This is a genomic window from Peribacillus asahii (genome assembly GCF_003570725.1).
In the GTDB taxonomy this organism is placed as follows: domain Bacteria; phylum Bacillota; class Bacilli; order Bacillales; family DSM-1321; genus Peribacillus; species Peribacillus asahii.
The window spans coordinates 57,672-115,342 of record NZ_QWVS01000016.1 but is presented as its reverse complement, the minus strand read 5'-3'; the positions used below and the strand labels follow the sequence as shown (position 1 = coordinate 115,342).

The window sequence follows — 57,671 nt, the reverse complement described above, 5'->3', positions numbered from 1 at the left end:
TACACCGTGCCCAAGACTTAGAATCCCTGTATACCCCCATATCAAACAAATCCCGACAGCGAGAATAGCAAAGCACAGAAACTTCGCAAGTAACGCTACCCGAAAATCATGCAAAAATAACGGGGCACAAAGAAGAAAAATAAACAATAAAGCATAACTGCTACGAGAAATATTTTTCACAACAGCCACCTCTCTTCCTCTTAATCTAACGCTCTCGATCTTGTAGAAATTAAACCGAATGGCTTCCATTGTAAAAAGAGAATAATAAGAGCAAATACAACCACTTTTGCAATGGTAGCGCTAGAACCAAATTCAACAAAAGTACTTATTAGCCCGATAACCACAGCACCGATCAACGTCCCTTTCAAATTCCCGATTCCACCTAGAATAACAATCATAAAAGCATCAATAATATAATTCGTTCCCACAGTCGGTCCAACCGGGCCAAGCAAGGTCAAAGCGCAGCCAGCCACACCACCTAATCCAGAACCAAGAGCAAACGCTCCCGCATCTACCTTTCGAGTGTTCACACCTAAGCAAGAAGCCATTTGCCTATTCAAAGTAACAGCTGTCATCCTGCGCCCCGCAGCTGTACGGTATAAATAAACATACAAACCAGTAAGGCACAAACCAACTAACACTAATATAAACAACCGTTTATAAGGAAGGGTTACAGCAGCTATTTGCAAGCCACCATCTAACCAAGAAGGTGTTTTAACCGCAACATTCGGCGCCCCAAAAATAGTACGTGCAATTTGCTGTAAAATTAAACTAACTCCCCAAGTAGCCAGCATACTATCTAGTGGTCTGTTATATAAAAACTGAATTAAACTCTTTTCTAAAATCCAACCAATACAAGCTGTTACAACAAAGGCAATAGGAATAGAAAATAAAAAATAGTAGTCAAACATATTTTGAGGCATAAATGAGGAAAAAATTAATTGAGTCGAATAAGTTACATAGGCACCTATCATAATCATGTCTCCATGCGCCATATTCATTACTTTCATTAACCCGAATGTAATCGCTAACCCAAGCGCAATGAGAAGTAAAAAAGAACTATAGCTTAAACCATTAAAAAGTTGAGAAGCCCATATTTCCATTGCCGCGCCTCCTTTCATCTAGCCCTCTTTGAACTCAAAGAAGGCTAGTAAAATACTTTATTCTCCGCTGCTTAATCCTTTTGCCCAATCATATCCTTCTAAATACGGATCAGGCTTCACCGCTTCACCCGAATTCCACAATTCCTTAATCAAGCCATCTTCTTGAATTTCTCCAATTCTAACCACTTTCCATGTATGTTGGTTAGAACCTTCTATTTTAACTTTCCCTCCTGGAGCTTGAACTTCAATGCCGTCAGAGGCCGCTCTTACTTTATCTACATCAAATGAACCAGCTTTCTCTACGGCAGCAGCCCATAAGTATACCGCAAAATAAGCCGCTTCAATCGGATCATCCGTTACTAACTCCTCACCATATTTCGCTTTATACTTTTCTACGAAATCCTTATTCTCAGGCGTATCTATCGTTTGATAATAATTCCAAGCCGTGTAATGCCCCGCTAATACATCGCCGCCAATCCCTCTAATCTCTTCTTCAGCAATACTAACCGAAAGAACAGGCATATCTTTAGGTCCAATACCAGCATCCTTTAATTGTTTAAAGAAAGCTACATTACTATCTCCATTTAATGTGTTAAAAATAACATCTGGTTTAGCCGCTTTAATTTTACTAATCAACGTACTATAATCTGTATGTCCTAAAGGAGTATACTCTTCACCAAGCAACTCTCCACCTTCAGCCTTCAACTGCGCTTTAATGATTTTATTCGCCGTACGCGGAAACACATAATCTGAACCAATCAGGAAAAATTTCTTCCCTTTATTTTCAAGCAACCAACTCACAGCAGGAACAATTTGTTGATTTGTTGTTGCACCCGTATAAAAAATATTAGGAGAAGACTCCATCCCTTCATATTGAACCGGGTACCACAGCAATCCATTATTTTGTTCAACTACTGGCAACATTGCCTTTCTACTAGCTGATGTCCATCCCCCAAAAATCGTTGCAACCTCATCACTTTGCAGCAACTTCTTTGCTTTCTCCGCAAATGTAGGCCAATCCGACGCACCATCTTCTATAACCGGCTCTATCTTCTTACCTAACACACCACCAGCTTCATTGATTTCTTCAATGGCCATTAATTCTGCATTCTTCAACGACACTTCACTAATCGCCATCGTTCCACTTAATGAATGCAACACCCCAACTTTAACCGTATCTCCTTTCTCACCTTTCTCATCAGAAGTATCACTTTCATTGTTTGTTGCATTACTACCTACACAACCAGCTAACATAAATGTGAGAATAACTAACATAAGAAACAAATTTTTGGTCATTTTCCCCATTCTTCCAACCCCTTTTCTTAATTTTAATTGCCAAAAAAACAAAATAATAACAAAAATTACATAATATGTAACTTTTTATTACAATTAATTATAAATAATATTCTGACAATTTCAAGTAAAATTTTGCTATTCATAATCTGAATATTTGCTTCCACAGGAAATTACTTGCTATAATTCCACTTATGTAATCGTTTAATTCAAATAATTATAACTAAGGGGATTTTTCACATGAACTATTTAAACAGCCAACTTCAATTAACACGTCAAAAAGTATTAAGCGAAATCGAAGGAATCAATCCGGAGCTGTTCGATATCCAGCCAAACGGATTCAATAACACCATTCATTGGCATATCGGTCATGTCTTAACTGTCGCTGAGCAATTTTTACTTGGCTACCCTCACACAAATCACCTGCCTGCTAATTATGGTGAATTATTTGGGTATGGATCAAAACCAGCAGATTGGAAAGGTGAAGTGCCAAGCGTTGAAACATTAGTACAACAGCTGCAAGAACAAGTGAACCGAATTCTCGCCATTCCAGAAGAGCGCTACAACGAAAAACTGCCACAGCCTTTTTTAGGTCTTGAAACAGTAGGGGAAATATTTACGCTTGCTTTATTTCATGAGTCTAATCACCTTGGACAAATTCATGCCATGAAGCGCGTAATTGATGCAGCTAACTAAGATCAACTAAAAAGGTGTGTGTGACTACAATCACACACACCTGAACCAAAGAATCTTATACAGCGAGCGAAACCATAAAACAATAAGCCCTTCACTCATTAAGTGAAGGGCTTATTGTTATTTCAACATATTCATTTTTTGTAAAAATTCAATAGGCGGCTGTTTACGGAAAAACTCTTTCAACATGTATGCTACACCGTTCTCATCATTAGAACGGGTTACCCATTTAGCTACTCGCTTCACTTCTGGTGCAGCATTTCCCATTGCCACACCGAGACCGACTCCATTAATCATATCTATATCATCTAGACCATCACCAATGGCGACAATATCCTGCCTCTTGATTCCTAAATAGTCGGCTAAATATAGCAGCCCGCTCCATTTTGACACACCTTTCGGTACAAGTATCAGCCTTTGATCAGATTGATCAATCACTTCTACTTCCGGAAACAACTCTCCAATCAACCTCTTTATATCTCGTTGGTCCATTCCTTTTACAAATTGAATATCGATTTTTATTGGTTCACACGGCTTTTTTTGAAGCTCCTCACTAAGCACTTCCACATACTGCTGCGAAAACATACTCGGTTCATTTAGCGTCATTTTAGCTCGACTTACTAGTTTTTCCGGAAGATGAATTCTATTTCCTAACGATCCTTTTTCATGAATAAGCTGAATCTGACACGATGTCGTTTCTAGTAATCGGACGATTTCTAACGTAAGCTCCTCTGTCAACCTTTTTACAAATAAAGGCTTTTCAATCGTCTCTCCAACAAAAGCCCCTTGATGAGCGACCATCATCGGATTTATCTTGAGCGCCTTCGCTACTTTTTTAGCAGAGTAATAATTTCTATTCGTTACAAGTGCAATGCGTACACCTTTTTGGGATACATATTCAACGGCCTCTTTCGTAGCTTTATTTAAACGGCCATTTGACTGCAGTAACGTTCCGTCAATATTAACCGCTAATAGACGATACACCATGTTGATCTCTCCCATCTGTAATGTCTACCCTAATTTATGAACGAAGTACGCTAAGTAGAACAAAACAGAGACCGTAAAAAAACTCCCCACCATCCAAAGCAGGGAGTACAAACTTATGAGCCTTGGCCAGGAAGACCGTATAGTTCTTCAAGAGGCTTCATAATAATTTTATTTAAATCTGCAATTACTACACTCATTCTTTGTTCCGCTTCCATCAATTGAGCAATTGTTGGATGCTGTTGAACAAGTTGAACCGTTTTTTGCGCTTGCTCAATTTCTTCTTGCGTAATTTCTTGACCCATCATCTGCTTTTGCTGAAGCATCATTTGAATGTTACGAAAGTTATCAAACATCCCCTTTGAAGCTGGGTCAGCGTTCACAAGATCATATAATCGTTTTAACTCTACATATTCATTACTAGAACGAATTGCTCGCTCCATTGCATAAGCTGCATCATATGCGTTACTCATGTTTCGCCCTCCTTCTGTTCAGTATATTGTTACATCTTTCCCACTATAACATAATCATCCTAATAAAGCCGAACAAATCGTCGTCTCTATTTTTCTAGAAAGGAATAGTATTGAATCATATTAGTCTATAAAAGCGTAACGAATAACCCTTGAAACAATCCAATAATTCCGCCTAAAAGCGCTCCTAAATACGTAATCATTGATAATTCACGCTTCGCAATCGATACAACTACTTCTTCTAATTTTTGAACGGAAAAAGCTGCTACTTGTTCTTCAACGATTTCGTCTAAACGAAGCCTTTTAACTAACGCCGGCATATATTCACTTACACGGTCCACCAACTGATCCAGCATCGCCGGCACAGCTTTATCAACAATCGAATCAACAAACGGATCTGCTACATCTTTTACCTGCTTGTTCATAATAGCATCCACCGAAATCCATTCAGATGTTTTTTCGATAACTACTTGTTTTATCTCATGTGCACCAACTAGATTTTCAACTTTTTGAATTTCCCACTCACTAATCTGACTCCACTCTTTTTGCAACAATTCTTCTACAAAATTGGTTGTACGCCGTTGCTCTAAAAATTTTAGAATTTCCGGTTGTATTTTATCAATCAAAGCATCATTTCCAATAAACATTTGAATTAAATTAATTAGTTTTCCACGCTCTTTAAAAAAGTCATCCAACATCGCCTCTAAGCGAGCTTTCCCTTCCTTACTTCGGAAGTATTCTTTCCCCTTCGTAACAATGTAAGCAGAAAGCTCCGGGATTTGTTCCGTCACTTTTTCATGCAGCTCAGGTGAAATAAGTTGGCGAAGGTTTTTGCCGCGATTCGCCACCATCCACTCTTCATATTTATCAAGCACAAAAGCTTGTACACGCTGCTCTACTGTCTCCCCCACACTACTTAACCCATATTGTTCTAATAACTCCGCAATACTTTTTTCAGTCGTTAACACTTTCTTCACTTCTGCCCCAACAAACTCTTTCGTATTTTGTTTAGAGGTATCATTAACGATACGCTGTTGCAGACTCTCAGGAGTAATTAAATATTCCACTACGACCCTACCAAGCTGATGTGCCAATTCTCCTTGACGCTTCGGCATTAAACCAGGAGTAAACGGTAGTTGTTTCCCAAAAATATACACCGCTTTATACGGACGAAACAACATTTTAATGGCAATTAAATTCGTAATTCCTCCAATGATCGCACCGACCACAACCATGAATACAAGTTTCATCCATAAATCCATGATGATTTCTCCTTTTATTGCTAAATGTATTGATTTCTAGACACACTCTATTTCCACAAAACATAGAATACGTTATCCACATTTGCCCATTGTCTTATTATAAAGCATCCGAAACTAAGTGCAAACGGGGAATATACATGAACGGTCAATCTTCTAAACTATTGATATCTACTATTCAAGAAAAAAAAGCATTGATGTATATCGATGAAACCACCTTTACAAAATGGCAGCTTCAATACGGGGAAACTCTTTCGATCAAGGCTGGTCAACGTTCTATAGAAATAGCAGTGGAGTCCTTTTCTTCAACAAGCAGGGAATGCAAATTATCAAATTTCGCTTCACAATACTTAACTCTTCCACCATTCACTCACCCGATCTCCGTCACATTCTTACCATCCACTAAGACCATTATTATCGGCCCATTTCTTGCCCTATTAACAAATCAATCTCTTCTTACAGATGGAACATTCGGTGAGATGGACGTTTTTTTTCAAGAGATGCATACCTACTCTACTACTCTAGGCATCCCCTTTTATTTAACAACGTTACAGTCGCTTGAAAGTGAAGTCATTACAGGTTATTGGTTCCACGAAAACAGTTGGGAACCCTGTACGCTTCCATTTCCCAGTGTACTATACAATCGGATTCATTCACGCCGTTTAGAAAGGACCGATCGTTTTGAACAATTCACAGCCCATTTACAAGCAAAAAAAATCCCACTCTTTAACTCGTGCTTTCTTTCTAAATGGGCAGTCCATGAAATGCTCGTACAAGACGAAAACCTGCAGCCGCACTTACCAGATACCATTTCATTTGGAGTGCAAGAAGCCTTCTGTTCTTTTCTCCAACATCATGCTGTTATTTATGTAAAGCCGATTTTTGGAAGTCAAGGCAAACATATTGGCAAAGTGACCAAACTGGAGAAAGGCTGGTTATTTGAACATTCAGGCAACACTCAGGATACCCACTTTGTTCAATCGGAAGCGGAACTGTTCTTTTACCTAAAGAAATTTTGCAAGCAACGCTCCTTTATTATTCAAAAAGGGATTCCATTGCTTGAATGGGAACATAAGAAAGTCGATTTTCGTATACTCCTTCACCAAACGAAGGAAGACATTTGGAAGGTAACCTCTGCGGTTGCGCGAATCGGCGATACTGGACATATCGTCTCCAATATAGCACGTGGAGCAGAAATGAAGAATGGCATTCAGTTTTTAAAAGAGCGATTCGATCGCCAGCAGGCCATTCACCTTTATCACACTCTTACTCACCTTGCCAAAAAGACAGCTCACTCCCTAGATAAACAACATGAAGGATTACTAGGAGAGTTAGGAATTGATTTGGCACTTGATGAACAATTCCATCCATGGATTATTGAAGTAAACTCTAAACCTTCTAAACGATTTGATGGTACAAGGGATAAATTAAGACCATCGGTAAAAGCACTGATTGATTACATGAGTACGCTTCAGCATACTTTAAAAAATGAAGGATGATAGAAAGGAGTTTGTCTCTATATGCTATTCGGAATTATGACGACAAATTTCTCAAATGAACAGCATTATGTAACGGAATTAGCTAAAGCTGCCCAGCAGCATCAAGTAGAGGTTTGTCGTTTCTCACCTCTACAAATTGATATGAAAACAAAGGAGATCCAAGCAGAGATATGGGACTCCGAACAGGAAAGCTGGGTGAACAAAACGGTTCCTCTGCCCGATTTTGTTTATGATCGCAGCTTCTATGGTTTAACTCGTGAAACAACAGAAATTACGGAAAAAGTAAATTGGCTCAAAAAACAGAGCGTCTTTTTAGGGTACGGTCTTCCTAGTAAATGGGATGTCTATAAAGCGCTAAAAGACCATCCTCTCTTGCAAGCCTTTTTACCAAAAACCGTACAAATTGAAACAGCGGAAGATATGTGGACACAGCTAGAGGAGCACGAACGAATCGTGTTAAAACCCTCTTTCGGTGCACGCGGAACAGGCATTTACTTACTCGAGAGAACAGATGCCGGCATAAACGTCACAATGACAAAGAAAACAGAAACATACAAGCGCCTCTTCCAATCGAAATCACAATTAAATAAATGGGTCGATCGCTTACTACAACGCTACAGTTACCTTTGTCAGCCTTATTTAGAACTGGCCACTGCTCAAAATGAACCATTCGATTTCCGTATTCTGATGCAAAAAGACAAACGAAATCAATGGGTGGAAAAAGGACGCGGCATTCGACTCGGACAAAAAGATCATATTACCGCTAACATTGCTACAGGTGGACTCTTTCTTCCAATTACAGCCTTCTTACAGCAATATCGCGACGTCCTTCCACTAGCCGCCGAACAAACGATTCACCATATTTTGCGGACACTGCCTGAACAAGTAGAAGCAACCTTCCACCGATTATTCGAACTTGGCATTGATCTTGGAATCGACCGAAGCGGTCAGGTGTGGATTTTAGATATTAATTCAAAGCCAGGAAGAAAAATGATTGAACTACTCTATCCTGACCAATACGATCAGCTCTATCACTCCCCTATTTTATACAGTCAATATTTAGCTCATTCTCTCTTGAAGGCAGGTGAATAATTACTTTATGAAGAACGTGTATCCTGTTGAAATTGCAAAGCTTCAGAACGATATACTTTTCTATCCTTCAGAGCTAGAATTTGCTGCCATTGAGATCGTTTGTTTTGGGCAGCATTCCTGTCCCGCTGCTGTAAAACAAAATCCTGCTAATGCACAGAAGATTGTCCTATCAGAAAGCTTAGCAAACTCTTTACGATTTACCGAAACAAATACGCCGCTTCATCTATTTGCAGATAAAAATCGACTTCATATTGGACCGCTCGTCGGCATCTTTTCATCTGGATTTACTGGATTTCATAATAAACCGTTGGGCGAACGGTCTCATTTTTTCTCTCAATTACTTTCACTTAATACAGAAACAGGTTGTATTCCCTTTGTTTTCGGTGAGCAGCATATTAACTGGGATGATGAAACGATTCATGGCTTTATATACGAAGAGAATGAATGGAAAATGAATGATTTTCCACTTCCAAATGTCATATACGACCGGCTTCCGAATCGAAGAACAGAGAATCAAAGCGGTCCAAAAGAAGTAAAACGAAAATTCCAAAAACTATATAGGATTCCATGGTATAATCCAGGATTTTTTAATAAATGGGATGTCTATGAACGATTAAGTGATGATGAAAAAGCACTCCCTTACTTACCAGAAACATATCCTCTTTCTTCTTTTTCTACAATCGAGCACCTCCTTTCAAACTACCGGCAAGTGTTTATTAAACCCGTTCACGGAAGCCTTGGACTTGGTATTCATCAAATTTTATATGATAAGCATGAACATATGTATTATTGCCGCTATACAAACGAAAAAGAAGAAACTAAACTGCAACGTTTTTCATCTTTAGAAGCTCTAATGAATCATGTTTTTCGAAATCGCCCGTTAGAAAATCTAATTGTTCAACAAGGAATTCCCCTCATGCGTTCTGAAAAACGCCCTGTCGATTTTCGAGTTCATACGAATAAAAACAACCAAGACGAGTGGCAAGTCACCGCTATCGCAGCAAAAGTAGCGGGATCCGGCAGCATTACAACTCATGTAAAAAACGGCGGGGTCATTAAAACCATCCAAGAACTATTCGAAGATCACCAAACAATACTAGAGATAGAACAAAAGCTAACAAAAGCTGCGCTTACTTTAAGTGAAAGCATTGAAAATCACCTTGATGGAATTATTGCGGAAATTGGCTTTGACCTAGGGGTTGATAAACATGGTCGAGTATGGATGTTTGAAGCTAATTCCAAACCTGGCCGCTCTATCTTCTCCCATCCTGAACTTCAAGAGTTTGAACTTTTAACGAGGAAAATGAGCCTAGATTATGCTGTTTATCTCGCCGGACAATCGATTACGCACGCTATCGGTGGAATAAAATGAAAATCTTTTATAACTCATCGACTAAACAGTGGTGGCACGGGCAAAACGGATTAACCGTTACATTCGGGGCTGATCAAATAGAAATTCCTTACCAACATCCCTTATTTCTTCAAGATGTTCAAAGCTTTGATGTAAGGCCCTTTCATAGGAACGAAATATTAACAATTGGCATTTTAACAACAAACGGAAAAAATAAAATAGGATTGGGCGGGAACCTTCCCTTGTTCCAATCCTTGCATTCTTATTTATTACAGCACGGTATTTTATGTTATGTTTTCACAGCAAATGATGTCCTGCAGGAACAACCTCATGGATTCATATACTGTTTGGAGCTAAATACCTGGAAAAAAATTATCGTCCCCCTCCCTCATATTGTCTATAATCGAATTCCATCACGTCCCTTTGAAGCATCCGACTCCTTTCAACAACTAAAAACTCTATTCTCCAATAAGCACATTAAGATGTTCAACCCTTGTTTTATTGATAAATATGAGATGTATACAACCTTTCAACAACACGAAAGGCTCAAGCAGCTTCTACCGAAAACGATTGTTGTCGACAATATAAATCAACTAGCTTCTTTTCTTCGCACCTATTCAACCATTTATTTAAAACCTAGAGATGGAAATCGAGGCAAAGGGATTCATACCTTAACTTGTAAACGAGATAAATCCATCCAATTAGTAAGCCCAACAGAGGTAGAAACGTTCCCTACCCTTCAAGCCTATTGGAATGTTTATAAACAGCAGCTTCACTCGAAGAAATATTTAGCTCAACAAGCGATTGTTCCTAAGAAGAAAAATGGGCATCGCTATGATTACCGCCTGCTTGTTCATTACGAACAAGGCCGTTTCAAGCTAAGCGGGAAAGGTGTCAGAATGTCACAAACACAAGAAATCACCACTCATGTGCCAACGGGAGGGAAAATCATTCCTTATCATGAAGTGACAACACCAGCTTTAGATCAACAATTAACAGAAATTGCTCAAACTTGCGGCGACGTTCTATCTCATCAATTAGGTTTTATCGGTGAATTTTCAATTGATCTTGGCGAAAATGAAGCTGGGGACCTTTTTATTTATGAAGTGAATTCAAAACCGATGCAATTCGATGAAACGGATATTGAAACCACTCGACTGCATCAATTAAAAAATTTATTTATTGAATTAAAATACCCAAATGATGATAAAAAATAACCTCTTCTATTCTTTTTTCCAGTATAATGAAACAAATCGGAATAGCTATAGAGGAGGTTTTTTCATGATTACTCATTTTCAATGGAAACCGTTGTTCAAAGACAATACTTTACCTGGCTGGAAAATTTCTTTTTATGTAAATAAACAACATTATCAAGCCATTTACCATAAAGATGGACAAATTGAATGGAAGAATATACAGCCTTCGGATCATTTAGAAGCGGAGTTAAAACAAGCTATACATGAGCTTATGCTATTTCACGTATATGAGTGATGTAACTGATCCTCTGCGTTACAAATATACGCTGAATAAAAAAGTCCCTTCCCTGCTCAAACTATAATGACAACTTCCGTCAGCGCTTCGTCGTCTTGATGGCTAGTTGAATTAAAAATAGCACTGTATGTTACAAGATACAGAAGCAAAAGCTAAGGAGGGACTTTTTTGGACAAAGATAAATTTTTAAAAGATGCGGAATTTAACAAGCGAGACTCTGTTTTTTTAGATATTGACCGTATTATTGATGAGGGACTAGCTGGAGGAAACGTCTATACATCCGGTAATAACCAAAACATCGAAGAAGCTCATGAGTTCTATGATGAAACACCTCCAAACGTAAATCGTTTAGATTAATTAAATGTGAGCTGACCCTATAAGGTCAGCTCACATTTATTCACCTTATACTAACGGACTGCTCCTCTCTAAGAATGGACGTAATAATATGTTTCGAATCCCATTCATAGTCGGAGTACTCTATAATCGGATAATGCTTCGGTAAAACTTTTTGTTGAATCTCCTCAACAGTTAACCCTTGTTGATGCAGTCGAATAATTTCTCCCTGTAAATTTTCTAAATAGTCAAGCTTCACTTGAAATAATTCTCTGCCATTTGAAAGATAGCCTGCATGACAACAGAAAACCTCTTGAAAATCATATCGCAACACCTTCTTAATAGAATGTATAATTGTCGGAATAGACTCCTCCCGCAAAATCACTTTTGTTTTTGGCATAACAAATAAGTCACCTGAAAAAAGTACACCGTTGCTTTCATTTAAATAAGACATATGATCTCTCGCATGTCCCGGTGTAAAAATAGCCCTCCATATATGATGACGAGATTGTATCGTTTCTCCAATTGGGCGCGCTTGAAACCCCTCTCGCACTCCCCAAACCCGTTTACGATAATCCGGATATTCTCCCTGTTTGGAACAAACATCAAGCGACATCGAATGAATAAATAATGGTACTTGTTTATGTTTTTGAATCCAAGCACAACCACCTGTATGATCTTCATGATAATGCGTAAGCACTACTTGATCAAAATCGACCGACTGAAAAAAAGGAATCAATTCAGACAACATAGACTCTGATCCTGTATCAATCATTAAACCATCTGTTACAAAGACATTTACACCCAGCTTAGATTGTGCAAGTTCTACTTTCCCATGTACCCATTCTACATCTCCTACCCTCTTCCTTTCTATCATGCTTATCCCCCATTCGTTTTTATTACTGTCTATCAAATGAATCCCTATTACCATTAACTGTATATAAGACGCATAACACTTACAAGAAATATATGGAAAATACTAAAAATAGACAGGTACAATTCCATGAAGAATAATAAATTCATTAAAAACACAGATCTATTTCTTATCTAAAAATAATAAATACACCTAAGCTTCAACTAACAATTTTCAGCTAGAGAGAGTAAGTTGAATCCTGAAATGTAATAATATACAAATATTTTTTTCGTAATTATTACATCATTCCCCTAAAAATATATTGACTTTTCAAACTATAACAAATAATATTCTAATATAAATATTCGAAAATATTTCAAAATAACAAATACTTATCAAGAGTGACCGAGGGATCAGGCCCAATGACGTCCGGCAACCGCCTATTCGAGGCACGGTGCTACTTCCTGCAGAGATACAATTCTGGAAGATAAGTCGTGATATGGATTATGTCGCCTCTTTCACTCAGAAAGGGGCTTTTTAGGGAGGGAACGTCTATGATTGAAATTCGATCGTTACGAAAGGAATACATCACGAAGAAAAGTCGAGTTGTCGGCGTTGATGATGTATCCTTGACAATTCAAAAAGGAGAAATTTTTGGAATTGTTGGATATAGCGGTGCTGGTAAAAGCTCTTTAATTCGTTCGATTAATTTATTAGAGCGTCCAACAAAAGGCCAAGTAATTATTGATGGTGTTGATTTAACGAAATTATCGGGTAAAGCATTACGAAAACAACGACTGAAAATCGGAATGATTTTTCAACACTTTTCACTCATCAGTTCGAAAACAGTGTTTGATAACGTTGCTTTCGCCTTAAAAGCGGCACATCAATCACCTGAAGCCATTCGCAAACGTGTGCTTGAATTACTCGAAATGGTTGGTCTTAGTGATAAAAAAGATGTATATCCTGCTCAATTAAGCGGCGGACAAAAACAACGTGTTGGAATTGCCCGTGCATTAGCAAACAATCCTACCGTTCTTTTATGCGATGAGGCAACATCTGCACTTGACCCAACAACAACAAAAGCCATTTTACAATTACTGAAAAAGATTAATAAAGAGTTCGGAATTACAATCGTCTTAATTACCCATGAAATGGAGGTTGTAAAAGAACTGTGTCATCGGGTAGCCGTTATGCAAGATGGACGCATAATTGAAGAAGGCGACGTATACGGTGTGTTCGCTCAGCCTAAACAAGCATTAACGAAACAATTTATCGAAAGCGTCTTAGATTTTGAACTCCCTTCTCATTTAATTAGGGAAAGTAAAGGAAGCATTATCAAAATTCAATTTGAAGGTCAGCTCGCTAGTGAAGCCGTTCTTTCAGACTTATTACAAGAACATCCGGTAAAGGCCAACATTTTGCACGGGAAAATTGAATATATCCAAAACATTCCTTTAGGCATACTTATTGTTGAATTAACCGGGAACACCAATGACATTCAAGCGGCTTTAGACTATATCAACAAACGAACTAGCTATGTGGAGGTGATACATCATGCTTGAATCGATTACAGCTATACTTCCTGACCTTAATAAAGCGTTTCTGGAAACGGTCTATATGGTCGGTATCTCGCTTGCAATCGCCCTGATTCTCGGTTTACCGCTTGGAGTTTTACTCTTTATAACAGCGAAAAATTTATTTTTTGAAAATACATTTATCAATAGTCTGCTTGGATTCATTGTAAACCTTGTACGATCTATTCCATATATCATTCTATTAGTAGCATTGCTTCCTTTCACTAAATTAATAACAGGAACAACGATTGGACCAATTGCCGCATCTGTTTCATTATCCGTAGCAGCGATTCCGTTTTTTGCTCGAATTGTTGAAACCTCTTTACGTGAAATTGATAAAGGAATTATTGAGGCAGCGATTGCTGTTGGTGCTTCACCATGGATGATTATTAAAGATGTCCTGCTCGCTGAAGCAAAACCAGGCATTATTCAAGGTTTAACCTTAACAACCATTTCACTCATTGGATTCTCAGCTATGGCAGGGACGATTGGCGGCGGAGGAATTGGCGATTTAGCCATTCGCTTTGGCTACTACCGCTACGACAACACAGTTATGATTCTGACAATTATTGTTCTCATTTGCCTTGTGCAAATCATTCAAATTATCGGGGACAAGCTTTCTTATTTAGTTGATAAACGATAATTACGATTATTTCTTTCTTCATGGAAAGTTTTAATACATTATTTAATATTTAGGAGGAGTTATAAAATGAAAAAATGGGCGTCCTTATTATTCGTTCTTGTTCTTGCCCTTGCTTTAGCAGCTTGCGGCAATGAAAAAAGCGAAGACAAAGATACGGCTTCAAACACAAACGAAGAGAAAAAAGAACTGAAAATTGGTGCAACAAGCGGTCCTTTTGCTGATATGGTTAAAAAAGCGATTCAACCATCACTTGAAAAAGCCGGATATAAAGTAGAAGTCGTTGAATTTAGTGATTATGTTCAACCGAACCTTGCTCTAAGCAATGGATCCATTGATGCAAATCTATTCCAACACAAATACTACATGGAAACATTTGCAAAGGAAAATAACTTACAACTTTCTGAATTGATTGTTGTTCCAACAGCACCAATGGGCATTTATTCAAAGAAATATAAATCTTTAGATGAAATAAAAGACGGTACATCTATCGCCGTTCCAAATGATCCATCTAATATGGCTCGTGCGCTAAAAATTCTAGTAGAGGCTAAACTAATTGAAGTTGACCCAGCTGCTAATCAGTTAACCTTGTCAGAAAAAGATGTAACAAGTAACCCGAAAAACATTCAAATTAAACCATTAGAAGCAGCCCAATTACCGCGTGCTACAGATAGTGTTGACTTATCTGCTGTACCAGGAAACTTTGCTATTGCAGCAAAAATGAAAATCGAAGATGCAATTGCTGTTGAAAATATGCCAGATGAGTATCGTAATCGTGTCGTAGTGGATACGAAAAATGTAGACGCTCAATTTGCTAAAGATATTAAAGCAGCTGTTGAATCAGATGAGTTTGAAGAAGTTATCGACAAAGAGTTTAAAGGCTTCGGTAAACCGGAGTGGATGAAGAAATAATTAAACAAACGACAAAAGGACCTGCTCCGCTATCGGACAGGTCCTTTATCTTACTTTAAATAATGGATCCTTAAGTTGGTACTACCCCTTATAGTCATTGCATATAATGAAAATCATCGATGATAAGGCTTCTTCCTAAACTAAAATTTTTTATAGCACGAATAGATATTCCTCACATTATTCATACTAAAGATTGAAGCAAGATTCACGCTCGTTATGTCACAAGCGAAGTAAGAATAGTTGTCTTTTTAAGAAGCCGACACTTTTTACTACAATAATAAAAAAAAGGAGGTTTTTTTTATTTTCTTATTTATCCGAATAAAGAGATTTGTTTAAAATTTGGATTAAAACAGTATTTTTTTTGCATATTCAAGCATTTATTCACCTGATAAAAACAGCGTCTAATTGTGAATTTTCTGTAAATTTTTAACTTTTTAAGCATTTTTGTATTTTTTATTTTATCTATATATGTTATAATTGGAATAACATGGAAAGGGAGTGATAATATGCAGTTTGCTGATGTATATTTATTCGAAAAAAAGACGGATTCTAATCCAGTGGAGTGGAAACAAGTAGAGGTCCTTTTCGAGAGTAACGGTATTCAGAACACAGCTCCTAGTTTCGAAGTAGCAATAAACCTAGAAGAAGAATTAGAAAGACTTCGGCCATTTGAAGGCGAGCTTCTTCGTCTAAGAACAATTGAAGTAGATGATGATGAAATCCCAACTAGATACCTTTGCTATGATTTGGCGAATTGGAGCTTTTCTGGTAATCGTTTAATCGTCACAAATCCAATTGAAAATGTCCACCAATACACCCTCCCTTTTAATTAAAGCCATCATTTAGAAAGGCATCCCTTCATTGGATGTCCTTTCAATAAGCATTACCACCTGTTTGTCTTAAGCTTAGATTATCCCATGAATTATGAAGTATGGAACTCGCCCATTCAGTATTGAATGGGGAAATCCATCACTTTTCTTCAAAAATAGATTGATTCCTCATAGATGTTATCTCCACTACAATCATTCATTAATTTCTATATTTATTTTCCTCACATGTTACGTGTACATATGTATCTTTCTGAAATCATGACAAATGTACCCTTTCACAATCATGCGAAAGGGTACATTAAACTTTCTTATTTATTCACCATATTAGCTGGGACGACCCATTTATCGAATTCTTCTTCTGTTAAATAACCAAGTTGAAGGGCTGCTTCTTTCAAAGTAGAATTCTCCTTAAATGCATGTTTCGCAATTTTCGCTGCTCTTTCATAACCAATGTATGGATTAAGCGCCGTAACAAGCATAAGAGATCGTTCTACATTTTGTTTAATAGCTTCTTCATTCGCTGTAATTCCAACCGCACAGTTGTTATTGAAGGAAAGAATTCCTTCTGTTAATAATTTAACTGATTGTAAGAAATTATAAATAATAACCGGTTTAAAGACATTTAGCTCGAAATTACCTTGGCTGGCTGCAAATCCAATGGTTGCATCATTTCCAACGATTTGAGTCGCAATCATCGTTAAGGCTTCACTTTGAGTCGGATTTACCTTACCTGGCATAATAGAACTTCCTGGTTCATTTTCTGGAATCGCAATTTCGCCAATACCGCTTCTTGGACCACTTGCTAACCACCTAATATCATTAGCAATTTTCATTAAGTCAGCAGCTAGTGCTTTTAACGCACCGTGGACATAGACCATTTCATCATGACTTGTCAGCGCATGAAATTTATTATCAGATGTTTGGAACGGATGTCCTGTATCCTCAGCAATTTGTTTCGCTGCTTCCTCTGGAAATTCAGGGTCTGTATTAATCCCTGTTCCTACCGCTGTCCCACCAAGAGCTAAGTTCAATAATTTTTGACTGCTCTCTTCTACCATAGCTAAACTCTTATCTAACATCGCTCTCCATCCGGATATTTCTTGACCTAATGTAAGAGGCGTTGCATCTTGAAGATGTGTTCGACCAATCTTTACTACATCCCAAAATTCTTTTTCCTTTTCTTTAAACGTATCACGCAGTACTTTAATAGCTGGAATTAGTTGATTGACTACCTCCATATAGGCAGCAATATGCATCGCCGTTGGAAATGTATCGTTCGAACTTTGCGCCTTATTTACATCATCATTTGGATGAAGTCTTTCCGATTCTCCAATCTCCTCTAACCACTTATTACCTTTATTAGCAATAACCTCATTGACATTCATATTACTTTGCGTTCCACTACCCGTTTGCCAAACAACAAGCGGAAAGTGCTCATCAAGCGTCCCATCCAAAATTTCTCCACAAATCGTTACAATAGCATTTTTCTTCGCTTCCGATAAATCTCCAAGCTTATGATTTACTTTAGCTGCTGCTTGTTTTACATAAGCAAATGCTCGAATTAATTCGATTGGCATCTTTTCGTTACCAATTTTAAAATTATTGCGACTTCTTTCTGTTTGAGCTCCCCAATATTTATCCGCAGGAACCTTTACCTCACCCATCGTGTCACTTTCAATTCTAAATTCCATTATTCCTTGCCTCCCATTTACATATAAAATCATATAGTCCGTTAATTAGTTTCTCTCAATAGACCATATGTCATTCATTGAGATTGATTCTCATTCACATTGTACAATGTTTTCCATGTATATAGCAAAAAAATAGCTTATTTTCGTACGTTATACGATAAAGTTCATTAGTTTACGTATGACTGTTAAAAAAATAGACAGTATAAAGATTGATGATATCATCGAACAAATCTTCTATTGGTATTGACATTAAGAAAAATGTATAGTAAATTCAAAAAAAACGAATTATTTGAACTCTTATCCAGAGAGGTCGAGGGAATGGCCCGTTGACACCTCAGCAACCTTCATTGACCTGTTATCAATGAAAAGGTGCTAATTCCTCAAGTTCCTGTAACTTGGCAGATAAGAAGAATGACTCAACTTACTTCAATTAAAGTCTTCTTCTTAAAGAAGACTTTTTTTATTTCGTATCTTTAAAGGAGCCGTGATGGTGATGTATAAAAAGGAAACATATCTTGCTCAAATTGGAAATAGAAGCGAAACAGCTACAGGAACAGTAAATCCTCCTGTCTATTTCTCAACTGCTTATCGACATGAAGGAATCGGACAATCTACTGGATTCGACTATACTCGTACTGGAAATCCCACTCGTCAAATTCTTGAACAAGCAATCGCTGATCTTGAAGGTGGCGATCGAGGCTTTGCTTGCAGTTCGGGTATGGCAGCTATTGCAACAATCTTAGCTTTATTTGAATCAGGCGATGAATGGATTGTTAGCGGCGATTTATACGGTGGAACATACCGTCTTTTAGAACAAGGGTTTAAAAAATGGGGTTTAAACTGTAAATATGTAGATACTTGTTGTTTGAGTGAAATTGAAAATGCAATTACTCCGCAAACAAAAGCCATCTTTCTAGAAACCCCAACAAATCCCCTTATGCAGGAAACAGATATTCGAGCTGTTGCCGACATTGCTAAGAAATATAACTTAATATTAATTGTGGACAACACATTCTATACCCCACTCCTTCAACAGCCAATTTTAGAAGGTGCTGATATTGTCATTCACAGTGCAACGAAATATTTGGGCGGGCATAATGATGTACTAGCTGGATTGATTGTCGCAAAAGGAACAGAATTATGTGACACGTTAGCGTTCCACCATAATGGATACGGAGCTGTATTGAGTCCATTCGATTCTTGGCTTCTTATGCGCGGAATGAAGACTTTAGCTCTACGCATGAAACAACATGAACAAAATGCTAAAGCACTTGCTGAATACTTAACAAATCATGAATGCGTTACAGATGTACTTTATCCAGGAAAAGGCGGCATGCTTTCCTTCCGCATTATCGATGAAAAAGCCGTTAATCCATTCTTACAATCTTTACAATTAATTTGCTTCGCTGAAAGCCTTGGCGGAGTCGAAAGTTTTATTACGTACCCTGCAACGCAAACGCATGCTGATATTCCGTTAGAAACGCGACTGGCAACCGGCGTATGTAATCGACTGCTGCGCTTCTCTGTCGGCATTGAAGATTATAACGATTTAACTCAAGACCTAGAACAAGCTTTTGCTCGTGTAAAACAGGAGGTATTATAATGAAAAACGGGGAACAATTTAGCTTTGAAACACGCTTGCTTCATAATGAACATAAAGTAGATCCTTCAACTGGTGCCGTTAGTGTTCCAATTCAACATGCATCTACGTTCCATCAATTTGACGTTGATCAATTTGGTAAATACGATTACAGCCGCAGTCTAAATCCGACTCGTGAAGCATTAGAAACGATTATTGCTGAACTAGAAGATGGAACACATGGGTTTGCTTTCGCATCAGGAATGGCAGCCATCTCAACAGCCTTCCTATTATTATCGGCAGGTGACCATATCGTCGTTACAGAAGATGTATACGGCGGAACATTCCGAATGGTCACAACGGTGTTAAACCGCTTTAACATTGACCATACATTTGTCGACATGACAGATTTTGAAAGCGTGAAAGCAGCGGTTCGACCAAATACGAAAGCTATTTATATGGAAACACCATCAAACCCAACTCTTAAAGTAACCGATATTAAACAAATTTGTGATTTCGCTAAAGAAATTGGAGCCTTAACGTATGTAGACAATACATTCTTAACTCCTGCTTTACAAAAACCACTTCAACTAGGTGCCGACATTGTACTGCATAGTGCAACGAAGTTCTTATCTGGACATAGCGATGTTGTAGCAGGACTTGCAGTTGTGAAAGATCCCGAGCTAGCAGCTAGACTTGGCACACTCCAAAATGCATTCGGAGCAGTACTTGGCGTACAAGATGCTTGGCTAGTAATGCGAGGGTTAAAAACATTATCTGTACGAATGGAGCATTCTCAAAAAGGAGCTCAAAAAATAGCGGAATATTTAAATCAGCATCCACTTGTTAAGAGCGTCTATTACCCAGGATTAGCTGATCATCCGCAATATGACATTCAACATAATCAAGCAAGTGGAGCCGGCGCGGTTCTTTCATTTGAACTAGAAAGTGAAGAAGCACTCCGAACATTTGTCGATCACGTACAATTACCTGTTTTTGCCGTGAGCTTAGGGGCTGTTGAAACGATTCTATCTTATCCTGTAAAAATGTCTCATGCAGCTATGCCTGCTGATGAACGTGAAAAACGCGGCATTACTAATAGCTTACTTCGAGTTTCCGTTGGATTAGAAAATGCTAATGATTTAATTCAAGACTTTGAACAAGCGCTGCAAAAGATCCAAGCAAGCCACACGATAACTGCACAATAGCTGATAATCGCTAGGATAATTCATATATCCTAGCGATTATTTGTTACTGAAGCGAAAACAGTTCTTATGACTCAATTTACTTTATACCCCCTACTTAGTATATAGATCAATACAAATTCCTTACTTTTTAATAGTTTTATATACCCATTTATTACATCGATTCATTTTTAAAAAGAGACTTAAGCACACTCAAACTTTTTCTCTTCTAAACTGAATTGTTGTAAAGTTCCTGTAATTTTTGCAAAACCATAGAAATAAAAGTGAATTTTCTATATCATGGAACTAACGATATTTGTAAGGAATGATGAATATTGAATAAAGGGAAAAAGAAAAAGAAAAAAAGGAGAACCGTCTCTCTTCGTTTGAATTTTCTATTTTTTATCGTTTTTTTATTATTTTCTGGTTTAATCATCAAGCTTGGAGTCGTACAAATTGTATACGGTGATGAATATTTACGCGAAGTCAAACGAACGGAAAATGATACTATTAGCACACCGGTTCCCCGTGGCAAAATGTATGATCGATACTTCAATCCAATTGTGGATAATAAGCCGCTTAAAGCGATTACTTATACGAAGTATCCAAATACTAAATCAAATGAAATGCTTAAAGCAGCAGAAAAGCTTGCTAAATTAATTGAGCAAGATACGAAAAAAATTACGGAACGGGATAAGAAAGATTTTTGGCTTTTAACACATCCGAAAGAAGCAGAAGCTCTCATTACTGATAAGGATTTAGAACTCGTTAAAAACCATAAATTAGAAGAAAAAGATTTATATAAACTTCAGTTAGAGAGAATTAAAGAAACAGAGTTGGATAAATTCACAGATGACGAGCTGGAAGTATTAGCTATTTTCCGTGAATTCAACAGCGGCTACGCTCTCACCCCTTCTATTGTGAAAAATAAAGACGTAACAGAGCAAGAATTCGCAAGAGTAAGTGAACGACTGGACTCCCTGCCTGGCGTAGGTGTTACAACAGATTGGGAACGAGACTATCCTTATGACGAAACATTGCGTTCTGTTATCGGAAAAGTATCTTCTTCTGACGAAGGTCTTCCACGCGACAATATCGACTACTACTTAGCACGAGGATACAGTCGTAACGATCGTGTCGGGCTTAGTTACATAGAGAAGCAATATGAAGATATTCTTCATGGGAAAAAAGCGAAAATGGAAGCGGTGTTACGACAAGGAGAGGTCGTCGATACAAAACCACTTTCCGAAGGAGAACGAGGCAAAGACTTAGTTTTAACAATCGATATGGATTTACAATTAGCTGTTGAAGAAATTATTGAAAAAGAATTACGAATAACAAAAGCAAAAGGAAGCACATACTTACTAGATCGAGCATTCGTTGTGTTGATGGACCCGAATACAGGGGAAGTATTAACGATGGCAGGAAAGCAATATGTACGAAACAGCGAAACTGGAGCTATGGAAATTAAAGACTTTGCCCTAGGAAATATTACAACGTCTTATACAATGGGGTCAGCTGTCAAAGGAGCAACCGTCTACACGGGCTTTCAACTAGGAGCCATTTCTCCAGGAACGACATTCTATGATACAAAGATGCGTATTGGTGGAACACAAAAAGGTTCCTATGCGAATTTAGGCCCTGTTAGTGATGTTACAGCTTTAAAGAAATCATCCAACGTATACATGTTCCAAACAGCGATTAAAATTGGCGGCGGACACTACGTTCCAGGTCAAGCCTTGCGAATAAATCCAAACGCCTTTTCCGTTATGCGCAATCATTACGCTCAATTCGGCCTTGGCGTACGGACAGGAATCGATCTTCCAAACGAAACACCTGGAGCAAGAGGACCAGATACCCTTCCTGGTTTATTACTAGACTTATCGATTGGACAATACGATACGTATACTCCAATGCAGCTAGCTCAATATGTTTCCACGATTGCAAACGGCGGGAAGCGTCTGCAGCCAAGAATTGTAAAAGAAATTCATGAGCCTAGTAATGAAGAAACAATCGGCCCAGTCTTTCAACAAATCCAGCCGAAAGTATTAAACACGTTGAACGGGCAGGAAGTATGGATGGACCGCGTACAAGAAGGCTTCCGCCAAGTTGCTCAAGAAGCGGGCGGAACAGCTGCTAAGTATTTCATGGGGAAATCATATCGACCAGCTGCTAAGACAGGAACAGCAGAAGCTTTCTATGACGGACCGCGTAAAAACGAGTTCAGCGGGCTAGTACCGACTACTAATTTAACACTCGTCAGTTACGCTCCTTACAATAATCCAGAAATCGCTATGGCTGTTGTTGTACCTTGGGCCTATCAACCAGGCGGCTCTGATGATATTAATAAGCGAATCGGCAAACAAACTTTAGATACGTATTTTAAATTAAAAGAAGAACGCGCTTCTGGTAAAAAAAGCGAATAAAAAGGGCTGTCCTCAAAAGTCATAAAATGGCTTTCGGGACAGCCTCTTCGTTTAAATGGACAATTATCCTATGTATTTTTATCTGGATATATCTATCTTAAATCAATAAATATTTTGTTAAAACCCACAAATTTTATGAACCTATGCATCTCTAATAATGAAAAAGGGACTTGCCGCAGCAAGTCCCTTTTTCATCCCTTGATATATGTAACAGTGTCACGTTAATAGCTTTAGTTGTTCTATTTTCAGGTAGTTTAATTAATGAATATCCTGCTTTTTGAAGTTGCCTCCCTTAACTTCTGCTACGTCATATACCGTAACAAAGGCAGTTGGGTCAATTTCACGAATGATTTCTTTCATTTTGCTGTCTTCTAAACGGTTAATCACACAAGTGATTTCTTTAAATTGTTCGTTTGAATAGCCGCCCTCAGCTAGTTTATACGTTGCTCCACGACCTAAACGATTACGAATTGTCTCTACCATTAATTCGGGTTCATTTGTAATAATGTTAAAGGTTTTAGAACCGCTCAACCCTTCTTCAACGATGTGAATAACTTTAGAGGCAATAAAGTAAGCAATTGCCGATAAGATAGCCCCTTGAAGACCGAATATCGTTGAAACAACAATAAAGACAAATATGTTTAAGAATAAGATAAGATCACTTGTTCCAAAAGGTAATTTTCGAGAAAGTAATACGGCTAACATGTCAATTCCATCTAATGCACCGCCGTTTCGTAATGCTAGCCCCATTCCAAAACCGATGATAATACCACCCACAACGGTTACTAACAATGTATCACCTTGAATAATGGTTGGGACCTGATGCATAAGAATAGTGCCGACTGCTAGTGAAGCAATACCGATAACCGAATAAATAGCAAAGCTTTTCCCAATTTGTTTATATCCCAAAAATACGAATGGGATATTCAGTACTGCAATTAGAGATCCGAGAGGTATTCCAATTAATTCTGAACCAACGATACTTAAACCTGTTACACCACCATCTGATACATTGTTTGGGATTAATACCGCTTCTAGTCCATATGCTGTGGTAAAAGCCCCAACAATAATCAATAATACGCGTAAAACTGCTTGAAGTTTACGGGATTTTTGCTTTGTAATTGTACTCATTTTAATGTCCTCGTTTCAAATTTTTTTCATTTTCACACTTCTTTCAAGCATTTATGTAATCACACTTTAACCGTTTAGCCCCTTCCCACACTTAATTATATTAGTATCTCATTTTTTTGGCAAAGCACTTTTGAAAGCTTAAAGAACAATGTAGTTTATGTTTATCTTCTTGAACGTCGTTGACTTTGCTTACTCTCCTACTCTTTCTTCCCCCATACAACAAGAATGAGACTGTCCCAAAAATCATGAAGGACTTTTTCACACAACCCAACCAGGCAAACGGCCCTCATCACATCCATGAAGGACTTTTTCATGCAACCCGACCAAGCAAACGGCCCTCATCACAGCTATGAAGGACTTTTTCACGCAACCCAACCAAGCAAACGGCCTTCATCACAGCCATGAAGGACATTATCTAGAAATCTAACAAAGGAATAGGACTATTATCCATAAAATTTTCATTAATACCTTATACTTTACGGACTTTTTAGACAGACTCTTACATGATACTGCTATTTAGATTCCCCTTATCAAAGTAAAACCTCTATCGATAGATCCACCACTAAAAAAAGAAATTTTTGTAAAAAATATTCGCACATTTATTCAACCTCTTTTACAATAAATAAAAGAAGACGTATAAAAATGGAGGTAAGTTGATGAATAACCATGAAATTGATTACAAAATTTTTGGCGATGATATGCAATTTGTTGAAGTAGAATTAGATCCGAAAGAAACGGTCGTTGCCGAAGCAGGAAGCTTTATGATGATGGATGGTAACATTAAAATGGAAACCGTATTTGGTGATGGATCGGCTGGAAATAGTGGAATTATGGGAAAACTGTTTGGTGCAGGTAAACGTCTTCTAACAGGGGAAAGTTTGTTTATGACGACTTTTACAAACGAAGGAGCGAGTAAAAGTCATGTATCGTTTGCTTCTCCTTATCCAGGAAAAATCATTCCAATGGATTTAAGTGAACTAGGCGGCAAAATTATTTGTCAAAAGGACTCCTTCCTCGCTGCGGCCAAAGGAGTTTCAATCGGTATTGAATTTCAACGTAAGCTTGGGGCAGGATTCTTCGGTGGTGAAGGATTTATTATGCAAAAGCTTGAAGGCGATGGCATGGCCTTCGTTCATGCAGGGGGCACTATTCACGAAAAACAACTGGCTCCAGGCGAAGTTCTGCGCGTTGATACAGGCTGCTTAGTCGCTATGACAAGCAGTGTGGATTATGATATTGAATTTGTTAAAGGAGTGAAAACAGCCTTATTCGGCGGTGAAGGCTTGTTCTTCGCCACATTGCGCGGTCCTGGTAAAGTGTGGATTCAATCCCTTCCATTCAGCCGTCTATCAAGCCGTGTTTTTGCTGCAATGCCGCATAATGGCGGTTCTTCTGACGAAGGAAGTGTTGTAAAAGGAATCTTTAATTTATTTGAAAAATAAACAAAAGACTGTCGAGCTTTCGACAGTCTTTGTTCTTTCCGTTTATAATAACTTTTCGATATCCTCTTCCATATCAAGGGGGCTATCCGTTGATTCAAATCGCTTTACCACATTTCCGTCGCGGTCGATTAAAAACTTGGTAAAATTCCATTTAATAGAATCTCCAGGCAATAACTCAGGATATTCCTGCTCTAATCTTGCTTTCAACAGTTTCGCATTGAAACTGTTTGTTAAGCCTTGAAATGGCGCTACTGAAGTTAAATATTTAAACAAAGGATGAGCACCTTCTCCTCTTACTTCCACTTTACTGAATAACGGAAAAGAAACACCATAGTTCAACTGACAAAAAGCTTCTACTTCTTCATTTTCCCCTGGTTCCTGTTCTCCAAATTGATTGCAAGGGAATCCAAGAATCGTCAATCCTTTATTCTCATATCGTTTATACAGCTTCTGTAAATCCTCATATTGCGGAGTAAATCCGCATTTACTAGCAGTATTTACAATAACGAGTACCTCTCCCTTATATTTCTCTAAAGATACTTCCTGTCCATTCATTCTTCTAGCTGAAAAATTGTAAATACTCATGTCATTCCCCCTAGTTCTATATGACATTATTATATAAAACTCATAAATAAACAAAAAGTAATATGCCTAAATAACTATGGAGGAACGCTAACGAACCTAAACCCTATTCCACATAAACAGCCGTGCCATATGCAATAATTTCACACGCATTTTGCATAATAGCCGACGTTTCTAAACGGACCGCAATAATCGCATTAGCTCCTTTCTGTTTCGCATCCTCTACCATTCTGCCAATGGCCTTTTGTCTTGCTTCCGTCATCATTTCTGTATATTCGTCGATTTCACCACCGACAATCGTTCTAAGCCCTGCCAGAATATCCTTTCCAATATGTTTGGACTGTACGCTGTTTCCTCGTACAAATCCCTTTAATTCTGTAATTTCTTTTCCCGGTACAAAATCAGTAGTCACGATAATCATTTAATTCATCCTCCTCTTTTTTTCGAGAACGTTTAACTAATAAATAGAAGATAAGCGGCATAGGTGTTTGAATTAACCCAATAATGCCCCAAAACCAATAGTTCATTCCATTTTTTCTAGCGTCCGTAAACAAATAAATACTTTGAATGAGCAGCAGCACGGCAACGATAGGCAGTATATATAAATCGACTTTACTCATGACGTACCCGCCCCTTTCCCTTCTTAAATTCATACCCTGTATAGCCAACTAAAGAAATAACAGTCATAACTTGTAAAAGAACAAATACATAGGGCTGTTGAAAAAACGCTGTAAACATAAGACTAAGGATAATGATTGCTATCGTACTAAACAGGAGAAGATCCTGGCGCCATTTTTTACGTATTTGTTTTTTTTGTTCTGCAATTTTTTGCTCAAAAAAACTGACATCTGGAGTTGTAAATGAAAAGGATTGCTCTAATTGTTCAAAACTATGGTTCATAGATTGTACAAACTCTGCTTCAGTTTTGCTCGACTGTTTTTCCGACGGGATATTGTCCTTTGTCATCTTCATTTAACTCCTTTCTCACCATTTGAATTCCTTTATGAACACGGGACTTTACCGTTCCTTCTGCTATTTGCAGCATAGCGGCAATTTCATCGTACGAATATCCATAATAATGTTTTAACAAAATGGGGATTCGAAAATCATCCTTTAACTTTCCTAATGACTCTAACATCATGTGCCAGTCTTCATTAGCGGATTGTGCCTGCCATTTGATCATCCTTAACGCTTGCTCCTGCTTTTGCCACGATTGTTCTCGTTTTTGCTTTCGTTTTTGATCGATATATAAACGTGTGGCAATAGAAATCAGCCATGTTGAAAACTTCGATTTCCCATTAAACTTCACTATATGTTCAATTGCTTTTGTCATAGTCTCTTGTGCTAAATCTTCTGCTTGCTCAAGGCTATATGTTAACTTAATTAAATAATGAACAAGAAACGAATAATTTTGTTGAAACAACTGAGCTAACGCGTATTCATCTCCCTTTTTCGCAGCATTAACCCACTCTCTTTCTTCCATGCTCTCCCCCCTCCGCCGCTTTGATTTATTATTATGACGTGTTGCTTCCAGAATTCGTTCACTCGATTTTAAAAAAATTTTCAAATCCCAAAAACACTAAGCAAAGTCTTATAGTATAAAAAGCTTTGACAAACTGATAATAATGATGTAAATTACCATTTGGGCGAACGTTTTTATTTAAAAATAATTAAATATTCGTATTTAGAGGTGTAAAACATGGAAAATGTGTTTGATTACGAAGATATTCAATTAATTCCGGCAAAATGTATAGTAAAAAGCCGATCTGAGTGTGATACAACGGTAACTTTAGGTAAGCATACATTCAAGCTGCCTGTAGTACCTGCCAATATGCAAACTATTATAGATGAAAAGATTGCTATTTACTTAGCAGAAAATGGTTACTTTTATGTGATGCATCGTTTCGAACCAGAGAAGCGAGTATCTTTTATTAAAGATATGCAATCACGTGGATTAATCGCATCGATTAGCGTTGGAGTTAAAGATGAAGAGTATGAGTTTATCCAACAATTAGCAGATGAACAACTTGTACCTGAATACATTACAATTGATATTGCACATGGTCATTCAAATGCAGTAATAGAGATGATTCAACATATTAAACAGTACTTACCTGATAGTTTTGTGATTGCTGGAAATGTGGGAACTCCAGAAGCAGTAAGAGAATTAGAACATGCTGGTGCGGATGCAACAAAAGTAGGCATCGGTCCTGGAAAGGTATGTATTACAAAAATTAAAACTGGATTTGGAACAGGCGGCTGGCAATTAGCTGCACTGCGTTGGTGCGCAAAGGCAGCAAGCAAGCCGATTATTGCTGACGGAGGAATTCGCACACATGGCGATATCGCTAAATCAATTAGATTTGGTGCAACTATGGTCATGATTGGTTCATTATTTGCTGGACATGAAGAATCACCAGGAGAAACATTTGAAAAAGATGGAAAGCTCTATAAAGAATACTTTGGTTCCGCTTCAGAGTTCCAAAAAGGCGAAAAGAAAAACGTAGAAGGCAAGAAGATGTTCGTCGAGCACAAAGGTACTTTGCAAGATACATTAACAGAAATGGAGCAAGATCTTCAATCCTCTATCTCTTATGCAGGTGGAAATAAGTTAGAAGCAATCCGTAATGTAGATTACGTTATCGTTAAGAACTCTATCTTTAACGGTGATAAAGTATATTAAAAGCTTCTAAGCACCCTGGATAGTCAACCATATCGATATGATTTTTTCATACCAAGCTGAGCGAGAGACTTTTGTACTTGCTCAGCTTTTTTCATGGATTCATTCGCAGCTCATTTAAGCCGCAAATCAAATGGAACAACCGTATTCAGTAACACTTAAAAATGAAACGATAGAAAAAGCCGGACCTATAACAGATCCGACTGAACATTTAATACGCTTTTCTCATTAATACATTTCTTGCCGTTGAATAAAGCATCGCCACGATAATAGCAGATAGTACAAAGCATCCTAGCATATACGTACCATTATAAACGAGCGAGTAAAGCGCAACTGGTTGGCCTGGCGGCGCATACTCTCCATAAAGAATAATACCGGAAGCAAAATGACATAAAAATCGTAAAAAACTTCCTAACAGCACTCCGCTCACAATGTAAAAGTTAGCTTTCGAATGGTTCCCTTCCCTTAAGCTCACATTTATCTTATTCACATATACACCAGCGAACCCTACGACTCCAAAAGCTAAGAAATAATCTATAATCCATGAAGCAAAATGATACGGAATGGCTCCCGTTATAATTTGCAAGCCTCCTAATAAAACTCCGGTAAGGACTCCGCCTTTAATTCCCCAACGAAAGGCCATTAGAAAAACAGGAACCATCGCAAGGGAAATGGAACCTCCTTGAGGCCAAAACCTTCCCATAATCGCACCTGATACAAAATCAAGCAGCAACGCCAAAGCAGCAAAAATCGCTACTTCCACTAAAAATAATGTTTTATTATTCATTATACTTCCTCCTTCTCCTATTTAGAGAAGCGTGATGAGCTGCCCGTATTGCTTTTTTCCAAATAAAAAAAGCAATACTAGGGCGGTAATGGATGGCCCGTACTGCTTTATATCCAAAACCACATCCCTACGCTAGCATTAACTAACAGGTTCATAGGGTCAGAACTCATTCGCTCACTCTCAGCCTCTTCGGCTCCCCTTGTGGACGTATTTAATTTTTATCCTAGGTTAGAATATACTACTAGTTTATTCATAAAACAAGTACTAATCTTTTCTTTTTTCCTAATTAAGGATGTAATTTTAGCTGTGACCAACTTATTTTTAGCCCATCAATACAAATGCAAAGATACAATTTAGATGGATAAGGGAGACATTGTTTCTATAGACCCACTACGGTTTCATTTGATATCGTTAATACGCAAGTTTGCAATGGGGGTACAATCATGGATACAGATCAAAATTCTATTTCAGCTGAAAGAGGAGCTTATATTAGTATCATCGCTTACATATTTTTAGCATCCCTAAAACTAACGGTGGGCTATTTGGGTCACTCCAAAGGCTTATGGGCTGATGGATTAAATAATGCGACCGATATTGTCGCTTCGGTTGCCGTATTAATCGGATTAAAAATTTCAAAAATCCCACCAGATAAAAACCATGCATATGGCCATTTGCGTGCAGAAACAATCGCTTCTTTAATCGCTGCTTTTATCATGATTACAGTCGGTATTGATGTCATTACCGGTGCTATCGAAGACTTTTTTGCAGAAGATACGCAATCACCAAGCACATTGACAGCGATTACAGCATTATTCTCCGCAGCGTTTATGTACGGTATTTATCGTTATAATGTAGCGCTTAGTCGAAAAATAAATAGTGCTTCCATTTATGCGGTTGCACAAGATAATCGATCGGATGCACTTGTTAGTGTAGGTGCTTTAGTTGGAATTTTAGGAACTTATATCGGTATCGCATGGCTCGATGGAGTTGCCGCTATCGTTGTCGGAATTATTATTTGTAAAACAGCTGTCGAGATTTTCCTAGACGCTTCCCACTCCTTAACAGATGGCTTTGATGAAGAGCTATTACAAGAAATTGGCTTAACCATTTCAGAAACAGAAGGCGTTAAGGAAATGAGCGAAATTAAAGCTCGCATGCATGGAAATGAAATTCTTGTTGAAGCAACTATTCATGTAAACCCGCTTTTAACAGTTATCGAAAGCCATGAAATCACGGTCAAAGTCGAACAAAACTTACTATCAGAACATAATGTTAAATATGCAATCATTCATATAGAACCTTATATCGCTTCACAACAGTAACCAACAGCTATTTTGTTGGTTACTTTTTTATTGACTTTATTATGTGACTCTGTTGATTTCTGAATTATTATGGAACATAACCTTTTTACTAGTTATAAAGACATAAAAAATCGCCTTTTTAGAATTTTCGCCTAATTTTCTTTAGAAGTTAAAGGATTTTCGTTTCCTATTAGCGAAATAGGAATAATCAACGAAAAAAATCTTTTCCTGTCAATGGAGGGCGAGATGCTATTTAATAACGCTACAGCAATTGATTTCTTAATGGATCATAAAGATCGTATTATTAGCCAGTGGACGCAATTCTCCCTTTCCGGAGAAAAAGTCGAACAGTTTTTCAAACTATTTATAGAAAAAATGAAAAAGCAGCAATCAACGCTTGAAGAGTGTTTAGATTCATTATCAGAAAATATTGCGACAGAACAATTTCTTCAAGTTATGAGTATGGAGGAGTTCACTAAAACGATTACAACTGGAAGATCCATTATGATAGAAGAAATACTTTCTTTGCATTTAACACCCTATGATTCACTTCGTCTCATTAACGAAATTAACCGTTCACTCGATCAATTGATTCAACAAACCATTACGCATTACGCAAAATTGCAAACAAAATCGCTAGAAGAACAGTACTATTTCATTAGTCAGACACATAAAGACCGCTTGACTCTACTCGGACAAATGACATCCAGCTTTGTTCATGAATTTAGAAATCCATTAACATCCATTATGGGATTTATCCAATTACTGCAATCGGAACATCCAGAAGTAAAATACTTGGATATTATCTCAAGTGAACTTAATCAGCTAAACGGTCGAATTACACAATTTCTAAATTTATCAAAGAAAGAAAAAGCAAGTGAGTTTATTGATTCCTTTTCTATTTCAAAGCTTGTCAATGATGTTATTGAATTTCTTTACCCAAGCATATTGGAAGCGAATGCTACTGTTTCTTATGCCATTCCAGACGATATAATGATTCGCGGCTCTAAGGAAGAAATACGTCAAGTATTGTTAAATATTATCTTAAATGCACTAGATGTCATTCCCACAACTTCTGTACCGACTATTACTATTTCTGGTACACAATCTAGAGAAGGATTACTCTTAACGATTGCTAATAACGGTCCAAAAATCCCAGACGATGTATTGCCAACTATTTTTGATCCTTTCGTCACTACCAAAACAAAAGGAACTGGACTTGGCTTATTTGTTTGTAAAGAAATTATTGAAAAACATGGCGGTTCTCTTACATGTAATTCTTCAAATTTCTTAACAACCTTTACGATTCATCTTCCTATTTGAAGATGAATTTTTTTATGAGCATTATTTCATAGAAGGACACTATTGATTTTTTAATGGAATGAATCCTCTTTCCGTATACTAATGTTAACTTTCCATTAAGTTATGACTAAGATTTAATGAAGCTTTCAATTAAAATGAATAAGCGCTAAAATAATAAATAGCTGGAACTACTTTCATACCGTTATTGAAGCAGAGGTATGATTTTATAAATTTGATTGTATTTTGGGAGGTGACTGAGATCAATCAAACTCCATTGATTTGATTTGTATCTCGCACTAATTGGACACTTTTAATTTAATACTAGTTATTCTTTTAATTGCATTAACAGCTTTCTTCGTTGCTTCGGAATTTTCTATTATCCGAGTTCGCAGCTCTAGAATTGATCAGCTCATCGAAGAAGGAAATAAAAATGCAATGGCCGCAAAAAAAGTAATCTCCAACCTGGATGAATATTTGTCGGCAACACAACTTGGAATTACGATTGCAGCTTTAGGATTAGGATGGCTTGGTGAACCTACTGTTCTGCATCTCATTAAACCTTGGTTTAATTTATTACATATTCCAGCTCAAGTTGCCGAAATCTTATCATTTGTTATTGCCTTTTCACTGATTACCTTTTTAAACGTTGTTGTAGGTGAATTAGCGCCAAAAACGGTCGCTATCCAAAAAGCAGAACAAGTGACGCTGCTGCTTGCTAAACCGTTACTATTCTTTCATAAAATTGCCTTTCCTTTTATTTGGCTGCTGAATCATTCAGCTCGTGCCGTAGTAAAAATGCTTGGATTTAAGCAAACGAATGAAAATGAAGCCCATTCTGAGGAAGAATTACGATTTATCTTATCCGATAGTTATGAAAATGGAGAAATCAACCAGTCGGAATTCAAATATGTAAGTAATATCTTTGAGTTTGATGATCGTCTTGCCAAGGAAATTATGGTACCGCGAACAGAAATTTTGAGCATTTCAAAGGACGAAACACTTGAAGATTTCGTCAACATGGCAAAGCAAGAACGATATACACGCTATCCTGTTGTGGAAGGAGATAAAGACCATGTAATCGGCTTAATCAATCTAAAAGAAGTGTTCGCTGATTTAATCAAAAAACAAAATAATCGATTTAACAAAATTGAAACATATACTCGCCCTATCATCCGAGTAATGGAAAATATTCCGATTCATGATTTGTTGTTAAAAATGCAGAAAGAACGGATTCATATGGCGATTCTTATGGATGAATACGGCGGTACCGCTGGACTTGTTACGGTTGAAGACATACTCGAAGAAATTGTCGGTGAAATTCGTGACGAGTTTGACAATGACGAAGTACCGTCTATACAAGTTCTTTCAGATGGGCATTATATTCTTGATGCAAAATTACTCATTAAAGAAGTCAATGATTTACTAGACCTAGAAATTGATGATGAAGATATCGATACGATTGGCGGCTGGATTTTAACAGAAAATTATGATGTATCTCTTGGCGATATCATTCAAAAACAAGATTTTGCTTTTAAAGTGATCGAAATGGAAGATCATACAATTAGATTTATCGAAGTACAGAAAGTGAAACAACCGATATTACAAGCGGACAATCAACTAGAAGAATCATGACAAAAGGAGCTGTCTAAAAACGGACAGCTCCATTGCTTGTTTCCTAGATTTTGTTCTTCATGACTTGGATGAAGGACATTTCCCTTCCCTGATTCCTGAATTTTGGCCTTCATAACTCTTTGAAAGATATTTTTCACTTTTGGGATACTCTTCTTCCTTTAGCTCTTGCGATTATAGCCGTTCATTTTCTTCACGGTTATAATCGGAGGTGTTCGTTTCTGACTCCACATAATATATCCACTAATAAACAATACAGATAGGACAGTTAGCGGAATAATATACGGCGTCGCAAAGCTTCTCACCTCTTGCCAATTTTCCCCGAGTAATTTCCCTAATAGCAAAAATAAGACTGTCCATGGAATAATTGCCGCAACAGTATAAATAAGAAACTTCCAATGAGACATTTTCGCAATGCCTGCCGGGATGGAAATGGCATGGCGCACAACAGGAATGAAGCGTGCCGTAAAAATTACTGCTACCCCATAACGCTCAAACCACTCCTCTGCCATCGTTATATGCTTTTCTTTAATTAATACATATTTACCGTATTTCAACAAAAATGGCCTGCCTCCAAAATAACCGGCCCAATATAGAAAGAGCTGGGCTAATGTCCCCCCAATTCCCCCTGCAATTAATGCTCCACTAAAAGTCAATTGTCCAATCCCTACTAAATATCCACCGTACCCTAGTACTAACTCACTTGGGATGACTTCCACCATCAGCCCTAACATAATGCCTATGTACCCTAAATCCGAAAAAAACTGCAAAGCTAACATAATCCATTCTGACATAATTAGCCCGTTCTCCCTTATTGTATTTTCGAAATCGCTCGTCCCTCTATTCATAAAGTTATTTCAACTTCACAAAAAAAAGACCAACTTTACAGTCAGTCTCTTCTCTACTTTACTCCACCTCAATCGTTTGTAATTGATGCTCATGGAGCTCGCCTTTTTCTACATGTACTTGGATTTTATAAGTACCTTCCTCTTGGAAGGATACTTTATTTTGATATTTCCCGCTCTCTTTTTCAATCGCTTTAATAAAATGGCTTTCTTCGCTTCCCTCTTTCCAAACTTCAAAGCTCACATTTGCCGCTGTTAATGGTTTTCCATCTAAGACTATAGATGCTTCCACATCAGACTTTTGTCCAGCTTTTGCCCGGTTGTTAAAGAACTCAATAGAAAAGTCCGAACTCGGATGAGCCGATGTTTCTGAAAGCTTATGCTCTTCGATTACAAACTCTTTCTCTGGCATAACATGAAGACCCTTTTTCGTTACATGAGCAATCACAAAATATTTTCCGCTATCGGGAAACGTATGTAATGCTTGATACTTGCCTTCTCCAATATTTTTCGCACCTAGCATCGTTCGCTCATCGCTTCCAGATTTTCGAATTTCAATAAGTACTTCATCCGCTTCCTGAATGGCTTCCTTTCCTTGTTTGACTGAAGCCTCAATAATAATCTCCTTGCCTGCTACAAGATCGCCCACGCTTGAAATTGAAGCGACTAACGGAGTAGTAACCGTACTATTTACTTCCTTCCCCTCCGGCATTTCTGTTTCTTGACATCCTGCTAATAGTACAAGTACAAGCAGTATACTAAACGCTGGTAATTTCTTCATCATATAACTTCCTTTATGTTAAAATGAAATTTAGTGGGATATCCATCTTCGTCAACTTCCCACTAGACTCCATACTTACCCAAAAAGGATGATTTTATACAAAAAAATTACCAGTATCTCCTCACCGTAATCGATGTCATAAAAGCTCCAGCAATAATGGTGAGTACAGAATAACAAAAGATAGTTGCACCAACAATATTAATACCTGATACGAGTACACAACTATCTAGGAACAAAATAATTAACCCAACATTCCATCCGCTTTTTTTAGAAATAATGTGAGCCAGCATATCTGTCCCCCCTGTTGATGTTTCATAACGAAGCATAAGACCAATACCCAACCCGATTAATAAACCGCCTAATATAGCACTAAGCGCAATTGGCAACTTCCAATGTATAATAATGTTTGAACAAAGATCGATACACAAGGAGGAAACGAGTAAACCATTTAAACTGCGAAATAGCCAACTCCTTTCAAAGAACCAAACATATGCATAGAGAGGTGCGCTAAGTAAAATAATGCTTAATCCAGCAGGAAGCTGAAAATAATAATGAATAATAAGCCCAAGTCCAATTAATCCACCATCTAATAAATGATAAGGAACTAAAAAAAAGTTGATAGCAATTCCAAGAAGCAAGCTGCCAACAATCGTCGCCACTACCTTTTCAATATACGATATATAAATCCCCCCATCATAAGCCCGTCCCTTTCTACACAATATGTCATACAGAATAAAAAAATTAATCTTCATGCTTCTATTTTTTCAACAATATAGGAATGAATGAACAAACAACCATATACTGTAAGTGATTATTTTAAAAGGAGTGCAAATTGACTGAATATTCTATAATATTAAGAGAGAAGTAAAGGAAACGGCTAAAAAACGCTAATATTCCTTTAAAACATTCATATATTAAGCAATAATCGTCAAATTAGCCCTTCTAGTCGGTTTGACGGAATTTATGACTGTTTCTATAATGAAGATATTTAATTAATTAGAATTCGAGGTGATTGGATGGGGCATTAAAGGATATTCGTAGTGACGAGCGGATACTACGTATTCCGATGCAAAAGTGTATATGGAAGAAGATAGCAATCTTACAGCACTTATTCACGGAAAAAGTTCTTGTAGCTCCCGTCTCGTCGTAATCCAGCATCACATATTTAACGAACAAAAATTCAGTATATTTTAAAAATCTAGGAGGTGGACTCCTGATTCGCCTTAAAGGCGAGTTAAGGGAGACTTATTTGGACATAATAAACTTGGTTTTGATTGCCATTTTAATTGCTTTGACAGCATTTTTTGTAGCTTCAGAGTTTGCAATTGTTAAAGTAAGGAGTACACGAATTGACCAATTAATTGAAGAAGGAAGAGCGAATGCCATCCCAGCAAAACAAGTAACCTCTAATTTGGATGAGTATTTATCTACCTGTCAGCTCGGTATTACGATTACCGCACTTGGTCTTGGTTGGCTGGGAGAACCGACTGTTGAAAGCATTTTAGGACCGCTTCTAACTCAACTTCATATCCCTAATTCCGTTTCTCATATTTTATCAATTATCATCGCCTTTTCTCTTATTACCTTTATTCACGTAGTTGCCGGAGAATTGGCACCAAAAACATTAGCGATCCAAAAAGCCGAGCAAGTAACTTTACTCGTATCGAAACCATTAATTTGGTTCAACAAAATCATGTACCCATTTATTTGGCTACTGAATGGAAGCGCACAAATGCTTACAAGAATGTTTGGTTTAAAAGCTGTATCTGAACATGATATCGCTCATACAGAAGAAGAGCTTCGTATTATCGTTTCAGAAAGTTATAAAAGTGGCGAAATTAACCAATCTGAGTTTAAATATGTAAACAAAATTTTCGAATTCGATGATCGGATTGCAAAAGAAATCATGGTACCTCGTACAGAGATTGCCACATTATCTAAAACAGATACGATTCAACAATTTTTCGAAGTTTTATCGGAAGAGAAATACACACGTTATCCTGTTATTGATGGAGATAAAGACCATGTCATCGGAATGGTCAATATGAAAGAACTATTTACGCAAATGATTGATAAGAGCAACCAGTCAACTCAAACAATTGAGCAGTATATTCGTCCAATCATCCGAGTGATCGATAGCATCCCTATTCATGACTTATTAGTTAAAATGCAGAAAGAACGAATTCACATGGCGATTTTAATGGATGAATATGGCGGCACATCAGGGCTCGTGACAGTTGAAGATATTCTAGAAGAAATTGTCGGCGATATTCGCGACGAGTTCGACTTAGACGAAGTTCCAGATATTCGTAAACTCAAAGACGATCACTATATCATCGATGCAAAAGTATTAATTAGTGAAATCAATGATTTACTCAAAATTGATATCGATGATGAAGATATCGATACGATGGGCGGCTGGATTTTAACGGAGAATTATGAATCTAAGCAAGGCGATGTTCTCAAGTATGGCGATTATCATTTTAAAATAAAAGAAATGAAAGATCATCATATTCACTATATTGAAATTTACAAACCAGCTACAGTCATTACAGAAGTGGCAGAGATGAAGGACTTCCCAATCATCTCCAAAACAGAGATTGTTTCATAAACATAAAAACCCCGCACTTTTATAAGCGCGGGGTTTTTGTTGTGCTCATTTCTGCTCTATTGAACATATACTATAATTTAACAGATATCTTTATTCATTCTAAATTATTGTAATTAAGTATAATTATTCCCTTCTTGCTCGATACTGTTAGTAAAAACGACTTCAAGGAGGTAGAAACATGAAAGTTATCTCAATCTGTCAACACTGCAAAGGAAGAGGAAAAAAGAAATTTCTCCAATTCTTCTCACGCAGCTGCTCCCACTGTCAGGGAAAAGGCAAAAAGGTAAAGAACGTAAACGACGTTAATCAAAAGTTTAAAAGCTTCTAAAGTTTAAAATTAGGCTTAATCACTCCTACCTTTTTTAATGTTTCATAGACAATCACTAAAGCAGGACCAACAAAAAGCCCAATAAATCCGAGTAGCTTAAATCCTAAATATAAACTAATTAAAGCGGCTAACGGTGTTAATCCCATATTAGCCGAATAAATTTTTGGTTCGACCGTTCTTCTCACTATTGTAATGACAAGAAAGAGAAGCAATAAACCAATTGCCAAATGCTGATTCCCTTGAAAGAAAACGATGATTGCCCATGGCACAAGCACGGAACCTGTTCCTAGAATAGGCAAAATATCCACAATAACAATTAACAAAGTAAGTAATAAGGTATAAGGAACGTTTAATAACCACAAACCTGCGTACGCCATAACAAACGTAAGTAAACTAAGCAACACCTGTGCTTTCAAAAAACCAACGGCTGCTATACTTAAATCTTGATACACGAAAGAAATCTTTTGATAAGTGGAAGCTCTAAAAAACTGTTTCACCCTTTCTCTGATAATCGGCAGCTCTAAACAAATTAAAAACACGGCAATTAAATAGATTAACAAATCGACAAATAAAGCTGGCACCGATGTAACAAACTGAACTGTTCCTTGTACAAAGTTTTGTGTAAAGCCTTCTAACGAATGAATTCCTCTTTCCATTGCATTTTCAATAGACCAAATCGTATCAGCCGGAAGAGTTTTGGAATATTGCTCCCACTGTTTAATAAATGGGAGCATCACCGTTTGATACAACTCTCTCGCAATATCTGGTACCTTTTCCGAAACAGTAATCATTTGCCTCGTTAGAACAGAGATTAACAAAAAAGTTAAAGTCGTTAAACTCCCCACATATAAAACGAATACAATAAAAACTGCCCATAACCGTTTCATCGAAAAACTTTTACACAACCAATCTACAATCCCATTCAATAAAAGCGCTGTAAACAAAGCTAAAATTAATGCCCCTGAATACGGAATTAACCAGAATAAAAGGAGAAGAAATCCTATCCTCCACATCCAAAGAATCCATATAGAACGATTCACTTTAACACTCCTCTATTTAGCCGTTCATCCTTATATGTATGTGAGGAAGTCCAGTATCTTTCGTCATCCTTTTGTTTTATATTCAAACAAATAAACAGGCCACTCTAAATCGTATAGAATGGCCTGTTTATCGTTTTTCATTCAAATGATTATAGAGGGCGCTTTACTCGTTATTGGCCCCACTTTTTGCTGTACCTTCCGCTAATTGCTCAAAAGATTTCACTTTACCATGCGGGTTTTGCGATTGTTTTCTTTTTGTCCATTGTCTTTCTTGTTGTCGTTTCGATTGCGTCATAACTATAAAAACCCCTTTACGTAAATATAATCAATAATAGATTAACCTTAGGGGCTATTTTCATGCCTAAAACTTTAAATTACTCATCTGTACGAGTTCTCGAACCACTTCTCCTGCAGGCAGCTCCTTGGCTAATCTATGCCCCTGCCCTGCCCACAATGCCATAAACTCTGGTTCATTTTTTTGCCCGGCCACTTTTCGCATCGTCTTCGTCATATGGTGAAGGTGTGGATAAGCGGCTGGAGCCTCAGCACTATAAGTCGTTAAAAAATAATTGACTAATCCGCGTGCACGTCGGCCGCTAAAGGCACGGGTCAAAGCCGTTTTCTTAAATCGAGAATCGACAAGTGCTGCTTTATGAACAGAATTTGCTCCACTCTCTGGACAACGAAGAAAAGCAGTGCCTAATTGAGCGGCCGTTGCACCTGCCGTTAGTACCGCGGCAACATCTTTCCCATTCATGATTCCACCTGCTGCAATAATCGGCAGGTCTATTTCTTGTTGGATGAGGCGAATCAATACGAGCAGCCCATAGTCTTCCTCAGTTTCATTTTTAAAAGAACCACGATGGCCACCCGCCTCTATTCCCTGTGCACAAAGGGCATTCGCTCCTCGCTCTTGTGCAATTTTTGCTTCCTCTACATTTGTAACAGTCACGATAACGATTGAGCCCGTCTGTTGAAGTTCACGAATGACTTCTTCCGCTGGACACCCAAATGTAAAGCTGACAACTGATACTTTTTCTTCTTTTAAAACAGCTATTTTTTGGTCCCACTCATCATCATCACTGTATGCTTCTCCAATGGTTGTTTCGATCTTTAAAGCTTCTCGTTCAATTCTTTGCCGATACTCCGCTAAAGCTCCTTCATCCACTGATTCATCGCTTGGGACAAATACATTTACACCAAAAGGCTTCTCTGTCATTTGTCTTGTTTGGACAATTTCTTTTCGCAAATCTTCGGCTGTCTTATAACCAGCCGCTAGAAAACCTAAGCCCCCTGCATTTGATACTGCAGCGGCTAATACAGGATTGGATGCCCCTCCTGCCATTGGCGCTTGAATAATCGGATACTTTACTAAGTTTTGTAGCATTTCCTTCACCTCTTGGTCACTTTTTGGAAAATAAGCTGTTTTCTTATCTTTTACGCAATAATTTGTTACAATAGTAGTCTGTAAGAGAAATGTTTTAAATAGATCACCTGCCTAAATACATTATATCTTGCAAATATAACCAATAGGTGGTAAAAAATCATGACAGAAAATAAACCATACAGAGTATTGCTGTATTATAAGTATGTAACGATTGAAAATCCTGAGGAATTTGCGGCTGAACATCGAGCATTTTGTATCGAGCACGAGTTAAAGGGTCGTATTTTAATCGCGAAGGAAGGAATCAATGGTACTGTTTCTGGTACAGTTGAACAAACAAATCAATATATGGAAATGATGAAAAACGATCCGCGATTCGCGGATATGGTTTACAAAATAGACGAAGCGGATGAGCATGCTTTCCCTAAAATGAAAGTTCGCGCTCGTCCAGAACTTGTTACACTTCGCTTAGAAGATGATATTAACCCGAATGAACTAACAGGCCGCCATTTAAGTCCAAAAGAATTTTTTGAAGAAATGCAGGATGAAAATACGGTTGTACTCGATGCTCGTAATGACTATGAATATGACTTAGGTCATTTCCGCGGAGCAATTAAACCAGATATTTTAAACTTCCGTGATTTACCGCAATGGGTACGTGACAATAAAGAAATGTTTGAAGGAAAAAGAGTGTTAACCTATTGCACAGGTGGTATTCGCTGTGAAAAATTCTCAGGCTGGCTCGTTCGTGAAGGTTTTAAAGATGTTGGTCAACTGCACGGCGGAATCGCTACGTATGGCAAAGATCCTGAAGTACAAGGTGAGCTTTGGGACGGACAAATGTATGTATTTGATGAAAGAATTTCTGTTCCAATTAATCAAAAAGAGCACGTTATTGTTGGTCGCGACTATTTTACTGGCGAACCTTGCGAACGCTATGTAAACTGTGCAAACCCAGAATGTAATAAGAAAATCTTAGCGAGCGAGGAAAGTGAACATAAGCACCTGCGCAGCTGTTCTCATGAATGCCGCGTGCATCCACGCAACCGCTATGTAGCTGAGCATAACTTAACTGAAGAAGAAGTGGCAGAAAGACTACAACAATTAGTAACTCAATAACTCATCAATCGGTGCAATGAACTAAAAGATTGTTCATTGCACCGATTTTTCTTTGCTTATCTGCTAATTTGGCTTACTACCTTGCTCATGCCAAAAAGCTCGATAAAAAAGCATAAATCCGCTCATACTGGATAACCTATACAAGTAAACAGTTAAAAGGAGCGATGAACAATGAACTCAGGACAAGATTATACAGCAGCAACTCTATCCCAAGATGCTCTCCAAGATTTGCAACAATTCGAAGGTAAATTGCGCACTGAAACGAATAAAGAAGTTATCGTGATTGCATACGAAAAAGAAAAAAAACAGTAAGCTAAAAACGGTAAGCGTGTTCGCTTACCGTTTTTTCTAACTCCATTTATTAAACCAATTTTTAATTCGTTGTTTATTCTTCTCTAATATTTCCTTCGAGGTTGTGTTTTCTTTTTGTTTTTTCCACTCAAAGAAGCTGGCAACAGCAATGAGCAGAATACCACCGATAATTAAATAAAACCACCATGGCATTTGCCCCCATAACGAATTCGTATTCAGATAAATATTAAGTAAAATCGTCCCTGTTCCAGCAAGGAAGAACGATTTATATTTCATCATAAATCCGAATAACAGAGAGATTAAAGAGATCGTCCCGATAATCAGCGCATCTGTTAATGTATTCCCTTCTATCGCATCAAAAATTAATACGAAAAACAGAAAAGAAACGATAACGAGCTCAACGATTTGAGTTGTTTTTCCAAATGAGAAAATCTTTCTACATAACACCGGCACAATGATTAATAACGGCACAACGTATACTTCCGTAACAAACACATCTGGAATAGACAGTTGCTCAACAATTACCTGATATGGATATAAACATAACGTGATGGCAGCCGCCGCATATATCTTTCGCTCTTTCAAATCAATGGTCCACACTCGAATAGCAAGGAAATATAGAACCACTAAGAGAGATACAAAAATCTCTAAGCTCATCACACTCGTTGTATTCGCAAACACTTTCTCATTCATCGCGATTACATAAAGCAAACCAAAAATCCGATAAAAATCAATAATGATCGTTGATTCTGTCCGCTTTATGAAGCCCGAGAAGTCTCGTTTACTAAGCAGAAGCATAACAGCCATTAACACGAATAACACAATCATGCCAAGTACAAGAGATAAACTTCCGGCATACATCACAAAATAAATGAAGGCTAATAAAAGCGGTGCTACAGTAGCATTTTCCCACTTCTTCTTTCGTAACAAATATAAAGTACCAGCTAATAAAACGGTGACAAGTCCTGCCCAAACTTCTGTCCATTTCTCCGGAAACCCATAGGCATATACTTCTGAAATATGAACGAACGTAACCAAATGTAAGAAAGGAATTAAGTACCATTCAATAAGATGCTTCCATCCCGTATTAGCTGCACTCCACAACACGATGATGATAATCGCGGTCGTTACTAATGTAAGAGACATTGTATACTCCACTAATAAAGAACGTTCAAACACTAATAACACCTGGACATAGAGTGTGACGAAACCAACATAAGTAAACACATATCTTTGCCAATTAATCTTTGTTCGTAAAGCACTCCATATATAGACGGCTAAGACTAATACATACAGCCAAGGTGTTGCACCTTCTATGCGGATGAGCAGATACCCTATAGGAATCGCTAACACATTCATCAGTTGACTCCACCAAAAGAAATATTGCTTACCGTTCTTTGCATATTTGCCAAGCCACTCAGCAATCAATAAGAAAAGTAACGGACCTAACAAATAATACGCAATATTAAAGGGAGACTGCTTGAAGTCGAATACTGAAAATAGTGAACCATAGACTCCTACACTCGTAATAAGAACCGGGATCCAAAGCAAGTGATGACGATATTGATGCACGGACCATCCATTAATAGCGGTCGTTAAAGTGATTAGCAGTGTGATAACTAGTGGAGGCAACAAGCTGCCAACTAAGAATAAAAACGCTAGAAACGATAACACTTGCCCAGCAATAAAAAATACATGAAAGAATACTTTTTCTGTTTTCTTAAATAAAAGCCCGATTCCAATAGAAAGTATAGCGACTATCATCGTATGAACACTAATCTCTATATTATTTTCATATAATGGACTTATTTGATTGAAATATGGATACAGTGCCATACAGGCGACAACTAAACTAATTGGGAATCCATAGGCGCTTACTCTTCTCATCTCTTCGCTGCGATCTTTTCGATACGTAACATAGAGTAATCCGGAGATAATCGCCAAACCTATACTAAGATCAAGCCATTGTAATACAGCTAATTTCAACGTTAACATACCTAGCATACTGCTGCTCGTAATATATAAGGCACTTTCCTTAAATAATCGCAGTTTCTCAGATTGATAGATATATAACCCTAAATAGAGCAACATCTCAATGACAAACAGCAGATTGACCGTATTCGAAAACTCTAAATCCAAAGCAAAGCCTAAATACACAAAGGCTAAACTAAATAAAACAAGAGCTGGGTATGTGTAAGCCTTTCTTTGCGTTGTAAAGGAAAGATACACAAATTGACAGGTTAGCACGAGCAAAGCCAAAAAGATTTGAGCTTCCTGGTCGGTCCATGCCATTGCATTCACATAGATAAAGACTAAGCCGCCTGTTACTAAACTTGTCTGTCTAAAACTTATCGCTAATGCTTGATTTCCTTTACCCAGATAGTTGGACAACCCGATAAATATCAGCGGCAGTATGGCAAAGGCAACAATTGAATATTCTTTCAAAAACGATTGATACACCGTATGAACAAATCCATAGGTAAACACGATACTAAAAACAAAATGAAAATAAAGTTTTTGATGCTTAACAGCCAATAGTAAAAATAATACAGATAGGATTAGTAATGTGAATGAATACATACTATTGTTTGAAAATAAAGTAAGGGTGACAAACGTTTCCGCTATTATTTTAAACATCATAAATTGAAAAACATACGGTTTAAATAACATCAGCTTCGTCTGGCTCTTCACATAATCAAGATTCCATAGGAACAACACGTTTAATAAGGCCATCAACAGCAACAATACGTCCCTTGAGAAAGTGATATAGGCCAGGCCAAAGTACGTTGTCATCGCAAAAGTAACTAATGAAATCAACACAAATACTTTTGACTGAAAATATTGAGCAATTTTCATATAAATCGCAAAACAAATGACTCCCCCAATGAACCCAAGCAACCCTCTTCCGTTCCCCTGAAGCGATAAATATTCTCCAAAAATTTGATAATAGGAAGCAGATAAAATCGAGATAGGGATAAACAAACTCGCTAATGTTAAAAAGGCAAAGGCTGTTTGTTGAATTTTCAGTTTGGAAGAAATAAAAGCCATACCGGCAAAAAACACAGACACTAAGCTAATGCTCATCACTTTTAAAACAGCATTTAACTCTCCCCATGTAGAAGTGGCCAAAATAAGACCGCCGAACAATAGAAAGATAACACCTGTAATTAACACAATGGAAATATTTCGCTCCCGAAGCTGCTCCGCCGTTTTTTCAGGCCTTACCGTAACTTTTGGAATGATTACCGGCTTGATCGGTGTTTGAGCTGTCTCTGCTTCGTGTGAAATAATTGGTTCTTCAGAAACAATTTCCTTCACTTTTTCTTGTGATGGTATCGTTGGTTCCATCACATTTTTCTTTTCTTCTTTTACAGTATGATTCGTTTTCTCCTTATGAATCATTTGCATGCTATAGCGATCGTACAAACGACTGATTCGAATATAATCTGTTTTTGGAATAAGTCTTTGTTCTCGCAACGCCTGCAGCTCTTCTTGAAAAATCTGCCGCCGCGTCTCTAGCGGTATGTCTTCTTTAGAAGAATCGCTCATTCTAAGCAAAGCCCCCTTCCTCTTCCTGCCTTTATTAGACATATTTATTAGCTTTTGCAAATATCACTATCATACCAAATATCCCCTACTCAAAACAGGGTAAGTCTTCCTACCTTCCCGAATTACAATTTATTAAGCCAATAGTAAAATGCCACTTCATCCAGAACAGCAGATTATCCGGGATAAAATGGCATTTAATTTTTGTATAGTGCACACCCTACTTGTGTATACATTAAAAATTTTATTTATATTCTTATTCCCTTAAAAAGCCTGCCTACCAGCACATTGCATTTTACTCTTGATTTCCTTTATGCTGCACAGTTCATCCACGAAGGAAAGAAATGACTCTCGATCATGTGCATCAAGTGCTTCATCTACCTTAAAACGCAAATAATTCATCCTTAGTTCTAAATCCGAAATGGAGCAGATGCTTCCCTCAGCATGCAGTTCCTCGATCTCTGCTGCATACATAAAAAATTGAAACTCATCGTTGATATCTATTAAAACGTGCCATCCCAAACAATCAACGTACTTCCGCTCACCTGTAATTGTCAAAACATCACCTTGACGGAACTCAATTATATGTTGATGCTGCTGCCCTGGACAACAACAACTTACTTGATGCTGCAACAGCTCTAGTACTATAAAACGCTCAATCATAACTAGTCCTCCCCTATTTACCTTCAGTTTTTTAAATTCTCCTTTAACCAAACAATCTCTTCTAACTTGACTTGCAAGAAACATCCATTGAGATTAATTATCAATTATACTTCATATTATATGTGATAATGATTATCAATTTCAATTTATTTTCAAACTTTCTATATACTCCTATAAGTAGTCCTTCCCTCCTTGCGTGCATTGGAGGAAGAATAGCGTATGTTTAAAATAAAAATGAAAAGACTGCCCCAAATTCTCCTTTGCGGACAGCCGTTATTCTTCATTATTTTATAAAAATATCTTTTGACACCAGTACGATTTGTTTTTTACTAAAAAATATCTTCCGGCGAGTTTGTTGATATGGAATATTATCACTTTTATTCAATACACATATCAATGTAGTGTTCAATTTTTTTAAGCAGTTCATCAGCATTATTTGCCCCAATATTTTGGCCATTTACAAGGGCAAATGGTTCAACCAAACATTGTCCGCAAAAAAGCAAGCAGCGTTCTTCTATAACGTTTACATCGCTTCGCTCCATCAACTGTTCTTTAATACTTTCCATATCATCCTCAAAGTTGCAAGGGCAAAATTTTACTTCTATCTCCATTTCCAACACCCCTTTTTATATTGCTAGTATATTAACTGAATTTCGAAAGGTACGTAGGCATATGTCGAAACTCGTCCTTGCATCAACTCACTGAAATACCTATGTCCTAAAAATAAAGGAGTGTTAAACATGGCTAAAAAAAGACCATCTACAAAAACAAAGAAGGAAGAAATTTTTCCAATTAAGAATGTACATTACATGGAGATTTATACAGGTAATGCAAAACAAGCCGCCTATTATTACGCAAATGCATTTGGTTTTGAACTTGTGGCATACAAAGGGCTTGAGACTGGCTCACGTGACCGTGTTTCATATGTACTGGAACAAGGGGCTATCCGACTGATTTTAACAGGAGCACTTTCAGACAGCACGAGTATTGCTGAGTTTATAAAAAAACATGGAGAAGGTGTCAAAGATATCGCCCTTCTTGTTAAGGACTTGGAGAAAACATACACAGGTGCTATTGAACGCGGAGGCATAGCAATCCAGGAGCCTTGGGTCGAAGAGGATGAAAATGGAAAAGTGAAAAAAGCCATTATCGGCACATACGGTGACACGATTCATACACTCGTTGAACCTATTGATTATAAAGGTCCCTTTATGCCAGGATTTGCAGCATACGAGCACCATTTTGAAAACGCTTCCTCTGGTTTAATTGGTGTGGACCACGTTGTCGGCAACGTAGAAGTAATGGAAGATTGGACAAATTATTATGAAAAAGTTTTTGGATTTACCGTCCTAAAACATTTTGATGATGAGAATATTTCAACAGAATATTCTGCGCTTATGTCCAAAGTAATGATAAATGGAACAGGCCGCATCAAATTCCCCATCAACGAACCAGCAGAGGGAAAACGCAAATCACAAATTCAAGAATATCTTGACTACTATAATGGGCCAGGTGTGCAGCATCTCGCCCTATTAACAAATGACATTGTCGGCACAGTCTCTCTGCTAAAAGAAAATGGTGTAGAATTCCTAAGTACACCAGACACGTATTACAAAGATTTAGCAAACCGTGTTGGAGATATTGATGAAGACGTAAAAAAACTTCAAGAGCTGAGTATTCTTGTCGATCGAGATGACGAAGGGTATTTACTTCAAATCTTCACAAAACCAGTTGTCGATCGTCCGACTCTGTTCATCGAGGTCATTCAGCGTAAAGGCGCACTTGGCTTTGGTGAAGGAAATTTCAAAGCACTATTTGAGTCCATTGAGCGTGAGCAAGAACGACGTGGGAATATTTAATTCAAACGGTCATACCTGCATATTAACGGGTATGACCTGTTTTAAAAGGCGGGATAGGTTTCGTGTTAACAAAAATAAAGGCAAATTGGAAAGAAGAAGCGGTTAATCATTTTATGACCGAACTCATTGATTATGCAGGGTTCTTTCCATCGGCCTCTCTCCCGCTTTCAGAGGCTATTCCAAACTATCAATCTTATATTGCTGCTTAATATGGAAGCTGAAGTTTCGATGAACCGCGGGAAGAACTTGGAGAGTTATCTATTTTTCACAGGGGGACGTAGAATGAAATATTCTTTTATCGAAACCAAACAGGATTCACATTTTCCCATTCAAAACTTGCCATATGGAATTTTTCAGCCGATGAATAAAGAACCGCGTGCCGGTACAGCCATTGGTGATTATGTTCTCGATTTATCTGTGATGGACGAAGCAGGATTATTAAATGGGACTGGAGCAGAGAACAAAAATATCTTTAATGATTCGTCGCTTAATAACTTTATGGCTCTTGGCCGTCCGATCTGGACAGCTGTACGTACAAGACTTCAGCACCTTTTAGATGTAAACACACCAGATTTAAGAGATAACGAATCGCTGCGTGCAAAAGCATTTCATCGATTGGCTGATGTCAACATGCTTCTACCAGCCAAAATTGGTGACTACACCGACTTTTATGCATCAAAAGAGCATGCAACAAATGTCGGTACTATATTTAGAGGTAAAGATCATGCGCTTATGCCAAACTGGACCTATATCCCGGTCGGTTATCACGGACGAGCTAGCTCCATTGTCCCAAGCGGCACAAAGATTCGACGTCCATTTGGGCAACGCAAGTCAAAAAGCACAGATCAGCCCGTATTTAGCCCATCTGTTCAGCTTGATTTCGAACTGGAAATTGGATGGTTCATTGGTCCGGGCAACGACCTTGGTAAACCGATACCCATTGATCAAGCTGAAGATCATGTTTTCGGACTCGTGCTTGTCAATGACTGGAGTGCCCGTGATATTCAAGCATGGGAATATCAGCCGCTTGGCCCTTTCCTAGCAAAAAATTTTGCAACATCCATTTCACCATGGGTTGTTCCGCTTGAAGCATTGGAACCATTCCGCGAAGCTGGACCAATCCAGGATCCGGCACCATTTTCATACTTACAACAAACAAAAAACGGAGCATTTAATATTGAACTTGATGTGTATTTAAGACCAGAAAACCAAAAAGAAGAAACAAGAATCACTCAAACGAATTTCAATTATATGTACTGGTCTATTGCCCAACAGGTCGCCCATCATACGATTACAGGCTGTAACATGCGCCCTGGTGATATGCACGCATCTGGTACAATCAGCGGACCGAAACGAATTGAACGCGGAAGTATGCTCGAACTTACTTGGCGCGGAACAGAGCCTATTCAACTCAATAGCGGTGAAAAACGCATTTGGATTGAAGACGGTGATGAGCTAATCATTCGTGGCTCTTGCCGGGGAGATGGCTATCAGATTGGGTTTGGCGAAGTGAGCGGTACCATCTTACCCTCCTTTTCAGAAATAGAGATTTTACAAAAAGGTAAAAACAAAGCGTGAATCACTGGACACAAAATCTCATAAAACATCCACATAAAAGAAAGAGGTGTATATCATGCCGCATTACGTAAAAATGGGCCGCATTCCTCATAAACGTCACACACAGTTCCGAAAAGAAAATGGGGATCTTTATTATGAGCAGTTAATGGGGACAAAAGGATTTTCTGGAATCCAGTCGCTCATTTATCACATCAATCCGCCAACACAGGTTAAGAAAGCAGAAAAAATTTGCGATATCCATTATGAATACGAGAAAAAAGATGCGCTTAGACACAGGCATTTCCGTACATGGAATACGAAAGCAGGCGGTGATTTTCTTGAAGCACGCCGCATTTTCATGGCAAACGATGATGTAGCAATCGGTATTGCGCGGCCAAATCGGCAGATGAATTATTTTTATCGAAATGGTGAAGGAGATGAACTGTTATTTGTCCATGAAGGAATCGGCAAAATTGAAAGCATTTTCGGAGAATTAAACTTCACTCCCGGTGATTATCTTGTCATCCCAATTGGCACAACCTATCGCGTTATGCTTAAATCAGAAGAAGCACGATTTTTAATTCTTGAATCTAATTCGGCAATTGTACCGCCCAAACGCTACCGAAACGAATTTGGCCAATTACTTGAGCACTCTCCATTTTGCGAGCGTGACTTTCGCACCCCAGAAAAATTAGTGACGAAAGATGAAAAAGGAGAATTTGAAGTGCGCGTCCGTGCACAAGGAATGCTTACATCCTATACGTATGATTTCCACCCGCTTGATGCAATCGGATGGGATGGCTACTTGTTTCCATACGCGTTCAGTATCCATGATTTTGAGCCGATAACAGGCCGCGTTCATCAGCCGCCGCCAGTCCACCAAACGTTTGAAGCACACAATTATGTTGTTTGTTCCTTCGTACCTCGTATGTATGACTATCATCCAAAAGCCATTCCCGCTCCATATGTGCATAGCAATGTAGATAGCGATGAAATGCTTTATTACGTAGACGGTAACTTTATGAGCCGGCGCGGAGTTGAAAAAGGATCTATCACCCTGCACCCAAGCGGTTTGCCGCATGGGCCGCATCCCGGGAAAATTGAAGCTAGTATCGGCAAAAAGGAAACGCTCGAACTCGCAGTCATGGTCGACACATTCCAACCGCTCCATATTGTAAAAGAAGCACATCCAACAGAAGATAAAAAATATATGAGCAGCTGGCTTCCTTAATCTATCTTCTACAACAACAGTAACAATGGAAGCAGTAAATGCAATGAAGTAAGTTCCTCCAACCATTAGGCTGTCCCAAAAATACGTTTACATGTAAAAAGGCTGCCCGAAAGTAACTTTCGAACAGCCTTTATTCTACAAATTATTTTGTAAAAGCATCCGTTAATACTGGAACGATTTGCTTTTTACGAGATACAACACCTTTAAGAATTGCTGTGTTGTTTGTTAATGATACATTATAAGCTTTTTCAACTGCGCTTGCTTCTTTACCAAGTGCAAGACCTACAGAATCATTATTTAAAATATCTGTTACAACGAAGAAGAATAAATCTAATCCTTTTTCATCAATCACTTTATTAATTACTGCTTCAATCTCAGCTTGACGAGCAAGTACGTCATTTGTATCTACAGCATTCACTTGAGCGATTTCTACTTTTGCTTCTCCCATTGAGAATTCTTTTGCATCAAGAGAAATTAATTGCTCTACTGTTTTGTCGCTTAAATCTGCACCAGCTTTAAGCATTTCTAAACCATATGCTTCAGCATCTACACCAGCAATTTCTGCTAATTCTTTTGCTGCTGCTACGTCTTGGTCTGTGCATGTTGGTGATTTAAACAATAATGTATCAGAAATAATAGCTGATAACATTAAACCAGCAATTTCTTTCGGAATTGATTTTCCATTTTCTTTATACAATTTATTTAAAATCGTTGCTGTACATCCAACAGGCTCAGCACGATAATATAACGGATCACTTGTTTCAAAGTTAGCGATACGGTGATGATCAATAACTTCTAACACTTGTACTTGATCGATATCATCTGCACTTTGTTGACGTTCGTTATGGTCAACTAAAATAACACCAGCTGCTTCGCCAGCTACTTTTTCAACAAGGCGAGGCGCATCGAAATTGAATTGAGTTAATGCATATTGTGTTTCGCCATTTACTTCACCTAAACGAACTGGTTCAGCTTCAACACCTAATTGTTTTTTTAAATCAGCGTAAGCGATACTAGAACAAATTGTATCTGTATCTGGATTTTTATGTCCGAAAATAAGTACTTTTCCCACGTTATTTCTCCTTTTGTGTAAAATTTTATTGGTAATCTTTCTTTAAAAGAATACCATATGTCCCCTCTATTCTATCACAATTTTAGCCATTTTAAATTCCTAATATTCCTGTTCCCTACTTTTTATATAGGTTAAATAATATAATCCATCCTTTCCGTGCTCAAAAATAAATAGTTGAAATTTAACAAAATATAGATTATGATAATACTTGCAATCAATACTAGATATTGACAAAAATAAACCAAAAACATCTATATATTGATATATAAAGTAAAGGTGCCAGAGATGGCTAAATAGGGAATCCGGTGAGAATCCGGAACTGTCCTCGCAACTGTAAATGTGACGAAATGAGAAAGCCACTGTATTAATCGGAATACGGGAAGGACTCAAAGTAGAGAGATCATAAGTCAGGAGACCTGCCTATACTTCATTCTAGTTTCTTATTCTTCGAGGATTGAGATGATGAAACGATTGCCTAAAAGCTATCTTTACTAGTCTTTTATTTCAGTCGTTTAATCCACTCATTCTCGAGTGGATTTTTTTATTTACCTAAAATATAAAAGGAGGCTTCTTCCCTTGACTACTCTAACAAATTCAAAAGAACAAAGCATGTTGCAGCTAGCTTCCCTATCAAAAAATTTCGACCATACACTCCATATGGATAAATACAAACAACGCTTTCAAAAATGGTTGGATCGACAAACAGATGTAAGTGCTGCACAAACGTCTAAGAAGCTTATCCAAATGGCACTTGAGAACGTCGATATTGATGCTCCAGACTGGACATTCGTTGCTGCTACAGAATTATTAAACTCTATGTATCAAGAAGCACAAATCAATCGCGGATACACAGACACTTCTTACGGCCCGTTCTACGATTTAATAAAACAGCTATCCAGCGTACAAGAAGGACAACGTTACCCTGTTTATAAAGCGGAATTACTGGAATCTTATACAAAAGCAGAGATTGAAGAATTAGGCCGTTCTATTGACCCCGAGAAGGATAAGCTTTTCTCTTATATTGGAATTTATTTGCTAAATGACCGTTACTTAGCTCGTCCTGAGAAAAACGCTGTCTATGAGTTACCGCAAGAACGCTTTATGATTATCGCAATGGAAATTATGCGTAATGAACCGAAGGACAAACGTCTAGATCTAATTAAAGAAGCCTACTGGGCGATGTCTAATCTTTATATGACGGTTGCCACCCCTACACTATCCAATGCAGGGAAAACGCATGGACAACTAAGCTCCTGTTTTATTGATGCTGTGGAAGATTCTATTGATGGTATTTATCTTTCAAACTACGATGCCGCAAAAGTATCCAAATTTGGCGGGGGGGTTGGATTATACGTAGGAAAAATTCGTTCTCTTGGTTCAGATATTCGCGGCTTCTCTGGAAACAGCTCTGGCACTACTCCTTGGATTCGCCTATTCAATCAAACAGCGGTTAGCGTAGACCAGCTTGGACAACGAAAAGGTGCGATTGCTATTTATTTAGATGCCTGGCATAAAGACATTATGAGTTTCCTAGACTTAAAAACACAAAACGGGGATGACCGTTTGAAGGCTCATGATATTTTTACCGGGATTTGTATTCCTGATTTATTTATGGAAGCTGTTCGAGACCGTAAAGAATGGTATTTATTCGATCCGCATAGTGTGAAGCAAAATCTTGGCTTCTCTCTTGAAGATTTTTACGATGAGAAAAAGGGCAACGGAAGCTTCCGTAAGCACTACGCACTCGCTGTTGAAGCAGCTGAACATGGTAAACTTCCAAGCTATGCTTACGAAAAAGTACAAGCGATTGATGTCATGAAAGGAATTATGATTTCACAATTAGAAGAAGGAACTCCTTATATGTTCTATCGCGATGAGGTAAATCGAAAAAATCCGAATCGTCATAAAGGAATGATTTATTGCTCAAATCTATGTACCGAAATCGCCCAAAACCTAAGTCCGACATCGATTACAGAAGAATATGAAACAGAAGATGGCGACATTGTTATCATAAGAAAAAGCGGAGACTTCGTCGTTTGCAATCTTTCTTCTATTAATTTACCTCGTGCTATTGAAGCAGAAGTTCTAGAACGCTTAATTCCAATCCAAGTACGCATGCTTGATAACGTGATTGATATCAATACTTTACCTGTTAAACAAGCAAAGATTTCTAACCAACGTTATCGCGCGATTGGCCTCGGAACATTCGGATGGCATCATCTGCTTGCAGTCAAAAAAATCTATTGGGAATCTGAAGAAGCCATTCAGCTTGCTGATTCTTTATACGAAACAATCGCTTACTTAACGATTCAAGCATCATGCGAACTAGCAAAAGAAAAAGGCAGCTACCGCTATTTCGAAGGTTCTGACTGGCAGACTGGTCACTATTTCGAGCTGCGCGACTACCATGACCAGAAGTGGAACGAACTGAAACAAAACATTCAACAAAACGGAATTCGTAATGGATATTTGATGGCTGTTGCCCCGAACTCGAGTAAATAATTGCTCCCTTGTACAGTGATGTATAAGTGAAAAGTCGGAGAATTGCGGGAAACTCTGAGTATATCAAGATAGGATACTACGCAGTAATGACGTAGCGAACCCTAAAAATTCTTGATTGCAGACAATCCGCAGCCGAGCTTCCTTATAAAAGGAAGAAGGTTCAGAGGCTATGTACCGACTATCTTGTATATAAATATACAAGATAAAGATATAGTCCGTACTCTAGGGCGACCTAGAGAGATAGGCGGAACAGAAACGACCTATCCATCCTAACTAGTTAATTAGGATAGTAACAATTTAGACTGCGAAAATCGGGAATTCAACAGACGGCATCGATCCATTATACGAAATTGAATTTTACGAGGAAAAGAAGAACTTTAAATTCAAAGTGACAGCGCCTGGTTTAACGCCAAATACGTATGAATACTATAAAAAAACGCGCTTCCATTTAGATCAAAAAGAAAGCATTAAACAAAACGCCGCTCGGCAACGCCATGTAGACCAAGCCATCAGCTTTAATTTATATGTTCATAATACGATTAAAGCGAAAGACTTATTAGATATTCACTTGACCGCTTGGGAAAGCCAACTGAAATCCACCTACTATGTTCGTTCGACTTCTTCGGAATTTAACAATGCTTGTGAAAGCTGTTCATCTTAAAAGTGAAGCCGGTAGAGCTAGACACCAGTATTAGCTGAAAAACTACTCGCTTCCCTATCTATCAAGAAAAGGAGCTTAAAATATGACAACTCACATTAAAAAAATCCGAATGTTAGAACCAACGTATCCGACAAAGGCAACCGGCGTATTCAAAGGAGAAGCCTCAGGCTTTCTCCTTTGGAATGACATTCAATATGAGAAATTTTATGATACCTATACCCAACTGATTAATAACTTTTGGAAGCCTTCAAGTGTCAATATGATTCAAGATAAGAAGCAATGGGGCGAGCTCGATGAAGATATTCAAGATGTATTTCTAGATATTTTAACGATGATTGCGGGAATGGATAGTTTACAAACGCCCACATTAGTAGAATTCCTACGCTATGTAAAAGACCCGGCTGTTAAAGCAATTTTAGCGAATATGGCGCAGCAAGAGTCGATTCATAATGAATCCTACTCGTATATTCTTGCTTCGTTGATCCCTTTAGATAAACAAAAACAGCTATTTGACCGAATTAAGCAGCACCCGCAAGTCATCAAGCGGAATCAGCCAATTGTCGATGCGTATCAAACCTTTGTAGATGACCCTACGCCTCAACATTTATTCGAGGCCTTAATTCACTCCACAAACCTTGAAGGCATCTATTTCTATTTAGCATTTGCCTTCTATTACAACTTAGGACGTCAAAATCTAATGACAGGCTCAGCTACGATGATTTCTTATATTCACCGTGATGAGATGGTTCACTTTGACTTTATTGGGATGCTGATTCAAATTTTAATGTACGAATATCCTGAATTAAACACAGAAGAAAACAAACAGTTCATTTACGATACACTCCAACATGCTGTCGAACTTGAAAAGCAATGGTCAGAGTATATATTAGAAGATATTCAAGCAAAAGCCGACCTCGACCTTGAAGAGTTCTATGAATACATCGAATACATTGCCAACAAGCGGCTTCGCATGCTTGGACTAGATAATTTATATAAAGACTATCCGGATAACCCAATGCCTTGGATTAAAACATTTGATGATGAATCCATTAGTTTAACGAAGACGGATTTCTTTGAACAAAAATCAAGAACTTACAGCCAAGTGAATGCGAGCAACGGATTTGATGAACTATGAGAATAGCCATCGTCTATCATTCTGGAAGCGGAAATACGAAAGCACTTGCTGAAGTGATCGCCTCTTTTTTACCTGAAGCGAAGCTCTTTAAACTAGGTGAATTCAATTCTGCTACTCTACCTGCCTACGACGGTTTATTGATTGGCTCATACACATGGGGAGATGGTGATTTACCAGCCAAAATGATTCCCTTTTATGAGGAATTAGAAACAGCTGATATCTCTCACCTCACGACGGCTGTGTTCGGGACAGGTGAAACGAATTACCATCACTTTTGCGGTGCTGTCAATCTATTACGCGACATGCTATATGTGCATAGTTCTTTAGCCGTTACCTTAAAGGTCGAGCAAATGTATCAAACTACTGATTTACCAAGAATCGAAAAATTCACGACTATTTTCAAGCAAGCTTTACAAAGTAAAATAAAAAATACATGTATGACAAAAGAGCTTATCAGTTAAGTCTGATAAGCTCTTTTTCTGTAAACCGTTCATTACGATTACATTAAATGATATACATCCCAAATGTCAGAGGTTTCTGCTCCCATATACCAAGCAGCTACACCGCCCAAGTGATGCTGTTTTACCAGGTTCAGTCGAAGCTTCATCGATTTTTTATCTTCTATCCATATTTGATGTCTCTTCCCATCCAAAGTATATTCCACATAATTTTGCGAGGTCTTTTTATCCCATACCTTTTGAAGTCCTTTAGATAAAATAATTTGCTCAACCTCAACCATAGTACGATCATAACTCTTCACTTTGTTTGTCGATAAATCCGTTACCCATTCCCTCGTGTAAAATGGCACAGCCAATATGATTTTATGAGAAGGTACCTCTTTCATTAAAAGCTTTATCCCTTCCTTGACCCAAGGCAAAGAGGCAACAGAACCAGCTGTTGGACTTCCTCCC

Annotated in this window: 55 protein-coding genes, 1 pseudogene and 4 riboswitches (2 of these 60 cut by a window edge); of the genes and pseudogenes, 30 read left to right on the top strand and 26 right to left on the bottom strand. The window is 37.9% G+C overall.

The features are described 5' to 3' along the window. The 3 genes in view from urtC to urtA are tightly spaced (at most 57 nt apart) and all read right to left on the bottom strand, a layout consistent with a single transcriptional unit that may run on beyond the window. Positions 1–180: the 5' portion of an urea ABC transporter permease subunit UrtC gene (urtC, locus tag D1953_RS10180; protein ID WP_182480573.1), read on the bottom strand. The gene continues 897 nt to the left of window position 1, outside the view; 180 of the gene's 1,077 nt are visible here — the first part of the coding sequence; the start codon lies at positions 178–180; its stop codon lies beyond the left edge, outside the window. A 20-nt stretch (positions 181–200) separates the two neighbouring features. After that, positions 201–1,103, bottom strand: coding sequence for an urea ABC transporter permease subunit UrtB (gene urtB, locus D1953_RS10175; protein ID WP_119117182.1), 903 nt, complete (start codon positions 1,101–1,103; stop codon positions 201–203). A gap of 57 nt (positions 1,104–1,160) precedes the next feature. Continuing rightward, positions 1,161–2,408 carry an urea ABC transporter substrate-binding protein gene (urtA, locus tag D1953_RS10170; RefSeq protein WP_119117067.1) on the bottom strand — a complete coding sequence of 416 codons (1,248 nt, stop codon included), beginning with the start codon at positions 2,406–2,408 and terminating at the stop codon, positions 1,161–1,163. A 228-nt stretch (positions 2,409–2,636) separates the two neighbouring features. Here urtA and D1953_RS10165 point away from each other — a divergent pair, with 228 nt between their 5' ends. Beyond that, positions 2,637–3,092 carry a DinB family protein gene (locus D1953_RS10165; protein WP_119117066.1) on the top strand — a complete coding sequence of 152 codons (456 nt, stop codon included), beginning with the start codon at positions 2,637–2,639 and terminating at the stop codon, positions 3,090–3,092. Between the two features lie 117 nt (positions 3,093–3,209). Here D1953_RS10165 and D1953_RS10160 read toward each other — a convergent pair whose 3' ends face one another. The 3 genes from D1953_RS10160 to D1953_RS10150 all read right to left on the bottom strand — a co-directional run bounded on the left by D1953_RS10160 (position 3,210) and on the right by D1953_RS10150 (position 5,805). Further along, the gene (locus tag D1953_RS10160; protein ID WP_119117065.1) at positions 3,210–4,076 is read right to left on the bottom strand and encodes a Cof-type HAD-IIB family hydrolase; all 867 of its coding nucleotides are present in this window, start codon (positions 4,074–4,076) and stop codon (positions 3,210–3,212) included. Between the two features lie 113 nt (positions 4,077–4,189). Then, the gene (locus D1953_RS10155; RefSeq protein WP_119117064.1) at positions 4,190–4,546 is read right to left on the bottom strand and encodes a YlbF/YmcA family competence regulator; all 357 of its coding nucleotides are present in this window, start codon (positions 4,544–4,546) and stop codon (positions 4,190–4,192) included. Positions 4,547–4,671: 125 nt separating this feature from the next. After that, the gene (locus D1953_RS10150) at positions 4,672–5,805 is read right to left on the bottom strand and encodes a DUF445 domain-containing protein (protein WP_119117063.1); all 1,134 of its coding nucleotides are present in this window, start codon (positions 5,803–5,805) and stop codon (positions 4,672–4,674) included. A gap of 137 nt (positions 5,806–5,942) precedes the next feature. On the opposite strand from D1953_RS10150, the gene D1953_RS10145 reads away from it, so the two are divergent. The 6 genes from D1953_RS10145 to D1953_RS10120 all read left to right on the top strand — a co-directional run bounded on the left by D1953_RS10145 (position 5,943) and on the right by D1953_RS10120 (position 11,592). Continuing rightward, positions 5,943–7,301: a YheC/YheD family endospore coat-associated protein gene (locus D1953_RS10145; RefSeq protein ID WP_119117062.1), complete on the top strand. Its 1,359-nt coding sequence runs from the start codon at positions 5,943–5,945 to the stop codon at positions 7,299–7,301. 21 nt (positions 7,302–7,322) lie between these two features. Further along, the gene (locus D1953_RS10140) at positions 7,323–8,393 is read left to right on the top strand and encodes a YheC/YheD family endospore coat-associated protein (protein WP_119117061.1); all 1,071 of its coding nucleotides are present in this window, start codon (positions 7,323–7,325) and stop codon (positions 8,391–8,393) included. 7 nt (positions 8,394–8,400) lie between these two features. Beyond that, positions 8,401–9,765 carry a YheC/YheD family endospore coat-associated protein gene (locus D1953_RS10135; protein ID WP_119117060.1) on the top strand — a complete coding sequence of 455 codons (1,365 nt, stop codon included), beginning with the start codon at positions 8,401–8,403 and terminating at the stop codon, positions 9,763–9,765. After that, complete coding sequence (locus tag D1953_RS10130) at positions 9,762–10,961, top strand: YheC/YheD family endospore coat-associated protein (RefSeq protein ID WP_119117059.1); 1,200 nt, start codon at positions 9,762–9,764, stop codon at positions 10,959–10,961. The genes D1953_RS10135 and D1953_RS10130 overlap by 4 nt, the downstream gene beginning before the upstream one ends. Before the next feature lie 64 nt (positions 10,962–11,025). After that, positions 11,026–11,235 (top strand): YheE family protein, encoded by a 210-nt coding sequence (locus D1953_RS10125; RefSeq protein WP_119117058.1) that lies wholly within the window; start codon positions 11,026–11,028, stop codon positions 11,233–11,235. Positions 11,236–11,403: 168 nt separating this feature from the next. After that, the gene (locus D1953_RS10120; protein ID WP_119117057.1) at positions 11,404–11,592 is read left to right on the top strand and encodes a hypothetical protein; all 189 of its coding nucleotides are present in this window, start codon (positions 11,404–11,406) and stop codon (positions 11,590–11,592) included. Between the two features lie 40 nt (positions 11,593–11,632). Here D1953_RS10120 and D1953_RS10115 read toward each other — a convergent pair whose 3' ends face one another. Next, on the bottom strand, positions 11,633–12,445 hold the full coding sequence (locus tag D1953_RS10115; RefSeq protein WP_119117056.1) for an MBL fold metallo-hydrolase: 813 nt from the start codon (positions 12,443–12,445) through the stop codon (positions 11,633–11,635). A gap of 365 nt (positions 12,446–12,810) precedes the next feature. Beyond that, positions 12,811–12,915: riboswitch (SAM riboswitch) on the top strand. 60 nt (positions 12,916–12,975) lie between these two features. Between D1953_RS10115 and D1953_RS10110 the strand changes: the two genes are divergently transcribed. From D1953_RS10110 to D1953_RS10095, 4 genes are all read left to right on the top strand, one after another. Beyond that, positions 12,976–13,986: a methionine ABC transporter ATP-binding protein gene (locus D1953_RS10110; RefSeq protein ID WP_119117055.1), complete on the top strand. Its 1,011-nt coding sequence runs from the start codon at positions 12,976–12,978 to the stop codon at positions 13,984–13,986. Further along, positions 13,979–14,641 carry a methionine ABC transporter permease gene (locus tag D1953_RS10105; RefSeq protein ID WP_425454266.1) on the top strand — a complete coding sequence of 221 codons (663 nt, stop codon included), beginning with the start codon at positions 13,979–13,981 and terminating at the stop codon, positions 14,639–14,641. Before D1953_RS10110 ends, D1953_RS10105 begins: the two co-directional genes overlap by 8 nt. A gap of 66 nt (positions 14,642–14,707) precedes the next feature. Continuing rightward, positions 14,708–15,550, top strand: a complete 843-nt coding sequence (locus D1953_RS10100; RefSeq protein ID WP_119117053.1) for a MetQ/NlpA family ABC transporter substrate-binding protein — start codon at positions 14,708–14,710, stop codon at positions 15,548–15,550. Positions 15,551–16,056: 506 nt separating this feature from the next. Beyond that, positions 16,057–16,383: a hypothetical protein gene (locus D1953_RS10095; protein ID WP_119117052.1), complete on the top strand. Its 327-nt coding sequence runs from the start codon at positions 16,057–16,059 to the stop codon at positions 16,381–16,383. Positions 16,384–16,688: 305 nt separating this feature from the next. On the opposite strand, the gene fumC is transcribed toward D1953_RS10095, so the two are convergent. After that, the gene (gene fumC / locus D1953_RS10090) at positions 16,689–18,071 is read right to left on the bottom strand and encodes a class II fumarate hydratase (protein WP_119117051.1); all 1,383 of its coding nucleotides are present in this window, start codon (positions 18,069–18,071) and stop codon (positions 16,689–16,691) included. Between the two features lie 294 nt (positions 18,072–18,365). After that, a riboswitch (SAM riboswitch) is annotated at positions 18,366–18,480 on the top strand. A gap of 84 nt (positions 18,481–18,564) precedes the next feature. Here fumC and D1953_RS10085 point away from each other — a divergent pair. The 3 genes from D1953_RS10085 (at position 18,565) to D1953_RS10075 (ending at position 23,260) form a co-directional block, all read left to right on the top strand. Beyond that, positions 18,565–19,674, top strand: coding sequence for a methionine biosynthesis PLP-dependent protein (locus tag D1953_RS10085; RefSeq protein WP_119117050.1), 1,110 nt, complete (start codon positions 18,565–18,567; stop codon positions 19,672–19,674). After that, positions 19,674–20,858, top strand: coding sequence for a cystathionine beta-lyase (metC, locus tag D1953_RS10080; RefSeq protein WP_119117049.1), 1,185 nt, complete (start codon positions 19,674–19,676; stop codon positions 20,856–20,858). The genes D1953_RS10085 and metC overlap by 1 nt, the downstream gene beginning before the upstream one ends. Positions 20,859–21,166: 308 nt before the next feature. Beyond that, positions 21,167–23,260, top strand: coding sequence for a peptidoglycan D,D-transpeptidase FtsI family protein (locus D1953_RS10075; RefSeq protein ID WP_484237541.1), 2,094 nt, complete (start codon positions 21,167–21,169; stop codon positions 23,258–23,260). A 258-nt stretch (positions 23,261–23,518) separates the two neighbouring features. Here the strand turns inward: D1953_RS10075 and D1953_RS10070 are convergent, their stop codons facing one another. Next, positions 23,519–24,391 carry a YitT family protein gene (locus D1953_RS10070; protein WP_119117047.1) on the bottom strand — a complete coding sequence of 291 codons (873 nt, stop codon included), beginning with the start codon at positions 24,389–24,391 and terminating at the stop codon, positions 23,519–23,521. Positions 24,392–25,047: 656 nt separating this feature from the next. Between D1953_RS10070 and D1953_RS10065 the strand changes: the two genes are divergently transcribed. Further along, positions 25,048–25,833, top strand: a complete 786-nt coding sequence (locus D1953_RS10065) for a TIGR00266 family protein (RefSeq protein ID WP_119117046.1) — start codon at positions 25,048–25,050, stop codon at positions 25,831–25,833. A 42-nt stretch (positions 25,834–25,875) separates the two neighbouring features. On the opposite strand, the gene D1953_RS10060 is transcribed toward D1953_RS10065, so the two are convergent. The 5 genes from D1953_RS10060 to sigY all read right to left on the bottom strand — a co-directional run bounded on the left by D1953_RS10060 (position 25,876) and on the right by sigY (position 27,898). Then, complete coding sequence (locus D1953_RS10060; protein ID WP_119117045.1) at positions 25,876–26,418, bottom strand: glutathione peroxidase; 543 nt, start codon at positions 26,416–26,418, stop codon at positions 25,876–25,878. 103 nt (positions 26,419–26,521) lie between these two features. Continuing rightward, the gene (locus D1953_RS10055) at positions 26,522–26,836 is read right to left on the bottom strand and encodes a YbjQ family protein (RefSeq protein ID WP_119117044.1); all 315 of its coding nucleotides are present in this window, start codon (positions 26,834–26,836) and stop codon (positions 26,522–26,524) included. Further along, complete coding sequence (locus D1953_RS10050) at positions 26,817–27,035, bottom strand: sigmaY antisigma factor component (RefSeq protein ID WP_119117043.1); 219 nt, start codon at positions 27,033–27,035, stop codon at positions 26,817–26,819. The genes D1953_RS10055 and D1953_RS10050 overlap by 20 nt, the downstream gene beginning before the upstream one ends. Continuing rightward, complete coding sequence (locus tag D1953_RS10045; RefSeq protein ID WP_119117042.1) at positions 27,028–27,381, bottom strand: YxlC family protein; 354 nt, start codon at positions 27,379–27,381, stop codon at positions 27,028–27,030. The genes D1953_RS10050 and D1953_RS10045 overlap by 8 nt, the downstream gene beginning before the upstream one ends. Continuing rightward, on the bottom strand, positions 27,335–27,898 hold the full coding sequence (gene sigY / locus D1953_RS10040) for an RNA polymerase sigma factor SigY (RefSeq protein ID WP_119117041.1): 564 nt from the start codon (positions 27,896–27,898) through the stop codon (positions 27,335–27,337). The genes D1953_RS10045 and sigY overlap by 47 nt, the downstream gene beginning before the upstream one ends. A gap of 216 nt (positions 27,899–28,114) precedes the next feature. Between sigY and guaC the strand changes: the two genes are divergently transcribed. Next, positions 28,115–29,098 (top strand): GMP reductase, encoded by a 984-nt coding sequence (gene guaC, locus D1953_RS10035; protein ID WP_119117040.1) that lies wholly within the window; start codon positions 28,115–28,117, stop codon positions 29,096–29,098. Positions 29,099–29,306: 208 nt separating this feature from the next. Here the strand turns inward: guaC and thiT are convergent, their stop codons facing one another. After that, positions 29,307–29,882 (bottom strand): energy-coupled thiamine transporter ThiT, encoded by a 576-nt coding sequence (thiT, locus tag D1953_RS10030; RefSeq protein ID WP_342769239.1) that lies wholly within the window; start codon positions 29,880–29,882, stop codon positions 29,307–29,309. 107 nt (positions 29,883–29,989) lie between these two features. After that, positions 29,990–30,092: riboswitch (TPP riboswitch) on the bottom strand. A 233-nt stretch (positions 30,093–30,325) separates the two neighbouring features. Between thiT and D1953_RS10025 the strand changes: the two genes are divergently transcribed. From D1953_RS10025 to D1953_RS10015, 3 genes are all read left to right on the top strand, one after another. Further along, positions 30,326–31,204, top strand: a complete 879-nt coding sequence (locus tag D1953_RS10025) for a cation diffusion facilitator family transporter (RefSeq protein WP_119117038.1) — start codon at positions 30,326–30,328, stop codon at positions 31,202–31,204. A gap of 225 nt (positions 31,205–31,429) precedes the next feature. Further along, positions 31,430–32,506: a sensor histidine kinase gene (locus D1953_RS10020; protein WP_182480567.1), complete on the top strand. Its 1,077-nt coding sequence runs from the start codon at positions 31,430–31,432 to the stop codon at positions 32,504–32,506. Positions 32,507–32,785: 279 nt separating this feature from the next. Further along, complete coding sequence (locus tag D1953_RS10015) at positions 32,786–34,117, top strand: hemolysin family protein (protein ID WP_119117036.1); 1,332 nt, start codon at positions 32,786–32,788, stop codon at positions 34,115–34,117. Positions 34,118–34,275: 158 nt separating this feature from the next. Here D1953_RS10015 and uptA read toward each other — a convergent pair whose 3' ends face one another. From uptA to D1953_RS10000, 3 genes are all read right to left on the bottom strand, one after another. Beyond that, on the bottom strand, positions 34,276–34,908 hold the full coding sequence (gene uptA, locus D1953_RS10010) for an undecaprenyl phosphate transporter UptA (protein ID WP_119117035.1): 633 nt from the start codon (positions 34,906–34,908) through the stop codon (positions 34,276–34,278). A gap of 112 nt (positions 34,909–35,020) precedes the next feature. Beyond that, on the bottom strand, positions 35,021–35,743 hold the full coding sequence (locus D1953_RS10005) for a FixH family protein (RefSeq protein ID WP_119117034.1): 723 nt from the start codon (positions 35,741–35,743) through the stop codon (positions 35,021–35,023). A 104-nt stretch (positions 35,744–35,847) separates the two neighbouring features. Next, positions 35,848–36,492, bottom strand: a complete 645-nt coding sequence (locus tag D1953_RS10000; RefSeq protein ID WP_119117033.1) for a YitT family protein — start codon at positions 36,490–36,492, stop codon at positions 35,848–35,850. A 497-nt stretch (positions 36,493–36,989) separates the two neighbouring features. On the opposite strand from D1953_RS10000, the gene D1953_RS09995 reads away from it, so the two are divergent. Continuing rightward, complete coding sequence (locus D1953_RS09995) at positions 36,990–38,351, top strand: hemolysin family protein (protein ID WP_119117032.1); 1,362 nt, start codon at positions 36,990–36,992, stop codon at positions 38,349–38,351. Positions 38,352–38,675: 324 nt separating this feature from the next. Here D1953_RS09995 and ytvI read toward each other — a convergent pair whose 3' ends face one another. The 3 genes from ytvI to D1953_RS09985 all read right to left on the bottom strand — a co-directional run bounded on the left by ytvI (position 38,676) and on the right by D1953_RS09985 (position 41,106). Continuing rightward, positions 38,676–39,719 carry a sporulation integral membrane protein YtvI gene (gene ytvI, locus D1953_RS09990; RefSeq protein WP_245980021.1) on the bottom strand — a complete coding sequence of 348 codons (1,044 nt, stop codon included), beginning with the start codon at positions 39,717–39,719 and terminating at the stop codon, positions 38,676–38,678. A 163-nt stretch (positions 39,720–39,882) separates the two neighbouring features. After that, positions 39,883–40,014, bottom strand: coding sequence for a DUF6254 family protein (locus D1953_RS21545; protein ID WP_220453363.1), 132 nt, complete (start codon positions 40,012–40,014; stop codon positions 39,883–39,885). 66 nt (positions 40,015–40,080) lie between these two features. Continuing rightward, positions 40,081–41,106, bottom strand: a complete 1,026-nt coding sequence (locus D1953_RS09985) for an NAD(P)H-dependent flavin oxidoreductase (protein ID WP_119117031.1) — start codon at positions 41,104–41,106, stop codon at positions 40,081–40,083. A gap of 159 nt (positions 41,107–41,265) precedes the next feature. Here D1953_RS09985 and trhO point away from each other — a divergent pair, with 159 nt between their 5' ends. Together trhO and D1953_RS21225 are read left to right on the top strand one after the other, a co-directional pair. Next, the gene (gene trhO, locus D1953_RS09980; protein WP_119117030.1) at positions 41,266–42,222 is read left to right on the top strand and encodes an oxygen-dependent tRNA uridine(34) hydroxylase TrhO; all 957 of its coding nucleotides are present in this window, start codon (positions 41,266–41,268) and stop codon (positions 42,220–42,222) included. Between the two features lie 171 nt (positions 42,223–42,393). Continuing rightward, on the top strand, positions 42,394–42,534 hold the full coding sequence (locus D1953_RS21225) for a hypothetical protein (protein ID WP_182480566.1): 141 nt from the start codon (positions 42,394–42,396) through the stop codon (positions 42,532–42,534). Positions 42,535–42,570: 36 nt separating this feature from the next. On the opposite strand, the gene D1953_RS09975 is transcribed toward D1953_RS21225, so the two are convergent. The 3 genes from D1953_RS09975 to D1953_RS09965 form a co-directional block, all read right to left on the bottom strand. Next, entirely contained in the window at positions 42,571–46,083 is a 3,513-nt protein-coding gene (locus tag D1953_RS09975; RefSeq protein WP_119117029.1) for a hypothetical protein, read from the bottom strand. Between the two features lie 261 nt (positions 46,084–46,344). Then, positions 46,345–46,743 carry an IDEAL domain-containing protein gene (locus D1953_RS09970; protein ID WP_182480565.1) on the bottom strand — a complete coding sequence of 133 codons (399 nt, stop codon included), beginning with the start codon at positions 46,741–46,743 and terminating at the stop codon, positions 46,345–46,347. A 377-nt stretch (positions 46,744–47,120) separates the two neighbouring features. Then, complete coding sequence (locus tag D1953_RS09965) at positions 47,121–47,354, bottom strand: DUF1450 domain-containing protein (protein ID WP_119117027.1); 234 nt, start codon at positions 47,352–47,354, stop codon at positions 47,121–47,123. A gap of 129 nt (positions 47,355–47,483) precedes the next feature. On the opposite strand from D1953_RS09965, the gene hppD reads away from it, so the two are divergent. The 4 genes from hppD to D1953_RS09950 all read left to right on the top strand — a co-directional run bounded on the left by hppD (position 47,484) and on the right by D1953_RS09950 (position 51,390). Beyond that, on the top strand, positions 47,484–48,602 hold the full coding sequence (hppD, locus tag D1953_RS09960) for a 4-hydroxyphenylpyruvate dioxygenase (RefSeq protein WP_119117026.1): 1,119 nt from the start codon (positions 47,484–47,486) through the stop codon (positions 48,600–48,602). Positions 48,603–48,664: 62 nt separating this feature from the next. Then, a complete protein-coding gene (locus D1953_RS21220; protein WP_182480564.1) occupies positions 48,665–48,811 on the top strand; it encodes a hypothetical protein in 147 nt (48 codons plus the stop codon). A 73-nt stretch (positions 48,812–48,884) separates the two neighbouring features. Beyond that, on the top strand, positions 48,885–50,180 hold the full coding sequence (gene fahA / locus D1953_RS09955; RefSeq protein WP_119117025.1) for a fumarylacetoacetase: 1,296 nt from the start codon (positions 48,885–48,887) through the stop codon (positions 50,178–50,180). 55 nt (positions 50,181–50,235) lie between these two features. Then, positions 50,236–51,390 (top strand): homogentisate 1,2-dioxygenase, encoded by a 1,155-nt coding sequence (locus D1953_RS09950; protein WP_119117024.1) that lies wholly within the window; start codon positions 50,236–50,238, stop codon positions 51,388–51,390. A 142-nt stretch (positions 51,391–51,532) separates the two neighbouring features. On the opposite strand, the gene D1953_RS09945 is transcribed toward D1953_RS09950, so the two are convergent. Next, positions 51,533–52,462 carry a manganese-dependent inorganic pyrophosphatase gene (locus D1953_RS09945; protein ID WP_119117023.1) on the bottom strand — a complete coding sequence of 310 codons (930 nt, stop codon included), beginning with the start codon at positions 52,460–52,462 and terminating at the stop codon, positions 51,533–51,535. Between the two features lie 257 nt (positions 52,463–52,719). Further along, positions 52,720–52,900: riboswitch (cobalamin riboswitch) on the top strand. A gap of 171 nt (positions 52,901–53,071) precedes the next feature. On the opposite strand from D1953_RS09945, the gene D1953_RS09940 reads away from it, so the two are divergent. The 4 genes and pseudogenes from D1953_RS09940 to D1953_RS09925 all read left to right on the top strand — a co-directional run bounded on the left by D1953_RS09940 (position 53,072) and on the right by D1953_RS09925 (position 57,221). Further along, entirely contained in the window at positions 53,072–54,964 is a 1,893-nt protein-coding gene (locus tag D1953_RS09940) for a ribonucleoside-diphosphate reductase subunit alpha (protein WP_119117180.1), read from the top strand. Between the two features lie 301 nt (positions 54,965–55,265). Continuing rightward, positions 55,266–55,625: pseudogene (locus D1953_RS09935) on the top strand (ribonucleoside-diphosphate reductase subunit alpha); the annotation flags it as partial. An 82-nt stretch (positions 55,626–55,707) separates the two neighbouring features. Beyond that, the gene (locus tag D1953_RS09930) at positions 55,708–56,760 is read left to right on the top strand and encodes a ribonucleotide-diphosphate reductase subunit beta (protein ID WP_119117021.1); all 1,053 of its coding nucleotides are present in this window, start codon (positions 55,708–55,710) and stop codon (positions 56,758–56,760) included. After that, on the top strand, positions 56,757–57,221 hold the full coding sequence (locus D1953_RS09925) for a flavodoxin domain-containing protein (RefSeq protein WP_119117020.1): 465 nt from the start codon (positions 56,757–56,759) through the stop codon (positions 57,219–57,221). The genes D1953_RS09930 and D1953_RS09925 overlap by 4 nt, the downstream gene beginning before the upstream one ends. A 38-nt stretch (positions 57,222–57,259) precedes the next feature. Here D1953_RS09925 and D1953_RS09920 read toward each other — a convergent pair whose 3' ends face one another. Further along, on the bottom strand, positions 57,260–57,671 hold the 3' portion of the coding sequence (locus D1953_RS09920) for a LysM peptidoglycan-binding domain-containing protein (RefSeq protein WP_245980019.1). The gene runs 1,094 nt beyond the window's last position; only the last 412 of its 1,506 coding nucleotides appear in the window; its start codon lies off the right edge, out of view; its stop codon occupies positions 57,260–57,262.

What these genes read in the sequence shown, in the direction of transcription:
- sigY (WP_119117041.1), bottom strand. Translation starts at nt 27,898, where the DNA reads ATGGAAGAAAGAGAGTGGGTTAATGCTGCGAAAAAGGGAGATGAATAC.
- D1953_RS10130 (WP_119117059.1), top strand. Translation starts at nt 9,762, where the DNA reads ATGAAAATCTTTTATAACTCATCGACTAAACAGTGGTGGCACGGGCAA.
- urtB (WP_119117182.1), bottom strand. Translation starts at nt 1,103, where the DNA reads ATGGAAATATGGGCTTCTCAACTTTTTAATGGTTTAAGCTATAGTTCT.
- D1953_RS10045 (WP_119117042.1), bottom strand. Translation starts at nt 27,381, where the DNA reads ATGACAAAGGACAATATCCCGTCGGAAAAACAGTCGAGCAAAACTGAA.
- D1953_RS09925 (WP_119117020.1), top strand. Translation starts at nt 56,757, where the DNA reads ATGAGAATAGCCATCGTCTATCATTCTGGAAGCGGAAATACGAAAGCA.
- D1953_RS21545 (WP_220453363.1), bottom strand. Translation starts at nt 40,014, where the DNA reads ATGACGCAATCGAAACGACAACAAGAAAGACAATGGACAAAAAGAAAA.
- D1953_RS10160 (WP_119117065.1), bottom strand. Translation starts at nt 4,076, where the DNA reads ATGGTGTATCGTCTATTAGCGGTTAATATTGACGGAACGTTACTGCAG.
- D1953_RS10070 (WP_119117047.1), bottom strand. Translation starts at nt 24,391, where the DNA reads ATGAGTACAATTACAAAGCAAAAATCCCGTAAACTTCAAGCAGTTTTA.
- D1953_RS09965 (WP_119117027.1), bottom strand. Translation starts at nt 47,354, where the DNA reads ATGGAGATAGAAGTAAAATTTTGCCCTTGCAACTTTGAGGATGATATG.
- D1953_RS10105 (WP_425454266.1), top strand. Translation starts at nt 13,979, where the DNA reads ATGCTTGAATCGATTACAGCTATACTTCCTGACCTTAATAAAGCGTTT.
- trhO (WP_119117030.1), top strand. Translation starts at nt 41,266, where the DNA reads ATGACAGAAAATAAACCATACAGAGTATTGCTGTATTATAAGTATGTA.
- D1953_RS09985 (WP_119117031.1), bottom strand. Translation starts at nt 41,106, where the DNA reads ATGCTACAAAACTTAGTAAAGTATCCGATTATTCAAGCGCCAATGGCA.
- uptA (WP_119117035.1), bottom strand. Translation starts at nt 34,908, where the DNA reads ATGTCAGAATGGATTATGTTAGCTTTGCAGTTTTTTTCGGATTTAGGG.
- D1953_RS09940 (WP_119117180.1), top strand. Translation starts at nt 53,072, where the DNA reads ATGTTGCAGCTAGCTTCCCTATCAAAAAATTTCGACCATACACTCCAT.
- D1953_RS10125 (WP_119117058.1), top strand. Translation starts at nt 11,026, where the DNA reads ATGATTACTCATTTTCAATGGAAACCGTTGTTCAAAGACAATACTTTA.
- D1953_RS10145 (WP_119117062.1), top strand. Translation starts at nt 5,943, where the DNA reads ATGAACGGTCAATCTTCTAAACTATTGATATCTACTATTCAAGAAAAA.
- D1953_RS21225 (WP_182480566.1), top strand. Translation starts at nt 42,394, where the DNA reads ATGAACTCAGGACAAGATTATACAGCAGCAACTCTATCCCAAGATGCT.
- D1953_RS10005 (WP_119117034.1), bottom strand. Translation starts at nt 35,743, where the DNA reads ATGATGAAGAAATTACCAGCGTTTAGTATACTGCTTGTACTTGTACTA.
- D1953_RS10020 (WP_182480567.1), top strand. Translation starts at nt 31,430, where the DNA reads ATGCTATTTAATAACGCTACAGCAATTGATTTCTTAATGGATCATAAA.
- D1953_RS10060 (WP_119117045.1), bottom strand. Translation starts at nt 26,418, where the DNA reads ATGAGTATTTACAATTTTTCAGCTAGAAGAATGAATGGACAGGAAGTA.
- D1953_RS10050 (WP_119117043.1), bottom strand. Translation starts at nt 27,035, where the DNA reads ATGAGTAAAGTCGATTTATATATACTGCCTATCGTTGCCGTGCTGCTG.
- D1953_RS09970 (WP_182480565.1), bottom strand. Translation starts at nt 46,743, where the DNA reads ATGATTGAGCGTTTTATAGTACTAGAGCTGTTGCAGCATCAAGTAAGT.
- D1953_RS10165 (WP_119117066.1), top strand. Translation starts at nt 2,637, where the DNA reads ATGAACTATTTAAACAGCCAACTTCAATTAACACGTCAAAAAGTATTA.
- fahA (WP_119117025.1), top strand. Translation starts at nt 48,885, where the DNA reads ATGAAATATTCTTTTATCGAAACCAAACAGGATTCACATTTTCCCATT.
- D1953_RS10085 (WP_119117050.1), top strand. Translation starts at nt 18,565, where the DNA reads ATGTATAAAAAGGAAACATATCTTGCTCAAATTGGAAATAGAAGCGAA.
- metC (WP_119117049.1), top strand. Translation starts at nt 19,674, where the DNA reads ATGAAAAACGGGGAACAATTTAGCTTTGAAACACGCTTGCTTCATAAT.
- D1953_RS10110 (WP_119117055.1), top strand. Translation starts at nt 12,976, where the DNA reads ATGATTGAAATTCGATCGTTACGAAAGGAATACATCACGAAGAAAAGT.
- urtA (WP_119117067.1), bottom strand. Translation starts at nt 2,408, where the DNA reads ATGGGGAAAATGACCAAAAATTTGTTTCTTATGTTAGTTATTCTCACA.
- D1953_RS10100 (WP_119117053.1), top strand. Translation starts at nt 14,708, where the DNA reads ATGAAAAAATGGGCGTCCTTATTATTCGTTCTTGTTCTTGCCCTTGCT.
- D1953_RS10135 (WP_119117060.1), top strand. Translation starts at nt 8,401, where the DNA reads ATGAAGAACGTGTATCCTGTTGAAATTGCAAAGCTTCAGAACGATATA.
- D1953_RS10025 (WP_119117038.1), top strand. Translation starts at nt 30,326, where the DNA reads ATGGATACAGATCAAAATTCTATTTCAGCTGAAAGAGGAGCTTATATT.
- D1953_RS09930 (WP_119117021.1), top strand. Translation starts at nt 55,708, where the DNA reads ATGACAACTCACATTAAAAAAATCCGAATGTTAGAACCAACGTATCCG.
- D1953_RS10140 (WP_119117061.1), top strand. Translation starts at nt 7,323, where the DNA reads ATGCTATTCGGAATTATGACGACAAATTTCTCAAATGAACAGCATTAT.
- D1953_RS10065 (WP_119117046.1), top strand. Translation starts at nt 25,048, where the DNA reads ATGAATAACCATGAAATTGATTACAAAATTTTTGGCGATGATATGCAA.
- D1953_RS10000 (WP_119117033.1), bottom strand. Translation starts at nt 36,492, where the DNA reads ATGAAGATTAATTTTTTTATTCTGTATGACATATTGTGTAGAAAGGGA.
- guaC (WP_119117040.1), top strand. Translation starts at nt 28,115, where the DNA reads ATGGAAAATGTGTTTGATTACGAAGATATTCAATTAATTCCGGCAAAA.
- D1953_RS10150 (WP_119117063.1), bottom strand. Translation starts at nt 5,805, where the DNA reads ATGGATTTATGGATGAAACTTGTATTCATGGTTGTGGTCGGTGCGATC.
- hppD (WP_119117026.1), top strand. Translation starts at nt 47,484, where the DNA reads ATGGCTAAAAAAAGACCATCTACAAAAACAAAGAAGGAAGAAATTTTT.
- D1953_RS10095 (WP_119117052.1), top strand. Translation starts at nt 16,057, where the DNA reads ATGCAGTTTGCTGATGTATATTTATTCGAAAAAAAGACGGATTCTAAT.
- D1953_RS09975 (WP_119117029.1), bottom strand. Translation starts at nt 46,083, where the DNA reads ATGAGCGATTCTTCTAAAGAAGACATACCGCTAGAGACGCGGCGGCAG.
- thiT (WP_342769239.1), bottom strand. Translation starts at nt 29,882, where the DNA reads ATGAATAATAAAACATTATTTTTAGTGGAAGTAGCGATTTTTGCTGCT.
- D1953_RS10155 (WP_119117064.1), bottom strand. Translation starts at nt 4,546, where the DNA reads ATGAGTAACGCATATGATGCAGCTTATGCAATGGAGCGAGCAATTCGT.
- D1953_RS10055 (WP_119117044.1), bottom strand. Translation starts at nt 26,836, where the DNA reads ATGATTATCGTGACTACTGATTTTGTACCGGGAAAAGAAATTACAGAA.
- D1953_RS09950 (WP_119117024.1), top strand. Translation starts at nt 50,236, where the DNA reads ATGCCGCATTACGTAAAAATGGGCCGCATTCCTCATAAACGTCACACA.
- D1953_RS10115 (WP_119117056.1), bottom strand. Translation starts at nt 12,445, where the DNA reads ATGATAGAAAGGAAGAGGGTAGGAGATGTAGAATGGGTACATGGGAAA.
- fumC (WP_119117051.1), bottom strand. Translation starts at nt 18,071, where the DNA reads ATGGAATTTAGAATTGAAAGTGACACGATGGGTGAGGTAAAGGTTCCT.